At 64.2% G+C, this 54282-nt stretch carries 69 protein-coding genes and 7 pseudogenes (1 of these 76 only partly in view); 51 read left to right on the top strand and 25 right to left on the bottom strand.

What is annotated here, in order from left to right; genetic code table 11:
• The 6 genes from AADX97_RS15280 to AADX97_RS15255 form a co-directional block, all read right to left on the bottom strand.
• Window positions 1-329 carry the 5' portion of a serine protease gene (locus AADX97_RS15280; RefSeq protein WP_374234494.1) on the bottom strand. Its footprint begins 148 nt before the window's first position, so only the first 329 of its 477 coding nucleotides appear in the window; its start codon is at window positions 327-329; its stop codon lies beyond the left edge, outside the window.
• A 326-nt stretch (window positions 330-655) separates the two neighbouring features.
• Window positions 656-1546 (bottom strand): S8 family serine peptidase, encoded by an 891-nt coding sequence (locus AADX97_RS15275; protein WP_374234495.1) that lies wholly within the window; start codon window positions 1544-1546, stop codon window positions 656-658.
• A 32-nt stretch (window positions 1547-1578) separates the two neighbouring features.
• Window positions 1579-2241, bottom strand: coding sequence for a hypothetical protein (locus AADX97_RS15270; protein ID WP_374234496.1), 663 nt, complete (start codon window positions 2239-2241; stop codon window positions 1579-1581).
• Window positions 2202-2582 (bottom strand): hypothetical protein, encoded by a 381-nt coding sequence (locus AADX97_RS15265; protein ID WP_374234497.1) that lies wholly within the window; start codon window positions 2580-2582, stop codon window positions 2202-2204. The genes AADX97_RS15270 and AADX97_RS15265 overlap by 40 nt, the downstream gene beginning before the upstream one ends.
• Window positions 2583-2780: 198 nt before the next feature.
• The gene (locus AADX97_RS15260; RefSeq protein ID WP_374234498.1) at window positions 2781-3065 is read right to left on the bottom strand and encodes a hypothetical protein; all 285 of its coding nucleotides are present in this window, start codon (window positions 3063-3065) and stop codon (window positions 2781-2783) included.
• Complete coding sequence (locus AADX97_RS15255; protein ID WP_374234499.1) at window positions 3043-3666, bottom strand: DNA/RNA non-specific endonuclease; 624 nt, start codon at window positions 3664-3666, stop codon at window positions 3043-3045. The genes AADX97_RS15260 and AADX97_RS15255 overlap by 23 nt, the downstream gene beginning before the upstream one ends.
• 256 nt (window positions 3667-3922) lie before the next feature.
• Here AADX97_RS15255 and AADX97_RS15250 point away from each other — a divergent pair.
• The 3 genes and pseudogenes from AADX97_RS15250 to AADX97_RS15240 form a co-directional block, all read left to right on the top strand.
• Window positions 3923-4039: pseudogene (locus tag AADX97_RS15250) on the top strand (DUF3581 family protein); the annotation flags it as partial.
• A 34-nt stretch (window positions 4040-4073) separates the two neighbouring features.
• A complete protein-coding gene (locus AADX97_RS15245) occupies window positions 4074-4307 on the top strand; it encodes a DUF3581 family protein (protein ID WP_374239305.1) in 234 nt (77 codons plus the stop codon).
• Between the two features lie 430 nt (window positions 4308-4737).
• Complete coding sequence (locus AADX97_RS15240) at window positions 4738-4938, top strand: hypothetical protein (RefSeq protein ID WP_374234501.1); 201 nt, start codon at window positions 4738-4740, stop codon at window positions 4936-4938.
• 250 nt (window positions 4939-5188) lie between these two features.
• On the opposite strand, the gene AADX97_RS15235 is transcribed toward AADX97_RS15240, so the two are convergent.
• Together AADX97_RS15235 and AADX97_RS15230 are read right to left on the bottom strand one after the other, a co-directional pair.
• Entirely contained in the window at window positions 5189-5806 is a 618-nt protein-coding gene (locus AADX97_RS15235) for a hypothetical protein (RefSeq protein WP_374234502.1), read from the bottom strand.
• Between the two features lie 12 nt (window positions 5807-5818).
• Window positions 5819-6631, bottom strand: a complete 813-nt coding sequence (locus AADX97_RS15230; RefSeq protein WP_374234503.1) for a methyltransferase domain-containing protein — start codon at window positions 6629-6631, stop codon at window positions 5819-5821.
• Window positions 6632-7032: 401 nt separating this feature from the next.
• Here AADX97_RS15230 and AADX97_RS15225 point away from each other — a divergent pair, with 401 nt between their 5' ends.
• Entirely contained in the window at window positions 7033-7605 is a 573-nt protein-coding gene (locus AADX97_RS15225) for a lipocalin family protein (protein ID WP_374234504.1), read from the top strand.
• Between the two features lie 176 nt (window positions 7606-7781).
• On the opposite strand, the gene AADX97_RS15220 is transcribed toward AADX97_RS15225, so the two are convergent.
• The 12 genes from AADX97_RS15220 to AADX97_RS15165 form a co-directional block, all read right to left on the bottom strand.
• Entirely contained in the window at window positions 7782-8024 is a 243-nt protein-coding gene (locus AADX97_RS15220) for a BolA/IbaG family iron-sulfur metabolism protein (protein WP_374234505.1), read from the bottom strand.
• A gap of 20 nt (window positions 8025-8044) precedes the next feature.
• Window positions 8045-8359 (bottom strand): Grx4 family monothiol glutaredoxin, encoded by a 315-nt coding sequence (gene grxD, locus AADX97_RS15215; RefSeq protein ID WP_374234506.1) that lies wholly within the window; start codon window positions 8357-8359, stop codon window positions 8045-8047.
• Window positions 8360-8448: 89 nt separating this feature from the next.
• Window positions 8449-8844: a Rieske (2Fe-2S) protein gene (locus AADX97_RS15210; RefSeq protein ID WP_374234507.1), complete on the bottom strand. Its 396-nt coding sequence runs from the start codon at window positions 8842-8844 to the stop codon at window positions 8449-8451.
• 3 nt (window positions 8845-8847) lie between these two features.
• Window positions 8848-9252, bottom strand: coding sequence for a hemerythrin domain-containing protein (locus tag AADX97_RS15205; protein WP_374234508.1), 405 nt, complete (start codon window positions 9250-9252; stop codon window positions 8848-8850).
• Complete coding sequence (locus tag AADX97_RS15200) at window positions 9249-9476, bottom strand: hypothetical protein (protein WP_374234509.1); 228 nt, start codon at window positions 9474-9476, stop codon at window positions 9249-9251. Before AADX97_RS15200 ends, AADX97_RS15205 begins: the two co-directional genes overlap by 4 nt.
• A gap of 1171 nt (window positions 9477-10647) precedes the next feature.
• Window positions 10648-11163 (bottom strand): transcription/translation regulatory transformer protein RfaH, encoded by a 516-nt coding sequence (gene rfaH / locus AADX97_RS15195; RefSeq protein ID WP_374234510.1) that lies wholly within the window; start codon window positions 11161-11163, stop codon window positions 10648-10650.
• A 15-nt stretch (window positions 11164-11178) separates the two neighbouring features.
• Window positions 11179-12228: an undecaprenyl-phosphate alpha-N-acetylglucosaminyl 1-phosphate transferase gene (locus tag AADX97_RS15190; RefSeq protein ID WP_374234511.1), complete on the bottom strand. Its 1050-nt coding sequence runs from the start codon at window positions 12226-12228 to the stop codon at window positions 11179-11181.
• 421 nt (window positions 12229-12649) lie between these two features.
• Window positions 12650-14128 carry a hypothetical protein gene (locus AADX97_RS15185; protein ID WP_374234512.1) on the bottom strand — a complete coding sequence of 493 codons (1479 nt, stop codon included), beginning with the start codon at window positions 14126-14128 and terminating at the stop codon, window positions 12650-12652.
• Window positions 14129-14135: 7 nt separating this feature from the next.
• Window positions 14136-15434 (bottom strand): tetratricopeptide repeat protein, encoded by a 1299-nt coding sequence (locus AADX97_RS15180; protein WP_374234513.1) that lies wholly within the window; start codon window positions 15432-15434, stop codon window positions 14136-14138.
• 232 nt (window positions 15435-15666) lie between these two features.
• Complete coding sequence (locus AADX97_RS15175; protein WP_374234514.1) at window positions 15667-17994, bottom strand: GumC family protein; 2328 nt, start codon at window positions 17992-17994, stop codon at window positions 15667-15669.
• Window positions 17995-18017: 23 nt separating this feature from the next.
• Window positions 18018-19055: a polysaccharide biosynthesis/export family protein gene (locus AADX97_RS15170; RefSeq protein WP_374234515.1), complete on the bottom strand. Its 1038-nt coding sequence runs from the start codon at window positions 19053-19055 to the stop codon at window positions 18018-18020.
• Between the two features lie 291 nt (window positions 19056-19346).
• Window positions 19347-20114, bottom strand: a complete 768-nt coding sequence (locus AADX97_RS15165; protein WP_374234516.1) for a hypothetical protein — start codon at window positions 20112-20114, stop codon at window positions 19347-19349.
• Window positions 20115-20366: 252 nt separating this feature from the next.
• On the opposite strand from AADX97_RS15165, the gene AADX97_RS15160 reads away from it, so the two are divergent.
• Window positions 20367-21080 (top strand): tyrosine-protein phosphatase, encoded by a 714-nt coding sequence (locus tag AADX97_RS15160; protein WP_374234517.1) that lies wholly within the window; start codon window positions 20367-20369, stop codon window positions 21078-21080.
• Here AADX97_RS15160 and AADX97_RS15155 read toward each other — a convergent pair.
• Window positions 21060-22493 (bottom strand): O-antigen ligase family protein, encoded by a 1434-nt coding sequence (locus AADX97_RS15155; RefSeq protein WP_374234518.1) that lies wholly within the window; start codon window positions 22491-22493, stop codon window positions 21060-21062. The genes AADX97_RS15160 and AADX97_RS15155 overlap by 21 nt on opposite strands.
• A gap of 835 nt (window positions 22494-23328) precedes the next feature.
• Window positions 23329-24417 carry a TrbI/VirB10 family protein gene (locus AADX97_RS15150; protein ID WP_374234519.1) on the bottom strand — a complete coding sequence of 363 codons (1089 nt, stop codon included), beginning with the start codon at window positions 24415-24417 and terminating at the stop codon, window positions 23329-23331.
• Window positions 24418-24658: 241 nt separating this feature from the next.
• Between AADX97_RS15150 and AADX97_RS15145 the strand changes: the two genes are divergently transcribed.
• From AADX97_RS15145 to AADX97_RS15130, 4 genes are all read left to right on the top strand, one after another.
• Window positions 24659-24892, top strand: a complete 234-nt coding sequence (locus AADX97_RS15145; protein ID WP_374234520.1) for a hypothetical protein — start codon at window positions 24659-24661, stop codon at window positions 24890-24892.
• On the top strand, window positions 24889-25401 hold the full coding sequence (locus AADX97_RS15140) for a hypothetical protein (RefSeq protein ID WP_374234521.1): 513 nt from the start codon (window positions 24889-24891) through the stop codon (window positions 25399-25401). Before AADX97_RS15145 ends, AADX97_RS15140 begins: the two co-directional genes overlap by 4 nt.
• Window positions 25398-25715, top strand: coding sequence for a hypothetical protein (locus AADX97_RS15135; RefSeq protein WP_374234522.1), 318 nt, complete (start codon window positions 25398-25400; stop codon window positions 25713-25715). Before AADX97_RS15140 ends, AADX97_RS15135 begins: the two co-directional genes overlap by 4 nt.
• A gap of 251 nt (window positions 25716-25966) precedes the next feature.
• Entirely contained in the window at window positions 25967-26479 is a 513-nt protein-coding gene (locus AADX97_RS15130) for a GNAT family N-acetyltransferase (protein WP_374234523.1), read from the top strand.
• Between the two features lie 252 nt (window positions 26480-26731).
• On the opposite strand, the gene AADX97_RS15125 is transcribed toward AADX97_RS15130, so the two are convergent.
• The 3 genes and pseudogenes from AADX97_RS15125 to AADX97_RS15115 all read right to left on the bottom strand — a co-directional run bounded on the left by AADX97_RS15125 (window position 26732) and on the right by AADX97_RS15115 (window position 27845).
• Window positions 26732-27064, bottom strand: coding sequence for a hypothetical protein (locus tag AADX97_RS15125; protein ID WP_374234524.1), 333 nt, complete (start codon window positions 27062-27064; stop codon window positions 26732-26734).
• Window positions 27065-27452: 388 nt separating this feature from the next.
• Window positions 27453-27637, bottom strand: a pseudogene (locus AADX97_RS15120) (hypothetical protein); the annotation flags it as partial.
• Window positions 27638-27668: 31 nt separating this feature from the next.
• Window positions 27669-27845 (bottom strand): type II toxin-antitoxin system RelE/ParE family toxin, encoded by a 177-nt coding sequence (locus AADX97_RS15115; protein WP_374234551.1) that lies wholly within the window; start codon window positions 27843-27845, stop codon window positions 27669-27671.
• A 221-nt stretch (window positions 27846-28066) separates the two neighbouring features.
• Between AADX97_RS15115 and AADX97_RS15110 the strand changes: the two genes are divergently transcribed.
• The 42 genes and pseudogenes from AADX97_RS15110 to AADX97_RS14905 form a co-directional block, all read left to right on the top strand.
• Window positions 28067-28447, top strand: coding sequence for a MarR family EPS-associated transcriptional regulator (locus AADX97_RS15110; protein ID WP_374234525.1), 381 nt, complete (start codon window positions 28067-28069; stop codon window positions 28445-28447).
• 253 nt (window positions 28448-28700) lie between these two features.
• Window positions 28701-28925, top strand: coding sequence for a hypothetical protein (locus tag AADX97_RS15105; RefSeq protein ID WP_374234526.1), 225 nt, complete (start codon window positions 28701-28703; stop codon window positions 28923-28925).
• Between the two features lie 301 nt (window positions 28926-29226).
• Window positions 29227-29568, top strand: a pseudogene (locus AADX97_RS15100) (NAD-dependent epimerase/dehydratase family protein); the annotation flags it as partial.
• Window positions 29569-29584: 16 nt separating this feature from the next.
• On the top strand, window positions 29585-29752 hold the full coding sequence (locus AADX97_RS15095) for a hypothetical protein (RefSeq protein WP_374234527.1): 168 nt from the start codon (window positions 29585-29587) through the stop codon (window positions 29750-29752).
• A gap of 115 nt (window positions 29753-29867) precedes the next feature.
• A pseudogene (locus AADX97_RS15090) lies at window positions 29868-29972 on the top strand (NAD-dependent epimerase/dehydratase family protein); the annotation flags it as partial.
• Window positions 29973-30038: 66 nt separating this feature from the next.
• Window positions 30039-30599: pseudogene (locus AADX97_RS15085) on the top strand (nucleotide sugar dehydrogenase); the annotation flags it as partial.
• Between the two features lie 995 nt (window positions 30600-31594).
• Window positions 31595-31981, top strand: a complete 387-nt coding sequence (locus tag AADX97_RS15080) for a type II toxin-antitoxin system VapC family toxin (protein ID WP_374239062.1) — start codon at window positions 31595-31597, stop codon at window positions 31979-31981.
• Between the two features lie 82 nt (window positions 31982-32063).
• Window positions 32064-32285: a DUF4351 domain-containing protein gene (locus AADX97_RS15075; RefSeq protein WP_374239061.1), complete on the top strand. Its 222-nt coding sequence runs from the start codon at window positions 32064-32066 to the stop codon at window positions 32283-32285.
• Between the two features lie 239 nt (window positions 32286-32524).
• Window positions 32525-32737, top strand: coding sequence for a DUF4351 domain-containing protein (locus AADX97_RS15070; RefSeq protein ID WP_374234528.1), 213 nt, complete (start codon window positions 32525-32527; stop codon window positions 32735-32737).
• A 505-nt stretch (window positions 32738-33242) separates the two neighbouring features.
• Complete coding sequence (locus tag AADX97_RS15065) at window positions 33243-33458, top strand: hypothetical protein (protein WP_374234529.1); 216 nt, start codon at window positions 33243-33245, stop codon at window positions 33456-33458.
• A 329-nt stretch (window positions 33459-33787) separates the two neighbouring features.
• Window positions 33788-34435, top strand: a complete 648-nt coding sequence (locus AADX97_RS15060; protein WP_374234530.1) for an ISAs1 family transposase — start codon at window positions 33788-33790, stop codon at window positions 34433-34435.
• 350 nt (window positions 34436-34785) lie between these two features.
• Entirely contained in the window at window positions 34786-35121 is a 336-nt protein-coding gene (locus AADX97_RS15055; protein ID WP_374234532.1) for a DUF4160 domain-containing protein, read from the top strand.
• A complete protein-coding gene (locus AADX97_RS15050) occupies window positions 35105-35365 on the top strand; it encodes a DUF2442 domain-containing protein (RefSeq protein WP_374234533.1) in 261 nt (86 codons plus the stop codon). Before AADX97_RS15055 ends, AADX97_RS15050 begins: the two co-directional genes overlap by 17 nt.
• Window positions 35366-35827: 462 nt before the next feature.
• The gene (locus AADX97_RS15045; RefSeq protein ID WP_374234534.1) at window positions 35828-36355 is read left to right on the top strand and encodes an NAD(P)-binding domain-containing protein; all 528 of its coding nucleotides are present in this window, start codon (window positions 35828-35830) and stop codon (window positions 36353-36355) included.
• Window positions 36356-36499: 144 nt separating this feature from the next.
• Complete coding sequence (locus AADX97_RS15040) at window positions 36500-36802, top strand: UDP binding domain-containing protein (RefSeq protein WP_374234535.1); 303 nt, start codon at window positions 36500-36502, stop codon at window positions 36800-36802.
• Window positions 36765-37562 (top strand): DUF2887 domain-containing protein, encoded by a 798-nt coding sequence (locus AADX97_RS15035; RefSeq protein ID WP_374234536.1) that lies wholly within the window; start codon window positions 36765-36767, stop codon window positions 37560-37562. The genes AADX97_RS15040 and AADX97_RS15035 overlap by 38 nt, the downstream gene beginning before the upstream one ends.
• A gap of 311 nt (window positions 37563-37873) precedes the next feature.
• Window positions 37874-38020 (top strand): hypothetical protein, encoded by a 147-nt coding sequence (locus tag AADX97_RS15030; protein WP_374234537.1) that lies wholly within the window; start codon window positions 37874-37876, stop codon window positions 38018-38020.
• On the top strand, window positions 38020-38427 hold the full coding sequence (locus AADX97_RS15025) for a type II toxin-antitoxin system VapC family toxin (RefSeq protein ID WP_374234538.1): 408 nt from the start codon (window positions 38020-38022) through the stop codon (window positions 38425-38427). The genes AADX97_RS15030 and AADX97_RS15025 overlap by 1 nt, the downstream gene beginning before the upstream one ends.
• 354 nt (window positions 38428-38781) lie before the next feature.
• Entirely contained in the window at window positions 38782-39825 is a 1044-nt protein-coding gene (locus AADX97_RS15020; protein WP_374234540.1) for an Rpn family recombination-promoting nuclease/putative transposase, read from the top strand.
• A 370-nt stretch (window positions 39826-40195) separates the two neighbouring features.
• Complete coding sequence (locus tag AADX97_RS15015; RefSeq protein WP_374234541.1) at window positions 40196-40561, top strand: hypothetical protein; 366 nt, start codon at window positions 40196-40198, stop codon at window positions 40559-40561.
• A gap of 258 nt (window positions 40562-40819) precedes the next feature.
• Window positions 40820-41065: a hypothetical protein gene (locus AADX97_RS15010; protein ID WP_374234542.1), complete on the top strand. Its 246-nt coding sequence runs from the start codon at window positions 40820-40822 to the stop codon at window positions 41063-41065.
• Window positions 41066-41416: 351 nt separating this feature from the next.
• On the top strand, window positions 41417-41830 hold the full coding sequence (locus tag AADX97_RS15005; protein WP_374234543.1) for a hypothetical protein: 414 nt from the start codon (window positions 41417-41419) through the stop codon (window positions 41828-41830).
• Window positions 41802-42107: a DUF4351 domain-containing protein gene (locus AADX97_RS15000; RefSeq protein WP_374234544.1), complete on the top strand. Its 306-nt coding sequence runs from the start codon at window positions 41802-41804 to the stop codon at window positions 42105-42107. The genes AADX97_RS15005 and AADX97_RS15000 overlap by 29 nt, the downstream gene beginning before the upstream one ends.
• Before the next feature lie 256 nt (window positions 42108-42363).
• Window positions 42364-42693: a MarR family EPS-associated transcriptional regulator gene (locus tag AADX97_RS14995; protein ID WP_374234545.1), complete on the top strand. Its 330-nt coding sequence runs from the start codon at window positions 42364-42366 to the stop codon at window positions 42691-42693.
• Between the two features lie 667 nt (window positions 42694-43360).
• A pseudogene (locus AADX97_RS14990) lies at window positions 43361-44687 on the top strand (nucleotide sugar dehydrogenase).
• A 60-nt stretch (window positions 44688-44747) separates the two neighbouring features.
• A complete protein-coding gene (locus tag AADX97_RS14985; RefSeq protein ID WP_300971363.1) occupies window positions 44748-44975 on the top strand; it encodes a DUF4160 domain-containing protein in 228 nt (75 codons plus the stop codon).
• The gene (locus tag AADX97_RS14980; RefSeq protein WP_213462759.1) at window positions 44968-45219 is read left to right on the top strand and encodes a DUF2442 domain-containing protein; all 252 of its coding nucleotides are present in this window, start codon (window positions 44968-44970) and stop codon (window positions 45217-45219) included. Before AADX97_RS14985 ends, AADX97_RS14980 begins: the two co-directional genes overlap by 8 nt.
• Before the next feature lie 15 nt (window positions 45220-45234).
• On the top strand, window positions 45235-45450 hold the full coding sequence (locus AADX97_RS14975) for a hypothetical protein (protein ID WP_374234546.1): 216 nt from the start codon (window positions 45235-45237) through the stop codon (window positions 45448-45450).
• Window positions 45451-45607: 157 nt separating this feature from the next.
• Window positions 45608-45826, top strand: a complete 219-nt coding sequence (locus AADX97_RS14970; RefSeq protein WP_093186502.1) for a type II toxin-antitoxin system HicB family antitoxin — start codon at window positions 45608-45610, stop codon at window positions 45824-45826.
• Window positions 45823-46002, top strand: a complete 180-nt coding sequence (locus AADX97_RS14965; RefSeq protein WP_374234547.1) for a type II toxin-antitoxin system HicA family toxin — start codon at window positions 45823-45825, stop codon at window positions 46000-46002. The genes AADX97_RS14970 and AADX97_RS14965 overlap by 4 nt, the downstream gene beginning before the upstream one ends.
• A gap of 200 nt (window positions 46003-46202) precedes the next feature.
• Entirely contained in the window at window positions 46203-46436 is a 234-nt protein-coding gene (locus tag AADX97_RS14960) for a hypothetical protein (RefSeq protein WP_374234548.1), read from the top strand.
• A 2-nt stretch (window positions 46437-46438) separates the two neighbouring features.
• Window positions 46439-47152, top strand: a pseudogene (locus tag AADX97_RS14955) (nucleotide sugar dehydrogenase); the annotation flags it as partial.
• Between the two features lie 73 nt (window positions 47153-47225).
• On the top strand, window positions 47226-48074 hold the full coding sequence (locus AADX97_RS14950) for a DUF2887 domain-containing protein (RefSeq protein ID WP_374239304.1): 849 nt from the start codon (window positions 47226-47228) through the stop codon (window positions 48072-48074).
• 422 nt (window positions 48075-48496) lie between these two features.
• Window positions 48497-49528 (top strand): Rpn family recombination-promoting nuclease/putative transposase, encoded by a 1032-nt coding sequence (locus AADX97_RS14945; protein WP_374237372.1) that lies wholly within the window; start codon window positions 48497-48499, stop codon window positions 49526-49528.
• A 284-nt stretch (window positions 49529-49812) separates the two neighbouring features.
• A complete protein-coding gene (locus AADX97_RS14940) occupies window positions 49813-50292 on the top strand; it encodes a transposase (protein ID WP_374237373.1) in 480 nt (159 codons plus the stop codon).
• Window positions 50289-50744 (top strand): transposase, encoded by a 456-nt coding sequence (locus AADX97_RS14935; protein WP_374237378.1) that lies wholly within the window; start codon window positions 50289-50291, stop codon window positions 50742-50744. Before AADX97_RS14940 ends, AADX97_RS14935 begins: the two co-directional genes overlap by 4 nt.
• Before the next feature lie 156 nt (window positions 50745-50900).
• Complete coding sequence (locus AADX97_RS14930; RefSeq protein WP_374237374.1) at window positions 50901-51182, top strand: hypothetical protein; 282 nt, start codon at window positions 50901-50903, stop codon at window positions 51180-51182.
• Window positions 51179-51427: a hypothetical protein gene (locus tag AADX97_RS14925; protein WP_374237375.1), complete on the top strand. Its 249-nt coding sequence runs from the start codon at window positions 51179-51181 to the stop codon at window positions 51425-51427. Before AADX97_RS14930 ends, AADX97_RS14925 begins: the two co-directional genes overlap by 4 nt.
• 59 nt (window positions 51428-51486) lie before the next feature.
• Entirely contained in the window at window positions 51487-52692 is a 1206-nt protein-coding gene (locus tag AADX97_RS14920) for a DegT/DnrJ/EryC1/StrS family aminotransferase (protein WP_374237376.1), read from the top strand.
• Between the two features lie 185 nt (window positions 52693-52877).
• Window positions 52878-53138: a DUF4351 domain-containing protein gene (locus AADX97_RS14915; RefSeq protein ID WP_374237377.1), complete on the top strand. Its 261-nt coding sequence runs from the start codon at window positions 52878-52880 to the stop codon at window positions 53136-53138.
• Between the two features lie 26 nt (window positions 53139-53164).
• On the top strand, window positions 53165-53560 hold the full coding sequence (locus AADX97_RS14910) for a UDP binding domain-containing protein (RefSeq protein ID WP_374239303.1): 396 nt from the start codon (window positions 53165-53167) through the stop codon (window positions 53558-53560).
• A gap of 73 nt (window positions 53561-53633) precedes the next feature.
• A partial coding sequence (locus tag AADX97_RS14905) for an Rpn family recombination-promoting nuclease/putative transposase (protein WP_374239302.1) occupies window positions 53634-54282 on the top strand: 649 nt, incomplete at its 3' end.

Raw genomic sequence — 54282 nt, 5'->3', positions numbered from 1 at the left:
GGAGATCCGAACGAGCCGGGCTGCGTCGGCACCGTGTGCCGAATGCGGTTGCCGGCCTCGTTGGTCTTGATCCGCTGCGCGAACCCCAGGGCGAGCTTGAGGGGGAGGGTCTCGGGGTGCTGGAGGATTGCGACAACCGATTGGTTCCCGAAGTCCACCGCGTCGCGACGCAGAGGGATCCATCCCCGTGGCTCGGCGCCCCCGGCGCCTCGGGGAGGATGCTCGCCCACGGTTGACGCAAGCCGAAGCAGGGCGTAGTCGAGCTCGCCGTCGCCGGGGTCTCGGGGCTTTGGATCCGGCAGCCTGCGCGACCATAAGATTGATCGCATCGAGGGCCGAACCCTCAGCAACCAGCCTGCGAACAGACGTACCGCTCCCGAACCTTAGCAGATCCAGAAACACGTCATGCTCCGTGAATCTGCCAGGTTGGTGGGTCGTTAGCGCGAGGCCGTGCATCGTTGTGCTGACGCAGTACGAGGCACCCAGTACCCCGTCGAATGGATCGGGTAGGGCCCCGGTCCGGTCCGGTTCGAAGTGGCGAAAAACCTGTTGTTGTTGTGCTCTGTCCCTACGTTCGCTTGCGACATGCACGCTTTGCCCACACGCAGTCCGCCTCTACCCAGGGCCCGAGGCGGCCGCAGACCACTGCTGGCGGCTAGCGACGCGGCGTGAGCCGGGCCAAAAGTCCTGACCCCTTGCCTACACCAAACGTATGAGAGAACTTATCCTCAAGCAGCCTGCGCGACTCCGAATTGAGCTCCGATCCAGCCGCCGATCGGGCGCCCACATCACATGTTCCGCCGTCCTTGTGCCGCTTCGAGAGGACCAGAGCCACCGATCCGGTCACATGCGGGGCTGCCATGCTCGTGCCCGTCATGGCCATGGTCGCCTGATGATCGCCGGTGTTCGCCCGCGCGGCGACGACGGCCGTTCCCGGGGCCACCAGGTCCGGTTTAGGCCGGTGGTCGCGCGTCAGCCCCCAGGATGACGAGCTCGTGAGCATCAGCGGCACGGCGGAGCCACAGGCGGCGACCGTGATGACATGATTCGCGGTCCCCGGGACGCTGAGGGTCATCTCGTCGTTGTCTCCGGAGTTGAACGCCACCGCGCGGCTTTGGTGCCGCTCGACCCAGGCGTGGACCACGCCGGCACCCGGACTCAGGATGGTCTTGCCCAAGAGCCTCAAGGTCCAGATCCCACCCTGGATCGAGCTGCCGTCGGGCTCGATGGTGATGACGAGCAGGTTGTCTCCGTTGTCCCGATGGTTGAGGGTGAGCCTCAATCGGCAGAAAGCGCCCTTCTCGTCGATAGGCGGCTGATGCACGGTGGTGGCGTGCACGAACGCCTTGGAGGTGGCCAGCTCGAGGATGCCCCCCTCGCGGCTCAAGTCGATGGACACGATGCCCTGATCTGAGCGGAGCTCTTCAAGGATCTTGAGCGGTGCTGAGGCGGACACGATGTTGCCGAGCCGGGACTGGACCCGGACCCCGCGTGGTGCCTTCCAGGCGGGGTCCCGAACGCGCAGCAACACCGGTACCATCGCCATCGAGCCCAGCTTGGAGCGGCGCGGAGCACGCTCTAATCCCGCGGCGCCCCCCGCTCCAGGCCGAAGGCATCGGCGCGGGTTTCCGAGATCGCCCGGGCGATGGCCTCGTCGACCTCCACCGGCCGCTCGATCTGACGGCGGATTTGCGCGATATAGCGCTCGATGCCGTGGTCGCGCACGCCCGGCACGAGCCCCTCGACACTCGCGTCGAAGACGGCCTGACGGTGGGCAGCGAGTCCCTCCGGACTCTCTTGGGCCTCTGTCCCCGCCCGTCCAGTCGCGAGATCTATATCGGTGGCGTTCTTCAGGTCACCAATGCGCGCCTGCAGTTCCTCGAGCTCGCTCGCGCTCAGCTCGTTCGGTTGGTTGCTCGCCTCCAGGGACTCCGTGTCCGCATCGAAGGCCTGCAACCCGCCTTGCGCATCGAACCAGAAGAGACGTCCCACATGTCGGTATCCCGGGGGCGCACCCGGGACGATGTCGTCGTCGTTGACGAAGCGGTGGAAGCGCTCTTGGTACCTCTGGCGGAGCAGGCGTGCCGGGCGGGCGCCCACCGCTTTCGGCTGACCGAACGTGTAGATGCCTGTGACGGGGTGCTGATCCACCCACTCTGCGGCGGTGATGGTCGCGAGTGCTCCGCCGAGACTGTGACCGGTCAGCCAGAGGCGCTTTCCGCCCACCCCGGCTTGTTGCACCGCGTCATCCACCAGGGTCCGTACCGCCTCGAAACCCGCCGAGAACCCCCGTGCACCCTGCCGTACGGCTGTTCCGTGGGAACCAAACTGGCATTCAGCAGCCAATCCCCGGTACTGTCGGTTCCGCGGAAGCTCACCAGCACGCAAGCCTCGTCCCAGGCGACGAACCCCTGGGTATCACCGGCGGCAAAAAGACGGCATCCCGTGTATCCCCAGTTGTCCTTAGCGACCTGGATCACGCCTTGGCTGCCGCGGACGTAGGCGAGCTGGCTGGCCAGCGCCAGCGAAAGCGCGCTCTTCCAGGAAAAACCCTCCGACTTTAATGCGTTTCGATCGAACATGTTTCCCTCTCTCCGTCATCTGCCCGAACCCGACTCACCAGACCCATCCGATTCCCGCTCGGAATGTCCGAAACTTTCGCGAATGGATGGCCACCAGAGCCTGTAGCTGAGACATTCCGGCGGCGAGAACGCCACCGACGAGGGTGCCGCTCCCAGCACGCACCGGGTCAGCGGCGAACGCTGACCGTGCACCCCGCGTCATGAGGTGTGCCGCTGCCGTAGGCCCGTACGCAGCGCAAGCTCGCCGCCAAGGACCGTATCGTATTGATCGGCGTTTTGGGTCGCGGGATCAAACACAAGGCCAGTCATTTTCGCGATGTCGGAGATCGGATACATGGCCGGCACGAAGCCAGCCGGGACCATGAGCTCCCAATCGACCGCTTCGAGGTCTTGCTCCAAAACGAAGCCGTAGGTGGCGAGGCATCTATCGGTGCGGGCGGCGATCAGCTTCCAGAAGCGTTTAGGAACCTTGGCCCGGAGCACCGCACCCCCCCTCTCCAGTGCCGACGAAAACCTCGTCCGCTGGGTCCAGGACGGGACCCGCAAAGACGCACAATCGCTCACTGGCGGCGTTGGCGAGTACCTGATTCTCAAGATCCCCCCAGTTGTCTTCCCCCCGCTGAGACTGGTTAAAGTCGGCCACCTGCGGGGAACAGTTGGTGACGTGGAACGTATCGCCATTGGCGCGGCGGACAACGTCGTAGCTGTCGCCCCAGGCTACGTCTTCCCGGCGCACGATGTGCCCCTTGTCGAACGCTTTTCGGTCCTTTGTGAAGAAGACATCCGGCAGCTGATACTTGGACTCCAGGCGCGGATCTAGGAACCAGCGCTCTTGGTCGTTCTCCCGGAGGTTACCGAGACCCTTGCGCGAGTAGTCTCGCCCGGGCTCCGGTTCCTTCAGGTCAGGCTCGGCGGTCACGTTGCTGGCGCAGACCAAGGCCAACCGGCGCTCGCGGTGCATCAAGATGGTGAAGTGCCGGTAGAGGAGCTCGGTGCGGCCGTCGCGCGTTTGCGCCACCACACCTTGGTCCTTCGGCTGCGGCAAGGGGGTCGACGCCGCCAGGAGGATGGTTGTGCCTCGCACGGCTCGGCACAACCTACGCCCTTGGCATGAAGGTTTCCGTAATTCGCCTTAACCTCGACACTGCCTAGGCGCCGGCGCGGGCTGGCTTCTACAAGTGTTCCCCGCGTCTGCGGGAATGAACCGCGTGGTGCGTAGGCGCGAAGCGCCCGTGTTCCCCGAAGGCAAACAGCGCCAACCCGACCCCTCGCGCGGTCGATGTCCTTTCCTCGCCCCGGTGGCAGGTCGTCCGGCCTCCCCGACCTCGGAGCTTTGAGCCATGTTTCTCGATCCTTTCCACGCGGCCGAAGACGGCACGCTCCGCATCTCCGCGCCGCAAGGCAGCGCCTTCGCCAAGGAGGTCGCGGGTGACTTCAATCCGATCCACGATGCGACGAATCCGCGCTTCTGTGTCCCCGGCGATCTCCTCTTTGCGCTTGTCCTCGCCCGATGTGGACATTGCTCTGGAATCGACCGAGCTGGAGGTGACGGGCAAGCGCGGCGAGGCCCGACTCGGGTTCCGCATGACGGCTGCCGGGGAGCCGGTCGGACAGGGCGCGAAGACCCTCATCCTGAGCGGCTTGCGGGCCTATGAGCCCGAGGCGTTAAGGGGGTTGGTGGAGCGCTATGCCGGGTGGAAGGCAACCGGTCGCGCCGGCGTCTGACCGCCTGATGGATGCTGGCTCGGGGGCTGCTCGGTCGGAGCTGGACATGCCCCCAGCTCGTAGACGACGGCAGGCCTCAGGCTGCAATCCATGTCGGGCAGGGCGATGCAGTCTTCCAAAGTGGGGTTTTTGTGCGGTTTGGGCTAGAAACCCCATGGTTCGGCCGCGACGGCTCGCCAACAGGATTGAAGAGTCACCGTCTTTCGGGTGCTGGGTGACCGGTCACGGCTGAACCTCGACGCCCTGCCGACCCGGATCGGATCGTCACGCCCGACGGCGTCATCGCCCATGAGACGTCCCGCTGGCTACGGATCACAACCGGGTCGAGCCGGTTACGCTGCACGCGCGGGGATCATCGGCGCCGATGGCTCGCACCTGCTTGGCGCGGCCGCGCGCGCTACCCGCCCGTCCCATCACCCGGAGAACCTCGATGCGCTGGAAGACCGCCTACCGCTCCTTCTACTACGCGCAGGCCCCCGAGCCCGAGGACCTGGTGCTGGACCCGGCCGAGACGGCGCTGCTGTGCATCGACGTGCAGAACCTCTATCTGGAGATCCCGGCCGATCCGCAGGAGGCCGCGCGCTGGTTCCCCTTCCGCCGGCGCATGCGCGAGATCGTGATCCCGACATGATCGACTGCCAGGTGCTCGGCAGCGTGGAGCTGCGGGACATCATGGGGCTTTGAGGGCGCGCGGTCATGCGCTCGCGCGGGCCTCGTCATCTCATTGCAGCGAGGACACGAGGATGAACCCGACACGCGACCGGATCGGCTACGGCCTGATCCTGATCCTGCTGGGGTGCTGCATGGCGAGTCACGCGGCGGCGGCCACGCGCGAGACGATCGCCACGCCGCCGCCCGGCAGCCGGGAGCGGGGCGCGATCCTAGATGCCTTGCGCGCGGAGCTGACGCACCTGACGGGGCCGGATCTGGTCTTCGTCGTCGCGGTGCTGCGGGTGCGCGAGGGCTGGGCCTGGATCGAGGCCGCCCCGCAATCGCGCGACGGGGCGCGCCGCTACGAGGAGGTCACCGCGCTCCTGCAGCGCCGGGACGGGCGCTGGACGGTGCAGGTCCTCGGCCCCTGTGACGAAGAAGACGACCCGGCGGCCTGCGCCGCGGACACCGACCCCGAGCGGCTCGCGAAGCGCTTCCCGACGCTGCCGCCGGGCCTGGTGCCGCGCGAGGCCGGGTCCGGCGCGAACGCGGTGCGCGAGGGTGCGTCCGAGACGACGGCCGACGGCTGCGCACCGCCGCGTTTCGTGCGCTCCTCGCTGGACTGGGGTGCCGTGTTCGCCGAGCTCGACTGGACCCCTCCGCACGAGTCGTCTCGAGGGTGGAGCACACTCTCGGGCGACCTGCGCATCCAGGGCACGGTGATCCTGGAGAGCGGGCAGATCCCGCGCGACCCGACCTGTCGCGCTGCGAACGGCGCGCGGCCGGAGCGCGCCGCGTGCCGTTTTATGGTGTCGCGCGATCGCCTGCTGGAGGGCCGATGTCGGCATGGGCCGTGTCGCTCACCGGGTGCCGACGACGGTATAGGCGGTGAGACTGCACAGGAAGCCGCCGGTGCGGCCGAGCAACGCCTGCTCGGCGCGCCATGCCTCGGCCGCCGCCGCCGAGAGGGCGCCGTCGCGCACCGCGCGGTCGAGGGTGTCCGACACGTTGTAGACGCGGTCGGCCAGGTCGACCTCCCGGATCAGCGAGACGCTCGGCTCGACGTGCACGGCGTGAAAGCCGGCCGCGAGCAGCATGCGCGGCAGGTCCCGTCCGATCCAGGGGTTGGTGAAGGCATGGGCCCAGCGGCTTTGGACGAGCGCTGTCGTCTCGCGCAGGCGGCTGCTCAGGGCGAAGGTGCCCCAGTCGTTGTCGTAGGCGAGCAGGCACCCGCCGGGGCGCAGCACGCGCGCCGCCTCGTCGATCGCCCGTTGCGGGTCGCGGATGTGCTGCAGGACGCGATCGATCCGGCAGCGATCCACGCTCGCCGTCGCGAAGGGCAGGGCGCGGGCATCGGCCTGCACGAACGCGAGCCCGTTTGCCGCGGCGGTGCGCGCCCGCGCCTCCGCCAGCAGGCGCCGGCTGCGGTCGATGCCGAAGACGCGCCCGCGGGGTGCGACCCGCTCGGCCAGGCGGCGGGCGTCGTCGCCGAGTCCGCAGCCGATCTCGAGGATCGTCTGACCGGCGTGCAGATCGAGCAGGACAGCGCTGCGCGCCTTGTAGGCCCGGAAGTAAGGCAGTGAATCGAGCAGCTCCAGGCAGCGGGTGTAGTCCGCCGTGCGCGTGCTCGCATCGACATCGGGGAAGCCGGCGGCAAGATACTCGGCGGGCATCGGCGTGAGGCGCAGGGCCGGGGGCAGGAGAGAAAGTCGCCATCATCCCGCAAACGGCGGCGATCGTCGCCGGGTCGTTACGACCCCGGTCACGCGCCACGCCGGATCCCGAGCCGCTCATCGCTCGACGACGGACGCGTCCTCGGGCGAGGGGATGACCCGGCGCGGCCTTGCCCTTGCCTTGACAGGTCTTTCGGACGGTCCCTAGCCTGCCGCGGCGCTCATCGTCGGCGTCGCGATGCGGGATCGGCCGGGCGCGATGGCCCGTGCGTGCTCGCCGCGGCGCACCTCCCGTGCCGTCCGGCGCGACCCGTGACGCCGAGGGACGCGCATCCGAGCGGGTCACGAGCCCTCGCGGGACGGGCAACCGACACCCACAACCACCCGACCCGGTACCCGCGATGAATCCTCGCCCGTGGCTGCTCGTACTTTTCCTCCTGCTCCCGATGCTGTTGGCGGCCGGTTGTACCGGCGTGCCGGAGGGCATCGCGCCGGTGCGGGGTTTCGACGCCGAGCGCTACCTCGGCACCTGGCACGAGATCGCCCGTCTGGACCACCGCTTCGAGCGCGGTCTGGAGCAGGTGACCGCCACTTACAGTCGGCGCGAGGACGGAGGTCTAGCCGTGCTCAACCGGGGTTACGACCCCGCCGCGGGTGTCTGGAAGAGCGCCGAGGGACGGGCCTACTTCCAGTCCACGCCGGACGTCGCCAGCCTGAAGGTCAGTTTCTTCGGCCCCTTCTACGGCGGCTATCACGTTTTCGAGTTGGATCCCGAATACCGCTGGGCGATGATCTCGGGGCCGACGCGGGAGTATTTGTGGATCCTGGCCCGGCAACCGCAACTGCCGGCCGAGATCCTGGAGGATCTGATCGCCAAGGCACGGGCGGCCGGTTTCGAGACCGGCGCGCTGATCTTCCCCCTGCCCAGCGTGGCACCGGTCGTAACTTCAGCAGTGCCGGATGAGGATCGGTGAGGGGCTTACTCGGACGACGGTAAGGTGCGAATCGGAATATCCATCGCACGCTGGGCCAGTCTCCGGCGTGTCGTGTCCCCAAACCGCCGTGCGAACGAGGGCAGCTCCCCTGCCCCCCTGCCGGACCGCTTGGGATCAGGCGCAGGCCGTCCGGGTCGCGGCGATCGAGCATCGTCTCATGGGGCCTCCACGGCCTTCTCTTGCGGTGTCTTGGCCTTGATCGTCAAGGCATGCAGCGCGCCGGACTTCAAGTCGTCCTTGAACAGCGCCAAGACGCTCTTTTGGCGTTGCAGCAGCCCTTGTCCGGCAAAACTTTCGCTGACGATGTGGAGCTCGAAATTGCAGTCGGCCCCGGCGATGTCTACGACCGCGTCCGGGTGTTCGGCACGAACGCGTTTGACGATTTCATTCTGGTCCATGTGTGATCCTCGGTCTCGTGTCAGGCGGCCGCGTCTTTCAGCATCGGCAGCAGTTCGCCGCTCGCAAGCATGGCCTCGATGATGTCGCTGCCGCCGATGATCTCGCCCTTGATGAAGAGTTGCGGGAAGGTGGGAAAATCCGAGACCTCGGGCAGCGCCTGCATGAACAGGGGTGCGGCCAAGACATCGACATAGGCGAACTCCACCCCGGTCGATTGCAGCGCGGCCGCGGCCTTGGCGGAGAACCCGCAGCGTGGCTCGCGCGGGGTGCCCTTCATAGACAGGACGACTGGGTTTTCCTCGAGTTGTTGACGGATCTTGTCGGTGGTTTTCATCGGGATTGCTCGCTGTGGGAGTTCAGTGGTCGGTTGGCGGTTGTTTGCCCGGCGCATGCAGTCACCGGCGAGATGTAAACGCGCCCAAGTCAGGGCAGGCCCGTCACGCGTTTGTCGACGAGGTAGATCTGACCGTCGATCTCCATGGACCGCAACGACTCGAGTCGCTCGCCGGAGCACAAGACACTCAAGGATTCACCCGTCGTCGGGTCATAGACGATGCCGTGCATGGAGCAGCGCAGGTGCTCGTGCTCTGCATCGAAGACCGCGTCGTGCATGCAGTCCAGACGCCGCACCATGTGCACGCACTGATTCAAGTAGGCGTAGACCTGGCCGCCGTGTCGCAGCACGATGGCGCTCTGCGGCTCGTGCTTGAACAGCACGGGGATGATGCGATGCTGACGATCCGTCAAATCAGCGCTGGCACAGACCGGCAGCTTGCGTTTGCCGCGCGCCGAAGCGCGTTGGGTTGGTGTCGTGCCCACCGGTCAGGAACCCGGGTTCGCATTCAGATGTGCGGCCAGGGCGCTGTCCATGGCCACGGCATGCACTGCGAACCAAGTCGGCAAGTAGTCGCGCACATAGGCTCGGCCCATGGTCAGTTTGCCCCGGGTCGAGCGTTGACCGATGGCTCTGAGATCGCTCAGCACACGCCGATGATCGCCGCGATGTTCCTGCAGCGCCGGAAACCGAGTCTCGATCATCCACCGCTCTTCCTGGTCGAAATGCGCCGCGGTGTGGTCGACGAGGCGCTCGAACATCTCGAGGAAGCGGGCTTGATCGGCCTCGGCCATGGCGTTGATCAAGGCGATGAACTCGCCATGAACATGATCCATCGCCTGCGCACCGAGGCGGAAGCGGCTGTCGTCGGGATCGATCAGGAGCCCGCTCATTTCGGCTGTTCCCGGCGATAGGCGATGGTCTTGAACAGCTTGCGAGCGACGTAGGTGGCGTACTCTTCGCTGTTGTCGTAGTCACGTTCCATCGCCAGGTTGGCCAGCTCGTCGACGCATGCCCGGAGCCTTGCGATCTCGCTCGATTCTCGGCCACACGTCAGACAGCGCTCGCCATTGTCGCGGCAGGCGTTCTTGCCATGACAGGGTTCGAAGCGGGCCATGGCTCAGCTCCCTCCGGGTCGTGTGGCGAAGGTCTGCCGGACAGCGTTGCGGCGGCGGGCGTCCGCGCACCGGAGTGCGTCGTCTCGAGCAAGGCAGACAGCCGCGCTCAATTTGCGTGAAAGCGGTACGGCCTCTGCCTGCGCTCTCGGTTTGCGTAGAGGGTTTGATCGCATGGGATCGCTCTGCCCTGCTGTTGTGCTTTGGCTGTCCCTAGCAAACGACGGACCAATGATAGCGAACGGCTTTTCAGCGACGTACCAGTTACAACGGCCCGTTGCGACAGCAAGGTGTCGCATTCGCGACATCGGCAGGCCAGCTTAAAGCCGCTGCGAACGGGAATGGTTAGATCCGCTTGTGGGGGCAGCACAGACGGTTCGACGCGAGCGCGGCCCGTCGCCGGCTGTCGTGGCGCGTGAAGACGTCGCCACATCCGGACCGGCGGCGCTTACGTTCTACGATGGCCCCCTGTGCCGGGGACGTGGTGCCCTCTCAGCCGGGATCGCCTTGCCTGATCGCTGCAACGCTCGACGCAACCACCGATGAGAATCCCCCGGTCGTGCCCGCCCGGTTGCTGGCGCCGGGTGCCAAGAGCCGGTTGGCCACGCTCTTCAGCTGCCGAGGGTGCGTCGAAGTGAGGAGTCCCGGACCGGAGCTCCGGCCGCTGCCGGCGTCGATTGCCGGGGGCGGACCGGTGCGGAGGTGCGGGGCGGGGTGGCCCGGCAACGGATCTGTCCGGGCTCTGTCGTGCTCGGCTTTCGCGATGGCGTGCCGACCGGGCGGAGAGATCGGCGTCAGCTCAAGCGACACCGGTCGGTGATCGCTGGTCTGCCGGTTCTTCGCCGCTCCGGCGTTGGCTCGCTCGAACGCTTCATGCTCTACCTGGCCGGCGTAGGCGTTTGCCCCCAGGGTTATGGCGCCACTGCACATGGCTTGGCTCATCATGATGTGATCGAGGATGTTGGTGGAACAGGTGGCCGAGTGGCGTGGCATGCGCAGCGTAGGCGGGATCGGGCTTGCCGGGGCAGCCCCACGGAGGAGCCGTAGGTGCGCATTGCGCCCGCACGACCCCTCGCCGCGTCATCCGTACTCGCGCTCCGGCTTGGGCGGCAGCTGAGCGGGACATCGAGACTCTTACGCGGCTACGGAGGCATACTCCGCCCAAAAAGAAAATCAGGCCGAGCGGCGGATGTCTGCGATGGGGATCGTCAGGGTGACTTGGCGGTGGAGCAGCTCGATGAGGAGTTGGGCTCGGCGCTCGCCCTGGTGGATCTTGAAGATGGCATCGAGCCCGCGGAAGGGGCCTTCGATGATCTCGACCTTTTGGCCGGGACTGAAGCTGGGCTGGGCCGGTCTGGCTTCGATTCGACGCCGAATCTCTTCGATCATGGCATCGTCGACCGGCAATGGCTCGCGGCCGAAGGACACCAGGCGTGCGACACCCCGGGTGGAGCGCAACGGATACCAGTTGTCGACCCAACGGCGCAGGGAGATGAACAGATAGTTGGGGAAAAGCGATTCCTCGACCGTCACGCGTCGCCCGCGACGGATCCGCTCGATCATCAACTGCGGGTGGAAGATGCTATAGCCCTGCTGGACGAGATTCACCTCGGCGCGCTCGGCTTGCCGCGGCTTGGCCTGCACCAGATACCATTGGGGCGCGGCTTCCAAGCCGGTCTCGCAATTCATCGTGCACGGCCTCGCTCAGGTTACTTCACCGACGATCTGTCGACTCTGTTGCTCCAATGCCTGCGACAGACTGTGCATGTAACGTGCGACCAGCAGGTAGGCAACGAAGATCGCCAAGGCCAGGTAGAACATGACCACTTCGCCGATTTGATTCAAAAAACCGAAGACACCGATTCCCGTCAACAAGATCGCGGCGGCCAACATGAGGATCAGTGCCTTGCGTGTGCTGTGGAAAACGCGGGACAGGAAGTGGTGGAGGTGGCCGGCATCGGCGCTGAAGGGAGAGACGCCTTGCAGGATCCGCCGACCCATGACGCGCAGCGTGTCCATCAGCGGTATGGCGACGAGCCAGAGTGCCGTCACCGGGTCGATGCTCCCGGCCGGCCCTGCGGCATCGACCAAGGCCCAGACCAGGATGTAGCCCAGCAGGAGGCTGCCCGCGTCGCCGAGGAAGATCTTGCGCCCGGTCACGCCGAAAAGCTCCAGATTGCAGACCAAATAGGGAATCAGCGCCGCGATCGTGGTGAGCAACAGGATTTGGATCGGGCCGATCTCGGGTGCGAGGAGCAGCAGCGTTCCGAGCGCGATCAGGATCAGACCGCCCGCCAATCCATCGATGCCGTCGATCATGTTGACGGCGTTGATCACGCCGACCATCGCAAACACGGTGAAAGGTACCGAAAACAACCCGAGATCGATCGGTCCGAAGCCCAGGAGATTACCGAGCGAGGTGAGCGTGACACCGCCCCCGAGGGTCAGCAACAGTGCTGCTGCGACTTGGGCCACGAGGCGCACCCTCGGGCCGAGACCGAAGCGGTCGTCAAAGGCACCGACCACTACCAGGAGCGCGGCACCGGCCATCCCGTAGAGTTGCGGCGCAGTGAACGGCAAAGCGAGCAGGCTGCTCGCGGCGAGACCCGAGAAGATCGCGATTCCGCCGATCGGCGGAACGGAATGGCGGTGGACCTTGCGCCGGTCGCCCGGGTGATCCATCAGGCCGATCATGGGGGCTACGGGAAAGAGCACAGCGAGGACGACGCTGCTGATGAGAAACGCGACAGCCATGTCCAAAATCGCCGTCACCGGATGCATCCCGGCATAAATCCGGGAACCCTCTTCAGCTCGTACGCGACCATATCCGTCTCCTTGCTAAATCAGTCAACACAATGCGAAAAAAACCGACGACCAATCGCCTCGAATACTCCGTTTCGATCCCGTCCTCGCGGCGACGGGGACCCGGCCCCCGGAACACATTGTCAATATTTAACCGTGCTCAGGGAAAAACCACAAGTCGTAAATTGTTGTTGCGAATACGCAATGATCGACCCGCCGGGAGGGTCTTGTCGACACTGCGCCTGCATTCAAGCTGATTTCCGGAACAGGATCTACCCGCAGAGCCGGAACCAGGAAAAGTGGGTCGAAGGCTCTGTTCGTTGTCGTTGTCGTCATCGGATTCCGGACGACAACGACAACGACAAATTCTGCGTCAATACGAGATCCGTACAATCCGAGCGTCCTCCCCGCGGCCGTCGAACAGGATGGCGATGGTGCCTGTGCGTTCGACACTGCGTCCCTGGCTATCGCGATAGCTCACGTTGAACCCCGCCCGCGCGCCGCAACGCTTCTTTCCTTCCGGAACGATGCGGATGCCGGAAAAAGTGATTCGGCGATCGCTGGTTTGATCGAACCAACGAAGGTAGAGTCGGCGGATCCCCGACCAGCCGCGCGTCTCGTTCTCTTGCGCATCCGCGCTGTAGAGGGCCATCAGGAGCCCGAGTGAGCCTTGACTGTAAGCCAAGCGGAAGCGATCGAGTGCACCGGCTATCGGTTCGCAGCCCACCGCCTCGGAGGACTCGGGTGCCGGGGAGAACGATCGGCCCGGTGGCGATGGTGCGCCCTTGAAGGTGTCCGCGGGGGGAGCCGTCTTGGAGGCCGCCTTGCTCGATGTCTCGTCGACCGCAGGGGGGCGATTGCGAGCCGGCTGGACGGGCGCGTCGGCGGAGGAATCCGAGGAGCGGGCCAGCGCGGGCGAGCGCTCGATCGCCTGCACCGGGCGAATCGGCGCGATCCCGACCGGAGGGGCCGGTACATCGGGGAGGATTACCGTTTCGGATCGGGATTGACCGAGCAGCGACGGGGGCGGTACAGCGTCCAGGCGGGGCTGCGTCTGTACCGGGGCGATCGCCGTCGGCCGCGCAACGAGGCGTAGCTCCGCAGCATCCGACGGGGCTTGCGCACGCTCGACGCCGTCGAAACCTGCCTCGGACGCAAGCAACGCAGGCACATCGAGCCTCTCCAAAAGCCTTTGCGGAGCCGGCTCGGGATAGAGCAGCGATGCCAGAAGCAAGGTGCAGAGCAGGATCAGACCGACGAAAAAACGTGCTTGGAAGGACTCGGCACCGCCCAGCCATCGGCGCAGCCGCGCCCCGAGCAATTGGCGCGACGGTGCCGCACCCAAGGGGTAGGGATCGACCTGTTTCGAGGGTCGACGCCGACGAGCGCGGGGCTTTATTCGCGTCGAACCGGGGTCGGACGCCGCGGCGCCGCGCGACGCCGATTCGCGCACGCCACGCTCGAAGGCGGCATAGGCGATGTTGATCTGCTCGGTGCGCTCGTTGTGCACGAGGACCCGCGCGGGATGACGATCCGGGTGGTAGGCCTGGATCAGACACCGGTAGCGCTGTTTCGCGGCAGCAAGGTCGGCCGTGTCGCGCAGGGCGAGGATGTGTTCGGGAGACCCGTTCGGCACGGCGAAGAGAAAACGATCCAGGATGTCGTAGGCACGGCCCGCGGCATCCAAACGCGTGAGCCCCGTGCGTGCGATCGCATCGTCGAGGACAGCGACGTTCGGGTTGTCCGGGTTGCCCAGCCAGATGAGAAGCGCATCGAGCTGTTGCTCGAGCGTGGCAGTGGCCCTACCGGACACCAGGGTCCGCGCCAGATGTCGTGGCCAGTCCTCGATCATCCCGGAATCATGGTTGCATGGGCTGAAATTCCAGCGTATCGAGCCGGAGTGTTCCGCTCAAGATGCGGTCCAGGGCGGTGGTCGCGGCGCGCCGAACCCGAACGGCGACGAGCAGGCCGTCCTCCGGAACCTGGATCTCGAGCTCGAAGGGCTCCCGGGCCCAGCTTCCCCAACGTGGCGGGGTCTGTACCCGGACCACCGGCCGGGTCTCGACGGTGTAAAGCTCCACGAAGACCCCCGAGCGCGTCGTGATGTCCTCGCCCGACCAGTAGCCGTGGAGGCGGTAGGAGGTGCCCGGCCGCACGCGCATGATCTGGCTGGGTTGAGCGAGGTCGACATTCGCGGTGCCGAGAAAGTCGATACGCAAACTGCTGGATCCGGCATCGCCCTGCGGCCCTTCGACGCCGATCCTGAAACCGTCGCCGCTCGCGTGATAGCGCCAGCCGGGCGTAGCCCAACCGGGCCTGAAGTCGGGACCGAGCTGGACAAGCGGCTCCTCGAAGCGGCCGTCGACGAGCCCCGGCGGCTCACCGAGCGCATCCTCCCAAACCGCATCCGCCTGCGCGTGTCGCCCTTGGGCCGCGAGCATTCGGATATAGGGAAACAAGAGGTCATCCAGGGCGCGGCTCCTGTCGTCGAGCCGGGTCCAGAGCGCCTGTGCCAATGGCAGATCGCCGGCCCGGCGAGCAAGATCGAGCAGACCACGCTGATACACCAAGGCGTCGTGCGGCCCGCTCGACCAGACCTGCGCCGCAGCATCGACCAATGCCTCGGGCGCCGGCTCGAAACGGCGTGCAAGCCCCAATGTCCGCAGCCCGTCCTGCGGGGCAATCGCCCAGTAGTCCATAAGTGCGGCGAGTGCCGCGTCCGGGGGTCCCAAGGCGACCTGCATCCAGGCTGCGCGCTGCTGCAAGGTCGCGCGCTCGGGCCACAATGCGCGGGCGACGCGGATGTTCCGTGCGGCGCCCTCCCGATCGCCCGACGAGGCGAGCAGCTCACCCAGGTCGAGCCAGGTCGGGGCGTAGAGTGGGCGTTCGCGCAGGCTCACCTCCAACAGCTTGCGAGGCTCGGACGCGTCTCCGGACAGGGGCAGAAGACGGCGCGCCCACTCGCGTGCGGCGTCGCCGCCGCTCCAGGGCAGACGCGGCGGGATCGGCAGCATCGCAGGGTCGACGAGTGCATCGCCGGGGAGCGTGCCATGCGTCGACCCGCCCGCCAGGCGACCCACCCACCAACCCTGAAGGGCGGCCGTCGCCCAGAGCAGGCAAAAGACGGTCAAGACGACGAGGGCGAGAGCGCGAGACACAGGTTACGGAAGCCTTGTCGAAGGGGATGGATTCAGAAAGACTCGATAGCCGTCGTGCCGACACTAAACCGCATCTCAGCGAGGCGGTTTAACGTGATTTCCGCAAACTTCCATACCCGTAGGTTGTGCTGACGATAGGAAGCACAACTTGCGCCGACGGTTGGTTGTGCCTCGCGCGGCTCGGCACAACCTACGCCGTTGGTATGAGGGTTTCCGGTATTCGCCTAAGGGGTCAAGCCGCCTCGCGGTGCAGGGCCGTTTCCTCGGACGAACCGTAATTGTAGTAGTAGCGGTTGTAGTAGCTGTACTCGCTGCTGTGCGGCTCGACCATGTTGAGCACCGAGCCGACCAAAGGCGCATCCACCGCCCGCAAGCGTTTGACGGCCTCGCGCAGAGCGCCGCGGCTTACCGCCCCTGCAGCCGAGACCAAAAGTACACCATTGACCTTGGTCGCAAGCACGATGGGGTCAGCGAGACCCATGACCGGGCTGCTGTCGAGGATCACGTAGTCGTATCGGCGCGACATCTCCTCGAGCATGCGATCGGTCGCGCCGGAGCTGAGGAGCTCGGCGGGATTCGGAGGCGGCGTTCCGGCGACCATCAGGGTCAGATTTTCGACGGGTGTCGAGTAAAAGGCGTCGGAATCGCCCTGCACCAGATACTCCGTCAGCCCGGGGCCGCGCGGCACGTTGAAAATCTTGTGGAGACGCGGTTTGCGCAGATCGCCATCGATCAGGAGGACGGATGCACCGGTTTGCGCCAAGACGATGCTCAGACTGGTCGATGCGGTGGTCTTGCCTTCGCCGGGGACGGCACTGGTGACCATCAGCACCTTCGGGGCACCGCCGGGTGTGGCGAACATGAGACTGGTGCGGATAGACCGGAACGCCTCGGAGAGACCCTGCTCGCGTTGCAGATGGGCCATCAGCTCGATCCGTACCGCAGGCGCCATGGTCTTGGAATCCACGCGCGGCAACAAGCCGAGACTGGCCAGATGCACCAAACGCTCGACCTCCTCGGGGTCTCGGACACTGTTGTCGAGAAGATTCAGGAGCAACGCGAGACCGATCCCGCCCATCAGGCCGAGCACGGTCGCGATCGCAAGGTTTCGACTGAGGCTGGGTGCGAACGGGCCGCCGGGCACGAGCGCACGGTCGATCACCGAGGCCGTGTCGCGCTCCATGCCGGCCGCGACACCGACCTCCTTCATGCGTTCGAGCAGACCGCTGTAGAGCTGACTGTTGGTTTCCCACTCGCGCTTGAGGATGTTGTATTGCACCGCGCGATCCTGGAGCTCCAGGAGATCCTGTTTCTGTTGCTCGACCGCCTGGGTGAGCCGCTCCTCGCGATCGGCGAGCTGGCGGTAATTCACCTCGAGACTCTCCACGAGATTGCCGAGCTCCTTTTCCAGGGTCGCGCGAATGTCGTCCATCTGGCGTCGCAGCTCCTGCATGCGCGGATACTCGGAGGTGTAGGTCTGACCCAAGCGCGCGTACTCGGCGCGCAGGCTGGAGAGTTGCCCCCTGAGGTCGGTCATACGGCCGTCCTGCAGGACGGTCGGCAGACTGTCGACGTTCGCCTGCGTTAACTGCCGGTAGAGCGACTCGGCCGCGATTCGCTCGCCTTTGACCTTGGAGAGGTTGATGTTGAGCTCGGTCAGACGGGTCGAGATGATGTTGTTGCGATCCTCCAGATCCACGACTTGATTACGGCGCGCGAAGGCGTAAAGGTCTTTTTCGGAGGTCTCGAGCTTGCCCTGCAGGTCCTCGATTTCGCTCTTCAGATAGGACTCGGCACCGCTCGACAACTCGAATCGTTTGCGGGCACTAAGCGCGAGATAGGCGTCGGCAACCGCGTTGGTCACGGTCGCCGCGAGTTGACGATCGAGGCTTTCGAAACTGACTTCGATCAGATTGGAGGCGCGGATCGGGTTCACCGTGAGCCCACCTTGGACCCGGCCGACGAGGGCACGCAATTCGGCGTCCTCGGGCGGGGTCGCATTACTCCCGAGCCCATCGGCGTCCGCGGCCTGCCCCCCTGCCCCGCCGAAGAGCGCGGATATGCCGTCTTTCAGCGGATGAAGCAGCATCGCGGAGATCTCGCGGAGCCCGGCCGCGAGATCGCGTTGCCGAAGCTCGCCGTTGAAGGCCGGGTGCTCGCCGAGATTCAACCGCTTCACCACGGCCTCGGCGACGACTCGACTCTTGATGATCTCGATCTGGGTGCGCTGGAAGGTGGCCGAGTCTTGCTGGGTGCTCTGAACGTTCTGGAATTGAACGATCCCCTGGCTCTGCGGGGAGACCTCGAGCACCGTCGTGGCCCGATACATCGGGCGCATGATGAGGGTCGCAGAGACCACGGTCACGATGACGATGGCGGCGAACAGCAGGATGGTGCGCCGATACTTGAGCGCGATCCGCCAGAGCTCGCGCAGATCGAGGCCGTCGTCGTCGACCGCCTCAGGGTAATGCGGCGGCTCGTAGGTCGCCAACCGATCCGGCTGGCGCAACTGTGGGACCCGCGCCGAGGCGGATGGACTGGGCGGCGGCAATGGATTCACGCGATCATCCTGTTTAGGCTGGCCTACTGATAAAGAATGCCCAACGAGAGCACCCTAAGGGCCTGATTCCACATCACAACAGCGCCCTTCTTGGCATAGTTGGTGTCGACCACCACCACGTCGCCGTCCTGGAGACGCATATCCTCCTGCCCGAGGTCGCGGATCGCCACGAGATCGACCGGAATCTCCCGCGGCGATCCGCTCCCGTCGTGCCGGATCACCCGGATATTCTTCTCGACCGAGGTCCAATCCGTTCCCCCCGCCACGACGATCGCCTTGAGAACAGTCATGTCCGGGCGCAGCGGATACGACCCTGATTTGCCGACTGCGCCTTCGACGAAGAAGACGCCGGCCTCGGGGACATAGACACTGTCGCCGCCGCGCAGCGCCAACGCCTGTGCGCTCGGATCCTTCACCAGGTCGCGCAGGTCGACAATGAGATTGTGAGTCGCGACCTGGCCGGTTTCCGGATCGGGCACACCGGTACGCAGACTCACCGTCGACCCCGCATTCGGCGACAAGCCGCCGGCCATGGAGAGCACCTCGAAGAGGGTTCGCGGACGCTGCATGGGATAGACACCGGGTCTCGCGACCGCTCCCGTCACCTCCTGGGAGGCATATTCGTTGATGAAGATCGCAACCTGGGGCGAGTGGATGTACTTGCTCAGGTGCTGCATCAGTGACTGCTCGGCTTGGGCGGTGGTGAGACCGCCCAAACGAATCTCCCCGACCAGGGGCAGGTTCACGGTGCCCGGACCCGTGATGCGCACGCTGAGACTGTTGATCTCCGGCGCCTGGGGGGCCTCGATCTTGATGACGTCGCCCGGCCCCAGACGATAGTCGTGGCTGGAGAGGTTCGAGGATTGCGACGTGGCGGCCAGTGTGAGCTGGCGATTGAGATCCATGACCCGCGCCTGATCCGCTCGGGCCTGTGCCTCCGCGGCGATCGACCCGGCCGCGGCGGCATCCGATCCATCGCTCCGGGGGCTCGCGCAGCCCACGAGCGCAATCACGAACACCGGAAACAACATAAAGCACCGGGCGAAAAGCGTACGACTCATTATTCAAACACCGTCATGGCGACGCCCTCGCAAGCCGGAACTCTCGGAAAGGATGCGTCGTCGAGGAAAGGCGCACGTATATCGATACGAGCGTCGCCCCCGGAGATCGATTGTCAATGGCATCGAAGGGCAGGTGCGGCGGCGCGCCCGCGCGCGATCGTTTCGAATCGCGCGGACGCAGTCTCGACGCGGGGATGCCGCCGGTCAGGATGTCACTCGTCCCATGACATCTCATGATGCCTTGTGGTCAGGCCACGGCGTTACATGGCGCCACCCATCAGGTCAAAGCGGCTAATTATTTGGTGTTACGGGGCTCGCCGGGGTGGCCTCGTCCCTGCGAAAAACGGTCGTATTCGCGTCGATGACTGCGAATGCCGTAACGGTGGCGGCCACGACCAAGGGCAGGCCGGCTGTCCCCGCCGCTCCAAGACCCGCAAAGACGCCTGCACCTCCGAAACCGCCGGTACCGGCGCCGCCGACACCGAGTAGTGGAGCCGGAGCCTGGCCGAATTGAGCTTGGATCAACTCCGCCTTCGGCTGTCCTTCGTAGACCAATGCACTCGTCTGCAGATGCACGATCCGGACGTCGCCGGATGCATCGACCAAGACCAGGTAACCCTCCGCGCCGTCGGTGGAGACGGCCACGGCACCCTTGCCCGTACCCTGCCCAAGGTCGATGAGCTCGTCACCGTTCACGAGAAAGACCTTCGCGCCCGGGACGAGGTCGAATCCGACTTCTCCGCGCGCGATCGTGAGCAGATAACGGGCGTCCGAGCGCTCGACGGCGGCCGCGGAGTCCGCAGAGAGCTTGATGATCCCGGTCTCCGGGATGGTCAGAACGGACGACCCCTCACCCGCACCGGATCGAATTGTGTCACCGGAGAACACCACGTAATCCTGACCGGGTCGCACCTGGACCTCGAGACCCTGCCCCGTCACCGTTGCCGCCTGATCGGTCGACAGGTTGCCGATGATCTCCGCAGCCCCGATATTGACGGACAAGCCGAGGGATACGAGAAGCGCGACGACTGACAGACCGCGGGATTGATGCATCGACATCTCAAATCTCCTTTACGTGTAATTTATCTCGCAAGCATACGTGATGAACCGCTGCGTTCCAAGTATAGCCGACAAAGCGTCTGGTCTGCGTGCATTGCGAACCGGCGCGCAGCCTCTTCGCTCCTCGAGCCCTGTCGCGCACCGTCTGACCGACGAGCGGTCGGGGCGATACGCGACGATCGCGACCGCCGAGTCCGATCGATCCGCACATCGGGCGCTTGCCCACAACACATTCGACTGGAATCGAGACCGATGACCGATTGTCACTGCCACATCCTCCCGGGCATCGACGACGGCGCGCATACGCTCGAGGTCGCCCTCGACATGGCCCGCGCCGCGTCCGCGAGCGGGATCGAGGAGCTCGTATGCACCCCGCATCACCTGAACGGGGTCTACAGCAACTCCGCCGACGAGATTCGGCAAGCGTCGGCAGACCTGCAGGAACGTCTTCTCGAAGCCGGGATCCCGCTTCGGCTCTATCCCGGCGCAGAGCTGCATCTGGTGCCCGAGTTGCCGAGCCGGCTTTCGGACGGCACCGCGCTGACCTACAACGGCCTGGGCAAGGCCGCACTGGTCGAGCTCCCCAAAGCATCCATCCCGATGGGTGCGGAGACCATCCTCGAGCAGCTCCTCTATCGCGGGGTGACGCCCGTGATCGCCCACCCCGAGCGCAATCAGACGCTCGCGCGCCGACCGGAGCAACTGGCGGAATGGATCGCCCGGGGATGCAAGGCGCAGCTTACGGCACAGAGTTGCAGCGGCGATTTCGGCGAGCGCATGCAGCGCCTGTGCCGTCGCTGGCTGGAGTCGGGATGGGTCCACCTGATCGCCTCGGATGCACATCGCCCCGCGGGGCGCAGCCCGGACACCCTGGCCGTCGGGCGTGCAAGCGTCGCCGAATGGCTGGGCGAGGACGCAGCGACCCTGCTGACCCGCGACGCTTGCTCACCGGCGAGGATCTCGTGAGCCTCGCGCCCTGCGCTGCCCCCGGAAAGGCGCCGGCCCGACGCCGCTGGCTCGGCTTACTGCGTCCGCGCCCCTGAGCGCGACCTCTTCACGCTCGAGTGCGCGGTTGCACAACACCCCCACGACCACCCAGAACGCGAAGGCGGTGCCCGGGATCTGCAGGTTGAAGTCGCCCCAGCTGTGCAGTGCGATGGCGAGGATCCCGCCGGCCGCACCGGCGCGCAGCCGATTGAGCCGACTCGGTCCCGCTCGGTGCCACCAAACTACCAACGCCGCCATGATCAGGACGGTCCCGAGCACGCCGAATTCAAGCACGAACTGCACCCAGTCGTTGTGCAGATAATCGAAGGTCGGGGCGAGCGAAGCCGGCTGAACCAGCTTGAAGATGTCCTCGAACCCGCCGGCGCCGACGCCGGCGATCCAGCTCTTCGCCGGCAGATGCGCGAGTGGAAGCAACGCCTCCAAACGCCCCGTATCGGTCACGACCGCCGAGTACCTCAGCAACAGGGGTGCAAGCCCGAAGGCGATCGCCGATCCCAAGGCCACCAGGCCCGCCAAGGACAGCCACAATCGCTCCAATCCGGCCACCCGCCCGACCCGATTCGCCCGCGCCAGCAGCACGAAGACGAGCAGCCCGAAGAGCGCCGAGGCCGTCCCCAACCGCGACAAGGAATTGAACAGGGCCAAGGCCATGACCAGACTGAAAACGAGGACAAGCAGGTAACGCACCTCATGGACGCGCACCGGGCGGATCCGGGTGCCGAACAAGAGATACGCGATCCCGAGGGACCATCCGAGCGCCAGGAGTCCCGCAAGGTGATTGCGGTTCCAAAAGGTGCCGCCCACGACAGCGTGATCGCCAGGCGCCGGCCAAAGCCCAAGGACCGTCTCGAACCTCCCCAGGTGGGCGATGAAGCCGTAGAGGGCCTCGGCGAAGACCAGCCCGATCAGAATCCCGACCAATACCGCCAGGTGTCGCCGCGGAAGCTCCGCCGTCAAGGCGGCCGCCGCCCAATAGGTTGTAAACATCCCCCAGTATCCGAGGGTGGCGGCGATATTGGGCGAAAGCCGGGTAATCGGCAGCTCGGGATACTGCGCAAGCAGATCGGGCGGATAAGCGCCGATCCAATCGAAGAACCCCCGCGGCAGGGGCAGAAGCTGCAATCCGATCCACCCCGAGACCGCCAGCCAGACCCACAACCAAGCGCGATCCCGAGCATCCGGCCCCGAGCCGCGAGCGAGACGCCAAGTCCAGGTCAAAAAGAACAGACCGGCGATCGCCGCCCCGGCCAAAGCGCGCGGCCCCGGGTGCACACCGCCCATCATGACCATCAAGACCGCCGCAACCGAGCCGATGACCCAGACCTGCAGCCAGGCCAAAGCATTCGGAACAGGACCCGAATCAATCGGCATTGCGGTTCCAACGGGTTGGCCCTTTATGCATTCCAAAAACTTCCCGACAGAGTCGAGGCGGGCATCCGTGGAGAGCACTGGATTCGGCGCGAAGCGGGTCGTGGGAGTAACTTATTGTCCCTTTTGAAGTGGTCAGGCAGCGCGCCCCATGTTGAACATCCAGAATCTCGTCGAAGACGCCAAATGTTTCGAGACCGTCCGTGCCCTGCGTTGGCCTAAGGGACTGCGCTGCGTGCATTGCGCCTCGGCCGCGATCAGCAAGCGGGGCCGAGATCCGATGCACTCCGAGCGGCAGAAGTACCGCGGCAAAGGCTGCGGGTGCTGGTTCGATGATTTGATCGGGACGATTCTGGCCGGCCATCATCAGCCCCCCGCGAACCCGGGTGTTATGCCTGTATTTCATGGGCGTGAACCTGTCCAACCGGCGGATCGCCCAAGAACCGGGCCTTCACAAGGATGACGCCCAGCGCATGACGCAACAGTTGCGCGAGGGCATCGAGTGCAAACAGCCCCTGCCCGCCGCTCGACTTTGGCCATTTTGGCAGTTCCCAAGGGAGCTGACGCCTGAGTCATCGTGGGGGTAGACAATAAGCGGGAATCGGGATGCCACCGCGTCGGAGCGTAAACCCTCGCCAATCTTTTCGAGTATCATAAGGCATTGATCTAAGAAAATTTGTCGGCCAGGAAAAATGGCCAAAGTCGAACTCCCGATGTATCCGAGCTTTTTTCATTTCGTCCACAACAGTCGTGCTCGCGGGATGGGGCTCCCCCCGGCGCTTTTGGCAGCGCTGTTAGTCTAGCTTTCTGGGATGTAGATTGAACCATCACCTTCATGCTACTCCACCACATCGGCCAGCTTCATCGACACCCCGCGGTTGAGGATGAGCTCCGCCCCGCGTCCGGCATCGACCTCGATCACCGGCAGCAGCTGCTCGGCCATGTCCAGATAGTAGTTCGCCAGACGATCCATCGCCCCGCCGACGCCTTGTGCCGAGGCGGCACTCAGGGCTTGGGGCGTGAGCATGGACTGGAACTGCAGGTCCGTACCCGAGCCGGTGTTGACCGGGATGGTCGGTATGCGGTTGAAGATCTGCGAGAAGGATTGCAGGAACCCCGCCTGCAGCGCCTTGGCGAGCAGGACACCTTGTTTGGAGACCACCCGCCCGCGTACCCCGACCTTGCCGTCCTCGCCGACCGCGTAGCCGTCGATGGGGATCTCGATCACGCCGCCGTCGTTGCGGATGCAGCTGAAGGTCTCCCCGCGCAGATAGGCCCGCTCGGAGGCCAGATCGCCGAAGCCGCCGACCAGCAGGAAGCACTCGCGCAGATCCGCTCGGACTCGGTTGGGCAGGATCGCCTGATGTTTGACCCGGATCAGGGCCGGCACGGGATCCTTGCGGGCGTTCTGCCCGGTCGGCATGTCGATGCCGTTGAGCAGCACCCCCTTGAGGATGGCGCCGGCGGGGATATAGACGGAGCCGGGCTCGGGGGTGCCGGGGGAGGGTGTCGTGTCTGGGGCCGTCGAGGCCGGCGCGGCGACCGTGCGGATCTGCAAGGTGCGTCCCTGTGCTTGGGCGGGGACGGCGGAGGAGGGTGCGGCTCCCGGCATGGCCGGCGGTGTCGTCGGCGGTTCGAACAGCGCCTCCATCGGCGCCGGTCGGTGCGGTTCCGCGGTGGTTTCCGTCGGCGCTGCCCGATCCACATCGCCGGGCCGCTCCGGCTGCGGCAGTTCCGGCGGGCTTGCCGTCTGCCGCGCCTGCGCGGCGAGTGCCTCCGGGAGCTGATCGATTTCCCCGCGCAGCACCTCGAGCTCGCGTGCGTTGCCGGTGTGATGCGCCAGCGGGCTGGCGTAGACGAACCCGTATTGCCGGATGCGACGGCGCAGCCAGCCGTCGCCGATCGCCGCCGCCAGCACGATCGCCATGAACCTAAACCCGGCATTTGGAAACGCAAAGGCGCAGAGGACGCAAAGGAGGGCAAGAAACTGCAATGCGAACGACGTTCACCCTCTGGGTGAATAGCCTCATTGAAGCAAGGCACTGAACGCCTTTGCGTTCTTTGCGCCTTTGCGTTTTAACTGCTCTTTTTAGGCTCCACGCTTCGGCGCCGCGCGAGGCGCTGTGGAGAACGGCGATGTGCGGGATCCTCGCGGAGACGTCGCAGGCTTGCGCGGCGACATCGAGACGCACGGGCATTCGGTCGAGACCCAGTATCGGCCCAATGCGGCCGACAACTTCCACGCCGCCAACCGCGAGTCGGCAGCCGAGCGCCTTGCCGCCAGACAGGATCAGGTGCGCAAGCAGGTGCGCGAACGCATCGGGGCGGAGATCGACCGGCGTGCGATCTTGCCGCGCCCGGCAGCGCAGGCCGTCCACAACGAAGTCGGGGCACCTTCGTGAAGTTTGCGGACACCGGGGCACTGGCGAGCGCCGGGGTCACGGCTGCTCTGGGGCAGACCGTCGCGGCGGCGAAGGCCTTCGGCTCCACCTTGGCGAGCGGAGGCGATGTCTCGGCGGCGGTCGCCGCCGGACGGGAGGCCGCAGGAGGCGAGGCCGGCTGGACGCAGGCACGGGGCGCCATGATCGACGCCCGCCTGCAGCAGGTTGCCGGCCACGGTCTGACGGATTCCCCGCAGACCCTGTTCCGGGAAGCCACGAACTCCGTGTTTGCCTTCGCGCCGAGCGCTGCGCAACAGGCGGCTCGTCAAGCGGTCATCGACGAGGCAGGAGGCGGCGCGAGGGGGCAACATGTGGCCGACCTCGTCGAACGCTCGGCGGTGTCGCGCGACGACAGCGATCTGCGCCTGATCGGCACCTACAATACGCAAGGCATCGGCTCAAAAAAAAGACTGATGGACCGAGCGGCGCTTCCCTTTCAAGCGGAACCCCGGTCACGGAACCCAGCGTGACGCCGGGTCCTCGCGGCGAGGTGCTGGATCTGCTGGCCCAACCCGAATCACGCGGCAACTACAACGCGTGGTTCGGCAATGCCGACCAGAGTGCGATCGACCTGACCCGGATGACGGTGTCCGAGGCGAACTCCGGAAACCTTTATGCCAAGGGCGTAGGTTGTGCCGAGCCGTGCGAGGCACAACCAACCGTAGGCGCAAGTTGTGCCTCCTATCGTCAGCACAACCTACGGGTATGGAAGTTTGCGGAAATCGCCCGAGCTTCTATCAAAAAGACGGTGTCAACAAAGCCCACATCGATTACGGTGTCGTAATCGCGACGCTCGGTGAGATTCGCGAGCGATCGGGGTCCTGAAGCATCGGCACGTCGAGGTTGAAGGGCCTCTTCACTTCGGCCCAACGGCACTGTCCCGATGATGTTTCAAGAGCGGATCGGAGGTCGGGGATGAACAGGAGCAAGCGCGTGTAGCGCGCATTGAATCTGGATCAACCCATCCACCGGAATGCCGATGGACTCTCCGAATGGCGTCGATGCAACCGGTTATTCCTACGGCGAGGACGCGTTTTGAAACTGAGTTTCGGGGTTCCGCGTCCCGCCGAGGTGACGGTCGCGGCGTTTCGGGACCTGGAGATCAGCAACCAGACCGAACACTTCATCATCGACGCGCTCCGCGCCGCCGAGGTCCTTGCACTCTCGCTCGTCGCGGTGCTCGATGGCCGTGTCGTCGGCCACATCGCGTTCTCGCCCGTGACCTTGTCGGACGGTACGGGGGATTGGTACGGACTCGGCCCGGTGTCGGTCTTGCCGCAGGTTCAGCGCCGAGGGATCGGCCAAGCCTTGGTGCGTGAAGGCTTGTCGCGGCTCGAGCGCATGCATGCGCGCGGCTGCTGCCTGGTGGGGCATCCGGAATACTACCGAAGGTTCGGATTCGAGAACTGCCCGCAGCTCGTCCTTGAGGGCGTTCCGCCGGAGGTTTTCTTCGCCGTGTCCTTCGACGGGAGGATGCCGCGGGGCACTGTCGCGTTCCACGAGGCATTCGCAGCCGTTGGCCCGGCGTCGCGCGCAAACGAGGTGTGACGGGGCGGGCGAGGGTAAGCGCGTGCGAGACGCGCGCGCACCGATCGAAGCGGACCCGCCAGGGATGGAAACGGCTATTCATCGCGACTGGAAAGGTGGTCGATGTCCAACGGATCGCTCTCCACGTAGTCGCGGGCCGTCAGGTCATCGAGTGGGGGCAGAGGTTTCCGGTCGGCCTGAGCTGCGGCAGTCAGCTCTGCGAGCGCAGGTCTTGATCGAGCAGTGCCAACGCTCAGAATCGCACGGGCCTCTTCAGAATTGCTCCGCGCTCAACAAGGCGAACGCGGTCGTTCCCTCTTTCACCTCGAAGAGCGCTGCGCGGGTTGACCGCGCGTCGCTGCGGTCTGTTGTCCGAATAACGTCCAGCACCTGCATCAGCCGCTGCTCGTTGTGGGCGTTTAGAGGCTTACCGCTCGCCCAGAAGTGCATGCTTCGCCGCGATACATCGAAGATCTCACCGAGCTGTTCCCAGGTCAGACCCGAGATCCGACGCGGAGGCGCACGCTCTCGAATGCCGCCAAAGCCGGTCGCGTCCGGACGCGGACGCATTTGTGCCGTCTCGAAAGCAGGGGGCTGTGAAGTCATGGTTGACCTCCGTAGCGCCTTAGGAACGTATCGTTTACTACCCAGCGAAAGACGCTGTAGATGCGCTCTGCGAATCCTCGTGCCAGCCGCACGGTCGCGTGCGCGGACTGCCTCCTGGAATGGCGCCATAAAGTCGCGCTTCTCCACGGACGCCACCAGCGGGAACCGCACTTGAGCGATCACGCGCACCAGAGGGGCGTCCCTAAGCGCCACCTCGGCTGGCGGTGGGCCCGTCAGTGGGGTCTCATTGGCAGTCACGGCGGGGCGTCTCCTCTATCGGTTCCAACCTCCGAGAGTCTCTGGTTCGAAGGTAGCGCACACTGGCTAACGTGTGAAATTTAATGTGAAGTGAGGGCGAACAGAGTTCGGGCTGCCGACCGTGTTCTGACAGAATGCGGCCGAAGTGCGGTCCGATGCCCTTGACCATCCCGGAGCCGAGATAGCGCTCGATCCCCTCCAGGCTGCGCGGCGGGACGATCCGCAGGTTCGTCGCCTTGTATTGCAACCCGTGCTGGCGATCGTTGCCCAATGCCCCTCGGCTTCGAGATGCTCGCCGGGGGAGACGCTGGCCGCGGGAGCCGATCAAGGAGGATGCCGGAGGTTGCTACGGTTTACGATAGATTTGGCGCCGATGTCCTATGGTGACCACGAGAACGATCAGCTCGTCGTCGCAGAGCTCGCACAGGATCCGATAGTCCCCACCAGCTAGGGCTCGACCCTTCTTGTCGCGGAATCTCTGATATAGGATGCGCCTGCCTTCCGGTCGACGCCGAAAGACAATGCAATTTCGCCATGCTTCTGATTTTAATGCCTATTCATGACAGGGTAGGGCGTTAGCGTGCCCGAAGACGACGTTTGCGGGTCGCGCGGTTAGGCTCCAGACGCCGGATTGGGCGGCAAAAAGCACCCGGTCTAACCCCGAGCTCCGCCTGTTGTTGCTCTCACACGCCCCTCGAGTGTTTCGCCGCTCCGCAACGCGCCGGAAGATCTCGCCGACGACGCATGAACACCGCAAACCTGTCCGACGATCTCGTTCTGAACGCCATCCGGCTCCTGCAAGACAACCCCGAGGCACAACAGCGCAACCTCGCCAAAGCGCTGGGGGTCAGTCTGAACAATGTGAACAATTGCTTACGCACCCTGATCCAGCGGGGTTGGGTTGAGATGCAGGTCAACCCCGACAGCACAGGGCACCACCGCTACTGCTATCCCCTGACCCCTTTGGGACTAGAGGAGAAAGCGAAGCTCACGGCCCGCGTGCTCGAGAACAAGGAAGCGGACTCTGTCGCGTTGCAGGCCGAGATCGAGCGCCTGCGCGCCGAGGTGCTGCAGCAGGACGAGCATCGCGCAAGGTCTCGGTTGGTGGCAGCAAGCCGACAATGACCGGCCCGATTCCGCACCCGATCGGCAAGAGCTGACGCACACCCCGCATGCCCTCCGGCGCTTCGAGCCGCTCGAAAGCAGCCAACCGGGAAATCCGGACCCCCTCAACCCGACGCGCCGCCCGAGGCCAATCGGACCCGAGCATGCGACCGGGCGGTTCGTGCGACCTTGGAGCCACTTCGCCCGGACCTGGCCCGTGCTGAAGTGGCTCCAATACCTCACCCAACGGACACGTCGCAACGAGATGGGCTTGATGGCCGGCCGGGTCAAAGCGCCCCGGCATGTGAGCCTGGTCGCACGCTTCTTCATCCACAGCGATCCCGTGGACCCGTTCAGCATCACCCGATTATCGATCAAGCTGTGTGATCCCGACCCGAGAAGCCTTCTCGACGATCCCGAAGACATCCATTCCATCGATCGGGACGAAGGTGATTCCCGTAAGAGCACCGATCGACACTTAGGCGATTTCCGGGAATGAGCATCCCGGCCGTGCATGCCTCCAATGGTTACCGGGCGACTAAAGCCGCCCCTACACACTCCCGACACACCCGCGCCGAGGTCGAACAGGGGTAGCGGCGACTTCAGTCGCCCCGAGATGCCCGCGCCGAGGCTTATGGGCGACTAAAGTCGCCCCTACACACTCCCGACATACCCGCGCCGAGGTCGAACAGGGTAGCGGCGACTTCAGTCGCCCCGAGATGCCCGCGCCGAGGCTTATGGGCGACTAAAGTCGCCCCAACAACCATCCCCATCACGGCACCCCTTAGGCGGTACACCGCATGCCGTTTCGCCTCCATCGCTGTGATCCAGTCAATCGCGGTGCAACCGCGCAAACGACCCGGAATGCCAACAGCCAACCCCCGGCTCGGAACCTCATGACTCGTTTCGACAGCGTCCAACGCGCCCTCCGCGAGAGCCCCCGCACCTGGCTCATCACCGGCGTGGCCGGTTTCATCGGCTCGAACCTGCTGGAGACGCTCCTTGAACTCGACCAAACCGTCGTCGGCCTCGACAACTTCGCCACCGGCCATCAGCACAACCTCGACGACGTCAAAACCCTGGTGACCCCCGCCCAATGGGACCGGTACCACTGCATCGAAGGCGACCTCCGCAACCTCGCCGACTGCCGCCAAGCCTGTGCCCGCGTCGACGACGTCCTGCACCAAGCCGCTCTCGCCCTACGCCGTCACCAAGGTCGTCAACGAGCTGTACGCCGACGTCTTCGCGCGCGCCTACGGTCTGGACAGCATCGGTCTGCGAGGTGATTTCCGGGAAAGCATCGACCAACGTGTAGGGGCGACTTGAGTCGCCCGGTAACCATTGGCAGCCTACACGGCCGGGATGCTCATTCCCGGAAATCGCCCGATACTTCAAGGTCTTCGGCCCACGGTAAGACCCCGAAGGCGCCTATGCTGCGGTCATCCCCAAATGGACCGCCGCGCTCGTCGCCGGCCAAGAGGTCTTCATCAACGGCGACGGCGAGACCAGCCGCGACTTCTGCTACATCGACAACGCCGTGCAAGCCAATCTCCTGGCCGCCACCGCGCCCGCCCCGGCAGCCGCCAACCAGGTCTACAACGTCGCCGTCGGCGAGCGCATCAACCCCGGCGACCGCGAGCACCGCCTGACCACCATCAAAAAGGTCACCAGCGGCTCCACGCCGGAGATCGCCGCCATCTTCGATGCCCTCTACCGCGAGATCATCACCGCCGGCACCCACCCGGCCAGCAGCATCCGCGTCGCCGAGGCCGCCAAGGTTATCGAGAACACCCAGCGCGATCTCAACATCGCCCTCATGAACGAGCTGGCGTTGATCTTCGACAAGCTCGGCATCGACACCCTGGAGGTTTTGGAAGCCGCCGGGAGCAAATGGAACTTCCTCCCCTTCCGCCCCGGCCTGGTCGGCGGACACTGCATCGGTGTGGACCCCTATTTTCTGACCCACAAGGCCGTCGCCATCGGCTACCACCTCGAGGTCATCCTCGCCGGGCGACGCATCAACGACCGCATGGGCGCGCATGTCGCCGAGACCGTGGCCAAACTCATGCTCCAAAACGGCATCGGTGTGTGCAACAGCCGCATCCTCGTCCTCGGCCTCGCCTTCAAGGAAAACTGCCCGGACCTGCGCAACCCCCGCGTCATCGACATCATCCTGCTGCCTCACTGTGCGTGGCGTTGTACAAGAGACTGCCGGAAAAGCCACAGGCGATGGCCGCGAAACAGCAACACCCGGGATCGACGAGGTGCAGTCGTCGTCCTCCGCTGCCCTGACGGCCGGCGGGGTCGAGATCAACTCCACGATCCCGGGAACCCCGCTGAACGTGCCTGGGCCGGACGAAACGAACAAGGCCGGCTCAAGCTCACGCCCACGCGGACCGAATAGCCTCGCGGTGTTCCCCTGGGCGTGAATCCGACCATCGGACGACCCGATCGATGACCGACGCCTCGCGCGACGACTACGACAGCCCCTGGAAAGAAGCGCTGGAGCGCTACTTCCCGGACTTTCTCGCGCTCCTGTTCCCGCGGATCCATCCCGCGCTTGGTGCGGCTGCTCTACGAACGCGGCTACGGCCGCGAGGACATCCTGGAGCTGTTTCGCGTCCTGGATTAGCTGCTGCGGTTGCCGGAGGGTTTGGAGCAGGAGTTCAAGAGCGAGCTGATCGCTTTCGAGGAGCAAGCGGCCCTCGGCCCGACTCGGAGCACTGAGCCGGGGTGTCGACCCGGGCACCGATCGCGTCGTCGGGTGAGGCTGCGCGAATCCGATCTACGGCGAGTATCTGCACACTCTCGGGAGCGTCGGAGCGAGTTGGCGGACCGAGCATCGAGCGCGAAGTCTGGATGAGGTGTTGCATCGATGTGCACACGCAGGCAAGCCGAAGGGGACGTCGCCCACTTCTGGTCCGATGTCGCATATCAAGACCTGACCCTTAGTCCTCGGCTTGGCCGATACGATGCCCTGCATATCGCCTCTGCGATAGCGGGCTGTGCGGACTGAGGTTCTGAGATTCTGGGGCAGGTGCTGGCGTTTTGGTTTTTCGAGCGATATGGCAAGAGCCAAGACGCGACATGCCAATGCCTCCTGATTCAGGATGGCCGGGTCGCTAGCGTCCCCCGGCGAAGCGCAGGCTTGATACAGTTCAGGCATGCATCTGCATCGGAGATCAATGCTATGGCTCTCACCATTGTCAACGAAGAAGTCGAGCGCCTGGCACGAGAGTTGGCGAGAGCGCGCTTTCCGTCTTGGAGACGTCGATCGTGCTCTATCGGCGCAAGGGCTCGGAGGCTGTCGCCGAGCTGGATGGGTTGCTGGCGGATCTCGGTATCGAGATCGTGGCCTTCGACGTGATTCAGATGCGCGCGGCACGCATGGCCTACGCGCGTTTCGGCAAGGGATCGCACCCTGCCTCGCTCAACCTCGGAGACTGCTGCTCGTACGCCCTGGCGAGCACTCGCAAACAACCCTTGCTCTACAAAGGCGACGACTTCCCTCGGACCGATCTCAGGGCTGTGGCAGATGTGTCCGCGCCTGATTGAGCTCGCGCAGGGCCGCACCGACGCTGCTTGATGAGCCTACACATGCGTCGCAACGTCTTGCGGGTCAGCCCCCACGAGTCCGATCCATAGCATCAACGGCAGTGCGCCCCGACGCTCAGCGTCACGAGCCAGAAGCCAGGGGAGAATCCGGGGCCAAGCCGAAAGTCTCAAGCGTCTGCTCGCGCATCGCTTCGGCCCATTGTCCGCAGGCGCGGAGCAGCGCATCGACACGGCGCCGGTCGCACAACCGGACGCTTGGCTCGACGGCATCTTCGATGTCGCCAGCCTCGATGACCTGATCTGAGACGACGTGGTGGGCCAGCAAGGTCTGGAGGGGAAGGGAGCGCGCTCCGGCACATCTACAGCGACCAGCCCGCCGAGCGGCTGCGTGAGCTGCTCGGGCTGATCGCCAAGGTCAGCCGCGACCCCACCGCGCTCGACATTCTGGAATCCCTGCTGCGCTACTATGTCCAAGGTACCGGCCGGCTCACTGAGCGACAGGTACGCACACTCCTCGAACAAACCCTCTCCGGAGAGCCCCTGATGGAGACCTTCATCGACAGGTACATTGCCCAAGGCGAGCAGCGGGGCGAGCAGCATGGCCGTGCCACCATTCTGCTGCGCCTGATCGAGCGCAAGTTCGGCCCACCGAGCGAGACGGTGCGCGAGCGGGTCACGCAGGCCAATCCCGAAGTACTCCTGGAATGGTCGGACCGGATCCTCGAGGCACAGACCTTGGACGAGTTACTGCATTGATGCGGTCACTCGGCCCGCCGAACAGGATGGCCGAGGGGCTGCTGACGGATGTTGCTGTTCCGGAGCCGATGTCCTGCTCGAATCCCCAAGAAAGATGTGCCGATGGATCAGGTGTTACAAGGGCGACCTGACCCCATGCCTCCCATTCTGCCGGTCGATACGGTCGACGGCCGGCTCTAGGCATCCGAATGCGATTGAGTCTGGTCGTCTACGCTGGACTTCGAGAACGCGAACAACCCCTACGATGAACATCGCCTGGCTATCCAGCAATGGCGGTCGTTGGCCTGCGCCATCGTGATCGCGGACTCGGCAATCCTCGCGAAAGCACAGGAGCTGTCATGACGCGGGTTTGGCCGATACGATGCCCTGCATGTCGCCTCTGCGATGGCGGGCGGTGCGGACCTGTTCGTCACGACGGACGACCGGCTCCTGAAGAAGATGTCGCCATCGGAGGCCCTAAAGGTAATCCCGCCCGGAGAGGCTCTCGCCATGTTGGAGCACTGGTATGACAACGGAAACTGAAATCCGCCTGCGGGGCATGCGAGCTCTCATTGACGCGCTCGGTTTGGTCGAAGCCGAGCGATTTGTGGTCTCCATCAACCGAGAAAGGTTCGATGACACGACGTGGCGCCAAACAGGCTTGCCCGATTTGAGCATCGAGCACATCGCTGCCCGCGCGAATCAACTGTCGGCTGAGCTCGACACGACATCAAGGGCCTGACGATCATCCTCGCCGGGCGACGCATCAACGACCGCATGAGCGCCCATGCGGCCGAAACCGTGGTCAAGCTCACGCGGGCAACCGGAAGGGGCCGTCGCCTCCTTGGTGCCTGATCTAGAAGCGGTTATCCAATGCTTAAGACCAACGAGAGTCACGCATGAAAGGTGAATTCACAGCGATTATCGAGTCTGCCCCGGAAGGCAGGGCAATCGCATCAGAGAATTAAGATATACTTTTAGACGTAGAATCATATTCCCGCCACAATACGCAGATTTTTATGCCGTATGTGGCTGCGACGATGGCGACACCGGAAACCGATTCTTCTCTACTTGGGCCACTTCAGCGCTCTGGAAGACCCGCGCGATACGCTGCGACGCCGGCACAACCTCCTCGACATGGTGATCATCGCGATCGCGGCGACGCTCGGCGGCGCCGACGGTTGGGTGGCCATCGCCCAGTTCGGCCGCTCGAAGGAAGCGTGGTTTCGACAATTCCTGGAGCTGCCCAACGGCATTCCGGCACACGACACCTTCGGGCGGGTGTTCGCACTGCTGGCGCCCGAGGCGTTCGAGGCGTGTTTCCGCGCCTGGGTCGCCTCGATCCGGACGGTCATCCCGGGGGAAATCATTGCCGTGGACGGCAAGACGCTGCGCCGTTCGCACAACCGGGCGAAGGGTTTGGCGGCATTGCATCTGGTCAGCGCGTGGGCGACCGCCAACCGGGTGGTGCTCGGGCAGATCGCCATCGAGGCCAAATCCAACGAGATCACCGCCATTCCTCAGTTGCTCGCGCTGCTGATGCTCAGGGGCGCCATCGTCACCATTGATGCAATGGGATGTCAGACGAAGATCGCCGAGCAGATCGTCGACCAAGGCGGGGACGATGTGCTGGCTTTGAAAGGCAACCCTGCCGCGTGCGCGAGACGCAGGCCCGCGAGAACCTCGCGGTGTTGCGCCATATCGCCATGTCGCGGCTGAAGAACGACAGCACCAAGCTTGGCATCCAGAACAAACGTCTGAAGGCGGGCCGGGACGAGCGATACTTGGAAAAGCTCCTTTTTGAGCGGCCACGGACTGCCGGGCAGAACGCTCAATCAGGTACTCCTAATATTAGCCGCGGTTGATGCGATTGCCCTGCCCCGTTACCGCCTGCTTTTGCGCGCAAGCGCTGAGCAGACACCGAAGGGATCGAAATCACGCCGGAGCGTTTCCGCCCACGACAGCGGCGACAAATTGCTCTACGGTCACGCCGTCCTGCAGCGCGAGCGACTACTTGCACAATCTCTCCGCGTGGGAGTGTCGCCGGGACGCTCCGCGTCCCTGCCGCCATGCCCACGCCCAACTCCGGCGGTGCCTGCAGGGCGGTGGGGTGTGGTGCTCTGCACGCATGCGGCGCAGACTTATCAGATCGATGCCTCGATCAAAGAGTAACCGGATATGCCTCGAATCGCGTTTTTTTCGGAATATCGATCTACATGTATATGGACGATCATGGCGTTCCTCACTGCCACGCCGTGTATGGAGACTACGCCGGATCATTCAGCCTCGATGATGGTGAGCGACTTGCAGGCCAGATGCCTCCGGCGCAGGCGAAAAAGATCAAAGCCTTCATTCTCGAGAACCATGCCGAGCTGCGGGAGAAGTGGGATGAGCTCACAGGTTGAAGCGCCTTTACCGCGCGCCAAGCAGGTTGCTCCGTTGCCGGGGTATCGTTTGCGTGTCTTGATGGGCGACGGTCGCGAGTGGACACTTGACCTCGATCCGCTGATCCAGCGCCGCGAGGCATACTGGCGTCTTCGCCAGGACCGCTATTTTCGGCAAGTCGGTCTCGATCCGCTCGGTGGCATCTGCTGGCCCGAGGGCGAGGATCTTGCCCCCGACGGCCTTGAACGCTATCGCTGCGATTGAAGCGCCATCCGGTCCCGCTCACCATCGCTGATGGGAGCGTTCGTGGACTTCGCGCTACTCGCTCCCACGCTCCGAGACTGTGCAAGTATTCCTGCGATGGGCCGAAAGACAGCATGGCGTAGGCCGGGGTGAGCTTGCGAACCCCGGCATTTCAACCGGTTGCAAATCCGCGGATGCCGGGGTTCGTTCCTCACCCCGGCCTACGGCGAATTCTTTCACAATCTCGGAAGGGTAGGGGCGACTTCAGTCGCCCCGGGAGGCCCGCGCCGAGGACGAATAGGGTAAGGCGACTTCAGTCGCCCCGAGGCGCCCGCGCCGAGGTCGAAAGAGAGGTAGGGGCGACTTCAGTCGCCACGACATGCCCGCGCCGAGGCTTATGGGCGACTGAAGTCGCCCCTACACGTGCCCACCGTCGCACCGCGAGCTCCGAATCTGGACCCACAACCCGAACCCCGACCGCCCATGGCCCAACGCCTCGCCCATCTCACCGACCCCGACACCCCCATCGCCATCATCGGTCTGGGCTACGTCGGTCTGCCGCTCGCCGTGGAGTTCGCCAAACACCGCCCGGTGATCGGTTTCGACATCAACCAAGCCCGCATCGCCGAGCTCACAGCCGGTCGCGACAGCACCCGCGAGATCAGTCCCGAAGACCTCGCCGCCGCCCGCCAGCTCACCTACACCGGCGACCTTGATGCCCTGCGCCCTTGCCGCACCTTCATCGTCACCGTGCCCACCCCGGTCGACGACTACAAGCGGCCCGATCTGACGCCCCTGATCAAGGCCTCCGAGACCGTCGGCAAGGTTCTCAAACCCGGCGACCTGGTCATCTACGAATCCACCGTCTATCCCGGCTGCACTGAGGACGACTGCGCGCCCGTGTTGGAGCGGCATTCCGGGTTTCGGTATCTCATGAACGAGCTCGCCCTCATCTTTAACAAGCTCGGCATCGACACCCTGGAGGTGCTGGAAGCCCGTAGGGTGCGGTGACGCAGGAACCGCGCCTGGTCTGACGCCAACGGTGGATCACGGTGCGGTTCGTCCCTCACCGCACCCTACGCCCTCACCCACAAAGCCGTCGCCATCGGCTACCACCCCGAGGTCATCCTCGCCGGGCGCCGCATCAACGACCGCTTGGGCGCCCATGTCGCCGAGACCGTGGTCAAGCGCATGCTCCAAAACGGCATCGGTGTCTGCAACAGCCGCATCCTCGTCCTCGGCCTCGCCTTCAAGGAAAACTGCCCGGACGTGCGCAACACCCGCGTCATCGACATCATCGAGGCATTGCGCGAATACACCATCGCCGTGGACTGCTACGACCCCTGGATCGACCGCGCGGAGGCCAAGCACGACTACGGCCTCGACTGCCTCGCCGAGCCCCCGGCCGACGGCACCTACGATGCCGTCATCCTCGCGGTTGTCCACCGGTGGTCGTGAACTGGTCGGTCCTTACCGGTTCGGTTCCCTGACGATCAAAGGGCTGGAGCGGCGTTTGGACGGCATTTTCGAGCCCGACGGGCACGATGGGCCGGTCTATGTGGTCGAATTTCAAGGTCAGCACTCGGACAAGGCTTGGTACAATCTGCTCACCAAGATCGGACTGTACGGCGAGGCGCATCCGCACCGGGATGTGATCGGCGTGGGGATCTTTCTGCGCGAGCAGGACCGTCCGCGCTTTCCGCGCTGGGCGAATCAGTCTCAAGCGCCGTTGCCGCAAGTCGCGCTCCGGCGCGTCCTGCCGGACTGGCTGGCGCGCGAGCCGGACAACCCCTATGTGGCGGTGTTCGCGCCGCTGCTGATCGCGGACGACGACGACTTGCGTGCGCGCGCACAGGGCTTGTGGCGCACCGTTCAAGAGGCGTCGCTGGCCCCGGAAATCCGTGAGATTCTGGGACAAGTGCTGGAGTTCTGGTTTTTCGAGCGATTTCGCGGCCTGACCGCGAAGGAGATCTGGGCGATGCTGAACTTGGTGACCCCGATTCAGGAGACGAAGGCGTGTCAATCGATCTATGCCGAGGGCAAGACCGAGGGCAAAGCCGAAACGCTCAAGCGTCTACTCACGCGTCGCTTCGGCCCATTGCCCGCAGGGGCGGAGCAGCGGATCGACACGGCGCCGGTCGCGCAACTGGACGCCTGGCTCGACGGGATCTTCGATGCCGCGAACCTGCAAGACCTGATCGGTCCGGCGTCCGGCTGAGGTGGGGGCCGGCGAGCAAGCCGGAGTGGCGACAACGCGGATGCAATAAGCTCAGTCCTCTCCATAGCCTGGAGCATGATTTCGTGGTACGTCCCCTATTTCCTATCCCCTATTTCCTACGACGAGCTGGCCATCCCGCTGCCTGAGGGCAGCGCCGAGGCTACTCAGGCTCAAATCGACCCGTACGTTACCAACACCGAACGACGAGCGAGGCCCCACGATGCGAGCATTGCGACAAATCTATGACAGCCTGCCGCCAACGATTGAAATCCCGGAGGATTTCGCGCCGTCGGCACGTTGAGGTGGTCTTTTTGGAGCTCGATGCAAGCGAAGGCTCGGGCGTTGCCGAGAGTGATGACTGGCCGGCGGGCCTGTATGAGCGCACGGCCGGCGCTTGGCAGGGCGAGTTGTTCCGTGAGTCTCAGGGCGAGTACGAGCAACGCCTGGAGATGGAGTGATGTGGCTCCCGGACACGAATGTCTGGATTGCTTATTTGAATCCGAAACCGTCAGCGGTCAAGCAGGCGATGCGGGCGCATCCGGCATCGGCGATCTATCTCTGCGATATCGTGAAGGCCGAACTCTTCTTCGGCGTCTACAAGAGTCAGCGCATGGCGGCGAATCTGGCTGTGCTGGAAGATTTGTTTCAGCATTTTAATTCCGTTCCGTTCGATGGCATGGCGGCGCGTGAGTCTGGCCAAATTCGCGCTGAGCTTCAGCGAGCTGGTACGCCAATCGGCCCTTATGATCTTCAGATCGCCGCGATTGCCCTCGCCCATCGTTTCACCCTCATGACACACAATATCGATGAATTTAAGCGCGTTAGGGGATTGCGATACGAGGACTGGGAAGCGGGCATTGTTTGATCTGCAATCCTTGCCTCCCGCATGATGGTCACAAAGAAGAAGGCACTTCGCCGCCTGCTGCCCAAGAACACCTTCGCTCGCGGCGTGAGTGTGCTGGTCGGCGGCACGGCCGGCGCCCAGGTGCTTGCATCTTAGCCGCGCCGCTGCTGACGCGCCTTTACAGTCCGGAAGACTTCGGCCTGATGGCGGTCTATGGCAGCCCTGGCCAACCACCGAGCCCGCAGCGTGTCTTTCCGTGGCAAAAAACCCCGAAAGAGCTCAGCCACGGAAGCACACGGAAAGACACGGAAAAGAGATAAAACGTTAAGCTAGAGCTAGGGAACTAGGGAAAAGCGAGGGAAATCGTTCGGCCACATGAAGACACCCAAGACATCCAAGGCACAGCGGCGCGACCCCACGCACGACAGCGGCTACAAACTGCTCTACGGTCACGCCGCCATGGTGCGCGACCTGCTGCGCGGCTTCGTGCCCGGCCCCTGGGTGCAAGCGCTCGACCTGGGGACCCTGGAGCGCTGCAGCGGAAGCTATGTGACCGACGACCTACGCGACCGCGCCGACGACATCGTCTGGCGCCTGCGCTGGGGCCCCGACTGGCTCTACGTCTACCTGCTGCTGGAATTCCAATCCACCGTCGATTCCTGGATGGCGGTGCGGATTCAGACCTACCTCGGGCTGCTCTACCAGGATCTCATACGCGCCGGGACCCTGAGTGCCGCAGGACGTCTGCCGCCCGTTCTGCCCGTGGTGCTCTACAATGGTGTCACGCCTTGGCGTGCTGCCGACACACTCGAGCCGCTCATCGAACCGGCGCCGCCGGTGCTCGCGCGCTATCGCCCGCGACAGGCTTACCTGCTGCTCGACGAGCAGCGCATCGCCAACGCCGGACCCCTGCCCGAGCGCAACCTCAGTGCGGCCCTGTTTCGGCTCGAGGCCAGCCGCGGGGCGGACGAGGCGATGGGCATCGTGCACGCCTTGCTCGACTGGCTCAAGGCGCCGGAACAGACCGGTCTGCGCCGTGACTTCGCGGTCTGGTTCGGTCGCGTCTTCCTGCCCAAGCGGCTGCCCGGCGTGCACCTGCCACCCCTTGGCGAACTCAGCGAGGTGTATCACATGCTGGCGGAGAATCTGGAAACCTGGACCGATCAGTGGAAACGAGAAGGCTTGGAACAAGGCTTGGAACAAGGCTTGGAACAAGGTCGGGAGGCAACCCGCCACCTCCTGATCCGTCAGGTGCGACGCCGATTTGGTCCAACGGTCGCCGAGCAGACACAACCGTTGCTTGCGCGCATCGTCGACCTCCGGATGTTGGAAGACCTCGGCGACCAACTGCTCATCAGTCCGGACGGAAACCATTGGTTGCAGGCCGTGCGGAGCATGAGTGCCGGAGACGAACACTAGGGCGAATACCGGAAACCCTCATACCAACGGCGTAGGTTGTGCCGAGCCGCGCGAGGCACAACCAACCGTCGGCGCAAGTTGTGCATCCTATCGTCAGCACAACCTACGGGTATGGAAGTTTGCGGAAATCACCTAGGTTGATGAACTGGTTCCCAAGCTCCGAGACAGTGCAAGTATTCCCCAACCGTGTCGACCGAGGCGCCGGGATGTCGGGTTACGCTGCGCTAACCCGACCTACGGCGAATACCTGCACAGTCTCAGAGCCCGGGAGCGAGTGGAACGAGGGAGCCTTCCCCCGCGATGCCCTGAGCCTTTCAGACATCCATCAGATCCTCTTCAACGCAGGCAGCAAGATCGGACAGCCCGACCGATGACCGACGCCTCGCGCGACGACTATGACAGCCCCTGGAAAGAAGCGCTGGAGCGCTACTTCCCGGACTTTCTCGCGCTCCTGTTCCCGCGGATCCATACTGCGATCGACTGGTCGAAAGGCCATGAATTTCTCGACAAGGAGCTGCAGCAGGTCGTCCGCGATGCCGAGTCGGGCCGGCGCCATGCCGACAAGCTGGCCAGAGTCTATACGCACGAGGGCGCCGAGACCTGGGTGTTGGTCCATGTCGAGGTCCAGGGCGATCCCGAGGCCGGTTTTGCCGAGCGGATGTACGTCTACAATGACCGCATCTTCGACTTCGAGGAGGTCTTCGGCGCCGGCCCTCGGCCCGACTCGGAACACTGAGCCGGGGTGCCGACCGAGGTGCCGATCGCCTCGGGTCAGGCGCCGGCATTGCGGTCCCGGAGAACGAACAGCTCCGCGTCGCGAGCCCCGACCCCGGGCCCATGCCGCATCAAACGACCCGCACACGCCGAGAGAGAATGATCTGACGCGGGCTGGCGCAAACCGCGCAATCGTTCTAGCATCCCGCCGATACCCGTGGCCATAGGGCAGATTGCCATCACCGATGATCAAGACCAAGAGCACGACCGGGAGTGGGCCATGACCGACAACATCGAAAGCCTCGTACTCGAGAACCTGCGCGCGATTCGTGCAACACTGGACAAACACACCGAGCGCTTCTCCCGAATCGATTCGCGCATCAGCAACTTGGAGCTGACGGTTGCCGGTATGCGGCGTGATCTGGCGCACATGTATGGCGAAATCGTCGAGCAGCACGCGCACACCGATCAACTCGTCGCCCGAATCGAACGCATCGAGCGTCGTTTGGAATTGCAGGACGGCTGAACATTTCGCGGACTGACCGTGCAGGAGATCCGGGCGATGCTGAACGTCGTAACCCCGATTCAAGAGACGAAGGCGTATCAGTCGACTTGAATCCCCCCGAGACAATATAGTAGGGGCGACTTCAGTCGCCCCGAGACGTCCGTGCCGAGGTTTATGGGCGACTGAAGTCGCCCCTACACTCCCGCGACGTCTGGCCCGCGGTCGAGATCAACTCCACGATCCCGGGAACCCCGCTGAACGTGCCTAGGCCGGAGGAAACGAACAAGGCCGGCTCAAGCTCACTCCCACGCGGACCGAATAGCCTCGCGGTGTTCCCCGGGGCGTGAGTCCGACCATCGGACAGCCCGACCGATGACCGATGCCTCGCGCGACGACTATGACAGCCCCTGGAAAGAAGCGCTGGAGCGCTACTTCCCGGACTTTCTCGCGCTCCTGTTCCCGCGGATCCATCCTGCGATCGACTGGTCGAAAGGCCATGAATTTCTCGACAAGGAGCTTCAGCAGGTCGTCCGCGATGCCGAGTCGGGCCGGCGCCATGCCGACAAGCTCGCCAGAGTCTATACGCACGAGGGCGCCGAGACCTGGGTGCTGGTCCATGTCGAGGTCCAGGGTGATCCCGAGGCCGGTTTTGCCGAGCGGATGTACGTCTACAATGACCGCATCTTCGACAATGCTCTACGAACGCGTCTACGGCCGCGAGGACATCCTGGAGCTGTTTCGCGTCCTGGATTGGCTGTTGCAGTTGCCGGAGGGTTTGGAGCGTGAATTCAAGCGCGAGCTGATCGCTTTCGAGGAGCAAGCCAACATGCCCTACATCACCAGTATCGAACGCCTAAGTCACCAGGAAGGTCACCAGGAAGGCCAAGCCACCATGCTCTTGAGCCTGCTCGCCGTCAAATTCGGTCCCCTCGGCGAAGCGGATCGCCGGCGCGTGCTCGACGCCGATGCGCAGACCCTCATGGAATGGTCCACACGCCTGCTGAGCGCACGCACCCTCGAGGAGGTCTTCGGTGCCGGCCCTCGGCCCGACTCGGCACACTGAGCCGGGGTCTCGGCCGAGACGCCGATCGCGTCGGGTGAGACGCTCCGGCAGTGCGGTCTCGGAGGTCCCTTCGAACTCACGCCCGACCCACATCCCTGTCGCCCGGACGACGCCGTCCCGCTTGCCGCAGCGCCCCCGACCCGTTACTCTACCGCAGCCGTACAACGCCTGAACAAATCGCCCCGACGCTCCGCGTCGCGAACCCGACGCCCGACGCCAGCGGTCGCACCCCCGGCACCCCGCGACCCACACCGCCATGACCGACGAGCTTCAATACCGTGTTCTGAAGTACATGGAGGCGCACCCCGACGCCACCCAACGCGATCTGGCGAAGGCGCTCGGCGTCAGTCTGGGCAGCATCAACTTCTGCGTGCGCGCCCTCATCGGGCAAGGCTGGGTGAAGGTCCAGAATTTCCGCAGGAGCGACAACAAGCTCGCCTACGCCTACCTGCTGACCCCGCAGGGCGTCGAGGCCAAGGCCCGGATCACCGCGCGCTTCCTGCAGCGCAAACGCGCCGAGTACGAAGCCCTCAAGGCCGAGATCGCCCAACTCGCCGCCGAGGTCGCATCCCACCCCAAAGGGTAGCGGCGACTTCAGTCGCCCCGCGACAAAACGGTAGCGGCGACTTCAGTCGTCCCAACATGCCCGCGCCGAGGACGAATAGGGTAAGGCGACTTCAGTATTCGCCGTAGGTCGGCGTCGACCTTCGGACGTTGGAAGACCTTGGCGACCAACTGCTCATCAGTCCCGACGGAGAGGATTGGTTACGCGCGGTACGGCACATGAGTGTTGGCGAGGAACACTGATTTTAACTGGTTCACAAGCTCCGCTTGAGAATCCGGAACTGGAAGCCGTGCTTCCCGAGAGCAGACACGCAAAGCAGAGCGCGTTCTCGCTCCCACGCTCCGCGATCGTGCAAGTATTCCCCAACGGTGTCGACCGAGGCGCCGATCGCGTCGGTCGGGTTAGGTGCGCCGGCACCGTCGCCGTTGAGAAAGAACAGGTTGGCGCGCACCGTCACCCGACATGCGGCGCCGGGATGTCGGGTTACGCTGCGCTAACCCGACCTACGGCGAATACCTGCACAGTCTCAGAGCGTAGGAGCCAGTTGGCACGAAGAGGGTAGGGGCGACTTCAGTCGCCCCGAGATACTCGCGCCGAGGCTTATGGGCGACTGAAGTCGCCCCTACACTTGCCCACCGTCGCACCGCGAGCCCCGAATCCGGACCCACAACCCGAACCCCGACCGCCCATGGCCCAACACCTCGCCCATCTCACCGACCCCGACACCCCCATCGCCATCGTCGGCCTGGGCTACGTCGGTCTGCCGCTCGCCGTGGAGTTCGCCAAACACCGCCCCGTGGTCGGCTTCGACATCAACCAAACCCGCATCGCCGAACTCAAAGCAGGTCGCGACACCACCCGCGAGACCAGCCCCGAAGACCTCGCCGCCGCCCGACACCTGACCTATACCGACGACCTCGACGCCCTGCGCCCCTGCCGCATCTTCATCGTCACCGTGCCCACCCCGGTCGACGACTACAAGCGGCCCGATCTGACGCCCCAGGCCTCCGAGACCGTCGGCAAGGTCCTCAAGCCCGGCGACCTGGTCATCTACGAATCAACCGTCTACCCCGGCTGCACCGAGCAAGACTGCGCCCCCGTCCTGGAGCGCTGCTCCGGCTTGAAGTACTTCGCGTCCGCGCCCCCGCAAGGCGCCACTCACCACTCACCACTTCTTCCTCGGCTACTCCCCCGAGCGCATCAACCCCGGCGACAGAGAGCACCGCCTCACCACCATCAAAAAGGTCACCAGCGGCTCCACCCCCGAGATCGCCGCCATCGTCGATGCCCTCTACACCGCGATCATCACCGCCGGCACCCACCCCGCCAGCAGCATCCGCGTCGCCGAAGCCGCCAAGGTCATCGAGAACACCCAGCGCGATCTCAACATCGCCCTCATGAACGAGCTGGCGCTGATCTTCGACAAGCTCGGCATCGACACCCTGGAGGTCTTGGAAGCCGCCGGGAGCAAATGGAACTTCCTCCCCTTCCGCCCCGGCCTGGTCGGCGGACACTGCATCGGTGTGGACCCCTATTATCTGACCCACAAGGCCGTCGCCATCGGCTACCACCCCGAGGTCATCCTCGCCGGGCGACGCATCAACGACCGCATGGGCGCCCATGTCGCCGAGACCGTGGTCAAGCGCATGCTCCAAAGCGGCATCGGTGTGTGCAACAGCCGCATCCTCGTCCTCGGCCTCGCCTTCAAGGAAAACTGCCCGGACCTGCGCAACACCCGTGTCATCGACATCATCCTGGCCCTGCGCGAATACACCATCGCGGTGGACTGCTACGACCCCTGGATCGACCGCGCCGAGGCCAAGCACGAATACGGCCTCGACTGTCTGCCCGAGCCTCCGGCCGAAGGCACCTACGATGCCGTCATCCTCGCCGTCGCCCACCGCGACTTCGTCGAGACGGGCGTGACCGGGATCCGCCGCTGGGCCAAACCCAAGGCGATCCTCTACGACGTGAAGTCCGTCCTGCCGGTCGATACGGTCGACGGGCGCCTCTAAAGCACAAGGATCAAGTCCCTCAATGCCGGTGCTGTCGATTTTTTCGGTATCATCGTGCGCATGTGGCACGACGACCATCCGCCACCGCACATCCATGTCGAATACCAGGGATTCGAAGCCCTCGTCGACATTCAGACCGGCAGCGTGTCGAAGGGAAAACTGCCGCGCAAAGTGGCCGCCATTGTCGGCGATTGGTGTCATGATCATCGGCAAGAACTGCTGGATAACTGGGATCGTGCCCAGCGATTCGAGCCACTCGAGCAGATCCAAGGGGCAGATCGTGATTAAGCTCAACGAAGCACAGTATCTCGGTGACGGACGCATCGCATTGGTCTTTTCCGATGGCAGTCAGGGCATCTTCGATGTGAGGGCGTACTGCGCCGCCCGGCGTGGTCCCCTACTCCAACCTCTGGAATCGGAAGCCTACGTCAAGCGTTTCATCATCGATGCCGGTGCATTGGGGTGGCCCAACGGGCTGGAGCTTTCGCCCGAGCGCCTCTATGAGCTCAGTCGACAAGATGTCGCTGCGTAGCTCGACCGAACGGGTATGACAACGGAAACTGAAATCCGCCTGCGGGGCATGCGAGCTCTCATTGACGCGCTCGGTTTGGTCGAAGCCGAGCGATTTGTGTTCTCCATCAACCGAGAAAGGTTCGATGACACGACGTGGCGCCAAACAGGCTTGCCCGATTCGAGCATCGAGCACATCGCAGCCCGCGCGAACCAACTGTCGGCTGAGCTCGACACGACGCCAAGGGCCTGACGATCATCCTCGCCGGGCGACGCATCAACGACCGCATGAGCGCCCATGTGGCCGAAGCCGTGGTCACGCTCACGCGGGCGACCGGAAGGGGCCGTCGCCTATTTGGTGCCTGATCTAGAAGCGGTTATTCAATGCTTAAGACCAACGAGAGTCACGCATGAAAGGTGAATTCACAGCGATTATCGAGCCTGCCCCGGAAGGTGGATTTTGGGCGATCTGCCCGGAGATACCGGGCGCAAATGGACAAGGAGAGACGCTTGAGGAAACCAAGGAGAGTCTGCGACAGGCGATCGAAATGATCCTCGACGACCGTACCTCGGACATTCTGCGTGGCCTTCCGAATGATGCCATTCGCGACACGGTCGCCATTGGATGAAACGCCTTTTCCTGGAGAGGAAGTTGAGAATCGCCGGCTGCTACTTGAAACGAGAGGGGGCATCGCATGCGCTGTGGGTCAATCCAGCGAACGGTAGAACCGAAGCCGTGCCTCGGCATACCGACATCAAAGAGCCCTTGGCACGAAAGATCCTCAAAAGCCTAGGTGCGGAGTGAGCCATTTCGTTCGACGTCGTGGACTCTCTCGCGGAGCGCTTTTCTCGGAGGCCAGTGGACCATGCGTACGAATGGTCGGGAACTGATTTCTCCGAATTCTCGATGGCGCAGGCCATGCTCTATGGCCTGACCTGGTCTGTGTTGCGGTGACGTAGGTTGTGCCGAGCCGTGCGAGGCACAACCAACCGTCGGTGGGAGTTGTGCTTCCTATCGTCAGCACAACCTACCGAACTGAAATCCGCCTGCGGGGCATGCGAGCTCTCATTGACGCGCTCGGTTTGGTCGAAGCCGAGCGATTTGTGGTCTCCATCAACCGAGAAAGGTTCGATGACACGACGTGGCGCCAAAAAGGCTTGCCCGATTTGAGCATCGAGCAAATCGCTGCCCGCGCGAACCAACTGTCGGCTGAGCTCGACACGACGCCAAGGGCCTGACGATCATCACCGCCGGCACCCACCCGGCCAGCAGCATCCGCGTCGCCGAGGCCGCCAAGGTCATCGAGAACACCCAGCGCGATCTCAACATCGCCCTCATGAACGAGCTGGCCCTGATCTTCGACAAGCTCGGCATCGACACCCTGGAGGTGCTGGAAGCCGCCGGCAGCAAATGGAACTTCCTCCCCTTCCGCCCCGGCCTGGTCGGCGGACACTGCATCGGTGTGGACCCCTATTACCTGACCCACAAGGCCGTCGCCATCGGCTACCACCCCGAGGTCATCCTCGCCGGGCGACGCATCAACGACCGTATGGGCGCCCATGTCGCCGAGACCGTCGTCAAGCGCATGCTCCAAAACGGCATCGGTGTCTGCAACAGCCGCATCCTCGTCCTCGGCCTCGCCTTCAAGGAAAACTGCCCGGACGTGCGCAACACCCGCGTCATCGACATCATCGAGGCATTGCGCGAATACACCATCGCCGTTGACTGCTATGACCCCTGGATCGACCGCGCCGAGGCCAAGCACGACTACGGCCTCGACTGCCTCGCCGAGCCCCCGGCCGAAGGCACCTACGATGCCGTCATCCTCGCCGTCGCCCACCGCGACTTCGTCGAGACGGGCGTGACCGGGATCCGCCGCTGGGCCAAACCCAAGGCAATCCTCTACGACGTGAAATCCGTTCTGCCGGTCGATGCTGTCGACGGTCGTCTCTGAGTGCAAAGGCCGGATCGACACCGTAGGTCGGGTTAGCGCAGCGCAACACGAAGATCACCAACCGAGCGTCCCGATGAAGACCGACCACCCGATCTACCTCTTTCTCTCCGCCGGCGCCGAAGCCTTCCGCGTGCTCACCGGTGGTCGTGAACTGGTCGGTCCTTACCGGTTCTGTTCCCTGACGATCAAAGGGCTGGAACGGCGTTTGGACGGCATTTTCGAGCCCGACGGGCACGATGGGCCGGTTTATGTGGTCGAATTCCAAGGTCAGCACTCGGACAAGGCTTGGTACAATCTGCTGACCAAGATCGGACTGTACGGCGAGGCGCATCCGCACCGGGATGTGATCGGCGTGGGGATCTTTCTGCGCGAGCAGGACCGTCCGCGCTTCCCGCGCTGGGCGAACCACGCCCAGGCGCCGTTGCTGCAAGTCGCGCTCCGGCGCGTCCTGCCGGACTGGCTGGCGCGCGAGCCGGACAACCCCTATGTGGCGGTGTTTGCGCCGCTGCTGATCGCGGACGATGACGACTTGCGTGCCCGCGCACAGGGCTTGTGGCGCACCGTTCAAGAGGCGTCGCTGGCCCCGGAGATCCGTGAGATTCTGGGGCAAGTGCTGGAATTTTGGTTTTTCGAGCGATTTCGCGGACTGACCGCGAAGGAGATCTGGGCGATGCTGAACTTGGTGACCCCGATTCAGGAGACGAAGGCGTATCAATCGATCTATGCCGAGGGCAAAGCCGATGGCAAGGCCGAGGGCAAGGCCGACAGTCTCAAGCGCCTGCTTGCGCGTCGCTTCGGCCCATTGCCCGCGGGGGCAGAGCAGCGGATCGACACGGCGCCGGTCGCGCAACTGGACGCCTGGCTCGACGGCATCTTCGATGCCGCCAGCCTCGAGGACCTGATCGGAGACGACGCGGGGTAAGCCCCGAGGCATCGGCGATTCACATGCCGTAGGCTGTTGCTGTCCATACCCCGACCGGGATGCCCCCAATCAAAGCGATCTCCCCTCCCGCGCGAGGGAGGGGTCGGGGGAGAGGCGCAAATCAGACTGGAACTCGCTCCCACGCTCCGAGACTGTGCAAGTATTCCCCGACGGTGTCGACCGAGGCGCCGATCGCGTCGGTCGGGTTAGGTGCGCCGGCACCGTGGCCTTTGAGAAAGAACAGGTTGGCGCGCACCGTCACCCGACATGCGGCGCCGGGATGTCGGGTTACGCCGCGCTAACCCGACCTACGGCGAATACCTGCACAGTCTCAGAGCGTGGGGAGCGAGTTGGTGTGGAGGGAACGCGGTCACGAGGAGCGCGGTGGTGCGAGAGAACAGCGAGGGAAATCGTTCAGCCCGATGAAGACACCGAAGACATCCAAGTCACAGCCGCGCGACCCCACCCACGACAGCGGCTACAAACTGCTCTACAGCCACGCTGCCATGGTGCGCGACCTGTTGCGCGGCTTCGTGCCCGGCCCCTGGGTGCAAGCGCTCGACCTGGGGACCCTGGAGCGCTGCAGCGGAAGCTATGTGACCGACGACCTGCGTGATCGCGCCGACGACATCGTCTGGCGCCTGCGCTGGGGCCCCGACTGGCTCTACGTCTACCTGCTGCTGGAGTTCCAATCCACCGTCGATTCCTGGATGGCCGTGCGTATCCAGACCTACCTCGGGCTGCTCTACCAGGATCTCATCCGCGCCGGGACCCTGAGTGCCGCAGGGCGCCTGCCCCCGGTTCTCCCCGTGGTGCTCTACAATGGTGTCACGCCCTGGCGCGCTGCCGAGACGCTGGAGCCGCTCATCGAGCCGGCGCCGCCGGTGCTTGAGCGCTATCGCCCGCGACAGGCTTACCTGTTGCTTGACGAACAGCGACTCGCCACCGCCGGTTCCCTGCCCGAGCGCAACCTCAATGCGGCCCTGTTTCGGCTCGAGGCCAGCCACGGGGCGGACGAGGCGATGGGCATCGTGCACGCCTTGCTCGACTGGCTCAAGGCGCCGGAACAGACCGGTCTGCGCCGTGACTTCGCGGTCTGGTTCGGTCGCGTCTTCCTGCCCAAGCGACTGCCCGGCGTGCACCTGCCACCCCTTGGCGATCTCAGCGAGGTGTATCACATGTTGGCCGAGAATCTGGAAACCTGGACCGATCAGTGGAAACGAGAAGGTATTGAGCAAGGTATTGAGCAAGGTCGCGAAGCAACCCGCCACATTCTGGTGCGTCTGGTACGCCGTCGTTTTGGATTGACGGTCGCCGAGCAGACCGAACCGTTGCTGGCGCGCATCGTCGACCTTCGGACGTTGGAAGACCTTGGCGACCAACTGCTCATCAGTCCCGACGGAGAGGATTGGTTACGCGCGGTACGGCACATGAGTGTTGGCGAGGAACACTGATTTTAACTGGTTCACAAGCTCCGCTTGAGAATCCGGAACTGGAAGCCGTGCTTCCCGAGAGCAGACACGCAAAGCAGAGCGCGTTCTCGCTCCCACGCTCCGCGATCGTGCAAGTAGGCTCTTTATGTGTTTCGGACAGGTCCCGGCAGAGGGCTAAGTACTGCACGGCACGTGCCCGCAAAGAGTCGTGAAGAAGACAGGCAGCGCACGCGGGGTTGGCCGCCACGGGGCTTGTTGGTGTAGGATCCGCGGCGTTTCGATACCCCGACCGAGCGGATGCGTGCATGATGCTGAACATTCAGAACCTGATCGACGATGCGAAGTGCTACGACACCATCCGCGAGCTGCGCTGGCCGGAGGGGGTGCGCTGCGTGCATTGCCACTCGGCAGCCGTCACCAAGCAGGGTCGCGACACCACGCAGCCGGAGCGCCGAAAATACCTCTGCAAGGACTGCGGACGCTGGTTCGACGATCTGAGCGAGACGATTTTCGCGCGACACCATCAGCCGCTGCGCACCTGGGTGCTGTGTTTGTACTTCATGGGCTTGAACCTGTCCAACCGGCAGATCGGCATTGAGCTGGACCTGAACAAGGACGACGCCCAACGCATGACCCGGCAGCTGCGCGAGGGCATCGAGGCGAAGCAGCCGCCGCCGCTCCTCACGGGCGAAGTGGAGGCCGACGAGGTGTACGTCGTCGCCGGTCACAAGGGACATCCGGAAGCGGTAAAAAAAAGCAACGCAAGGGGCGGCGTCGCCGCCTGAAGGGAGCCCGCGGGCGGGGGACCCTGGCGAAAGAGAAGCCGCCGATTTTCGGGATCATCCAGCGCGGTGGCGAGGTGGTGATGTGGATGCTGGAGAACGACCGACAGACGACGATCGAGCCGCTGATCCGCGGCGCCGTGGCCCCGGGAACGCGGTTCTTCACCGACGAATACGACATCGACGCCCGCTTGCCGGCGTGGGGCTACGATCATCACAGCGTCTGTCACAGTCGCGGCGAGTCTGCGCGCGACGATGACGGAGACGGTTTCCATGAGGTCCACGTCAACACCATGGAAGGGGTCCGGTCGTTGCTGCGGTCGTGGTTGCGGCCCCACCGCGGCATTTCGCAGGAGAGCTTGCCCGTGTACCTGAGCTTCTTTCAGTTCGTCCACAATGCTCGTGTCCGAGGCAAGGGCCTGCTGAACTCACTGCTGGCGGCGCTCCTAGGCTAACTGTCCGAAACACATAAAGAGCCGTCCCCCTTTTCCGTGTCCTTCCGTGTGTTTCCGTGGCAAAAGAAAGCCCGAAAGAGTTCAGCCACGGAAACACACCGAAAGCAATGGAAATATTCCGTGTTCTTCCGTGGCAACAGACTCCAGAGTCCGAACATGCAAATCGAAGCCATCTATAACGAAGGCCGGATCGAGTTGACCAAACCTCTGCATCTGCGCCACTCGCGTGTCAGGGTGCTCGTGGAAGTGCCGGACGAGGAAGTCATCGCTCCGCCCGTTGCGCCCGATCCGATCGATAGCGATCCCATGGATCAGGATGACCTCCTGACCGAGATCAGGCAGATCCTCGGCCCCCTTGACCGCCGGCGACTGGCCGCGAGTCCGGCGGACGACAAGCACGCCTTGATCGACAGCCTCGCGGAAAAGCACGCGCGATGAAGAACCTCGTCTTCGACGTCAATGTCATTCTGGATCTCTGGCTCGCGCGCCGCCCCGAAGCCGACTTGCAGCGGATCGCGGCCCTCATGCGCGCTGGGCGACGGGGTAACAGCCAAGGCTGGGTCGTCAGCTCCAGCCTGCATGTGCTGGAGTACCCCAAATCGTCGCAGCGGCGACCCAACTCCAGGGGCCGACGGCCATCCTCACCAACGACAAACGGTTCGATATCGGCGGCACCGCCCTGAGCCAGCTCAAGCCCACGGAGGCATGGGTTTGGCTTGAAGAACCGGCGACTCAGGATGCTTTGGACTTCGTCGACCTCAAGACTCAGCAGGACAGACTGCGCCCGCAACTCGAGCGCAACCTCCACCGCGTCCTCCACCACGGCCAATACATCCTTGGCCCCGAGGTCCGCGAGCTGGAATCACGCCTGCAAGCCTATACCGGCGCCACACACTGCATCACCGTCGCCAGCGGCACCGAGGCGCTTCTGATCAGCCTCATGGCGCTCGGCATCGGACCCGGCGACGAGGTCATCACCACGCCCTTTACCTTCGTGGCGACCGTCGAGGTCATCGTCCTGCTCGGCGCCACGCCCGTGTTCGTCGACATCGAGCCCGAGACCTGCAATATCGACGCGACCCTGATCGAGGCGAAGATCACGGATAGAACCAAGGCCATCATGCCCGTGAGCCTTTACGGCCAACCGGCGGACATGGATGCCATCAACGCCATCGCGGCCCGCCACGGCAACATCTCGGTCATCGAAGACGCAGCGCAGAGCTTCGGCGCCGAGTACCGGGGGAAGAAGAGCTGTCATCTGAGCACCATCGGCTGCACCAGCTTCTTCCCGAGCAAGCCATTGGGCTGTTATGGCGACGGCGGGGCCATCTTCACCAGCGACGACGCCCTCGCCCAAGCCTGTCGCGAGATCCGCGTCCACGGCCAAAGCAAGCGCTATGTGCATACCCGTATCGGCGTCGGCGGACGCATGGATACCCTCCAGTGCGCAGTCATCCTCGCCAAGCTCGACCGCTTCGATCAAGACATCGCCCGACGCCAGGCCGTCGCGCGTCGTTATCAGGAGTCATTGTCTTTAGCCACGGAAGCACACGGAAAAACACGCAAAGAACAAATAGAAGAAAATTTCCGTGTCCTTCCGTGTGATTCCGTGGCAAAAAATCCCCAACCTCTACCCTGGCCAACCCCCGACCGCACCAGCGTCTTTGCCCAGTACAGCATCCTGGTCGATGGCCGCGAGGCATTGCAGGCCCAGCTCACGGCCGCCGGCATTCCGACGGCCGTGCACTATCCGATCCCGCTCAATGAGCAACCCGCCTATGCCCACCTCTGTTGTCCCGACTGCACACCAGTGGCTCGGAACATTGCCCGTCAGGTCATGAGCCTGCCGATGCACGCAGACCTGAGCGAAGCCGAGCAACGCCGCATCGTCAGCAGCCTGTCGGAGGCGATCGAGTCGCCACGGATACTCACGGATGGACACGGATGAAAAAATGCCCCGCGCATCCGTGTCGATCCCCGGCAGCAACCGTCTTTCCGGGCAAGAAATTAGCCACGGAACGACACGGAACCACACGGAATTCTTGTATTATTTCCGTGCCCTTCCGTGCCCTTCCGTGCCCTTCCGTGCCCTTCCGTGCCAAAAAATAAGACATTGAACATCCGTGTTCATCCGTGTCAATCCGTGGCCAATCTACTTACCGTGAAGTTCCCTGTTCTTCCGAGGGCAAGGCCGAAAGCCTCAAGCGTCTGCTCACGCGCCGCTACGGTCCCTTGGCCGCCCGAGCCGAGCAGCGCATCGACGCCGCGCCGGTTGCGCAACTGGACCCCTGGCTCGACGGGATCTTCGATACCGCGAACGTGGAAGACCTGATCGGTCCTGATGATGCGTGTGCCGGCGAGCAAGCCGGAGTGGCGACACCGCGGATGCAATAAGCTCAGTCCTCTCCAAAGCCTGGAGCATGATTTCGTGGTACGTCCCCTATTTCCTCCTCCAAAACAGCATCGGTGTGTGCAACAGCCGCATCCTCGTCCTCGGCCTCGCCTTCAAGGAAAACTGCCCGGACGTGCGCAACACCCGCGTCATCGACATCATCGAGGCATTGCGCGAATACACCATCGCCGTGGACTGCTACGACCCCTGGATCGACCGCGCGGAGGCCAAGCACGACTACGGCCTCGACTGCCTCGCCGAGCCCCCGGCCGAAGGCACCTACGATGCCGTCATCCTCGCCGTCGCCCACCGCGACTTCGTCGAGACGGGCGTGACCGGGATCCGCCGCTGGGCCAAGCCCAAGGCGATCCTCTACGACGTGAAATCCGTCCTGCCGGTCGATACGGTCGACGGTCGTCTCTGAGTGCAAAGGCCGGGTCGACACCGTAGGTCGGGTTAGCGCAGCGCAACACGAAGATCACCAACCGAGCTTCCCGATGAAGACCGACCACCCGATCTACCTCTTTCTCTCCGCCGGCGCCGAAGCCTTCCGCGTGCTCACCGGTGGTCGTGAACTGGTCGGTCCTTACCGGTTCTGTTCCCTGACGATCAAAGGGCTGGAACGGCGTTTGGACGGCATTTTCGAGCCCGACGGGCACGATGGGCCGGTTTATGTGGTCGAATTCCAAGGTCAGCACTCGGACAAGGCTTGGTACAATCTGCTGACCAAGATCGGACTGTACGGCGAGGCGCATCCGCACCGGGATGTGATCGGCGTGGGGATCTTTCTGCGCGAGCAGGACCGTCCGCGCTTCCCGCGCTGGGCGAACCACGCCCAGGCGCCGTTGCTGCAAGTCGCGCTCCGGCGCGTCCTGCCGGACTGGCTGGCGCGCGAGCCGGACAACCCCTATGTGGCGGTGTTTGCGCCGCTGCTGATCGCGGACGATGACGACTTGCGTGCCCGCGCACAGGGCTTGTGGCGCACCGTTCAAGATGCGTCGCTTGCCCCGGAGATCCGTGAGATTCTGGGGCAAGTGCTGGAATTTTGGTTTTTCGAGCGATTTCGCGGCCTGACCGCGAAGGAGATCTGGGCGATGCTGAACTTAGTGACGCCGATACAGGAGACGAAGGCGTATCAATCGATCT

This window comes from Thiocapsa sp. C2-2m (assembly GCF_041903745.1).
Lineage (GTDB): Bacteria > Pseudomonadota > Gammaproteobacteria > Chromatiales > Chromatiaceae > Thiocapsa > Thiocapsa roseilacustris.
Note: the sequence above shows the minus strand (reverse complement) of the source record. Positions and strands in the feature narration are given on the sequence as shown.

Excerpts from the sequence above, each read along its gene's own strand:
- AADX97_RS14965 (WP_374234547.1), top strand. The coding sequence starts at position 45,823 with ATGAAACGCCTTTTCCTGGAGAGGAAGTTGAGAATCGCCGGCTGCTAC.
- AADX97_RS15125 (WP_374234524.1), bottom strand. The coding sequence starts at position 27,064 with ATGACTTCACAGCCCCCTGCTTTCGAGACGGCACAAATGCGTCCGCGT.
- AADX97_RS14975 (WP_374234546.1), top strand. The coding sequence starts at position 45,235 with ATGACAACGGAAACTGAAATCCGCCTGCGGGGCATGCGAGCTCTCATT.
- AADX97_RS15055 (WP_374234532.1), top strand. The coding sequence starts at position 34,786 with ATGCCCACGCCCAACTCCGGCGGTGCCTGCAGGGCGGTGGGGTGTGGT.
- AADX97_RS15065 (WP_374234529.1), top strand. The coding sequence starts at position 33,243 with ATGACAACGGAAACTGAAATCCGCCTGCGGGGCATGCGAGCTCTCATT.
- AADX97_RS15035 (WP_374234536.1), top strand. The coding sequence starts at position 36,765 with ATGCCGTCATCCTCGCGGTTGTCCACCGGTGGTCGTGAACTGGTCGGT.
- AADX97_RS15205 (WP_374234508.1), bottom strand. The coding sequence starts at position 9,252 with ATGAGCGGGCTCCTGATCGATCCCGACGACAGCCGCTTCCGCCTCGGT.
- AADX97_RS14945 (WP_374237372.1), top strand. The coding sequence starts at position 48,497 with ATGAAGACACCGAAGACATCCAAGTCACAGCCGCGCGACCCCACCCAC.
- AADX97_RS15170 (WP_374234515.1), bottom strand. The coding sequence starts at position 19,055 with ATGAGTCGTACGCTTTTCGCCCGGTGCTTTATGTTGTTTCCGGTGTTC.
- AADX97_RS15105 (WP_374234526.1), top strand. The coding sequence starts at position 28,701 with ATGGCCGGCCGGGTCAAAGCGCCCCGGCATGTGAGCCTGGTCGCACGC.
- AADX97_RS15045 (WP_374234534.1), top strand. The coding sequence starts at position 35,828 with ATGGCCCAACGCCTCGCCCATCTCACCGACCCCGACACCCCCATCGCC.
- AADX97_RS15050 (WP_374234533.1), top strand. The coding sequence starts at position 35,105 with ATGAGCTCACAGGTTGAAGCGCCTTTACCGCGCGCCAAGCAGGTTGCT.
- AADX97_RS15200 (WP_374234509.1), bottom strand. The coding sequence starts at position 9,476 with ATGGCCCGCTTCGAACCCTGTCATGGCAAGAACGCCTGCCGCGACAAT.
- AADX97_RS15190 (WP_374234511.1), bottom strand. The coding sequence starts at position 12,228 with ATGGCTGTCGCGTTTCTCATCAGCAGCGTCGTCCTCGCTGTGCTCTTT.
- AADX97_RS15155 (WP_374234518.1), bottom strand. The coding sequence starts at position 22,493 with ATGCCGATTGATTCGGGTCCTGTTCCGAATGCTTTGGCCTGGCTGCAG.
- AADX97_RS14970 (WP_093186502.1), top strand. The coding sequence starts at position 45,608 with ATGAAAGGTGAATTCACAGCGATTATCGAGCCTGCCCCGGAAGGTGGA.
- AADX97_RS15225 (WP_374234504.1), top strand. The coding sequence starts at position 7,033 with ATGAATCCTCGCCCGTGGCTGCTCGTACTTTTCCTCCTGCTCCCGATG.
- AADX97_RS15020 (WP_374234540.1), top strand. The coding sequence starts at position 38,782 with ATGAAGACACCCAAGACATCCAAGGCACAGCGGCGCGACCCCACGCAC.
- grxD (WP_374234506.1), bottom strand. The coding sequence starts at position 8,359 with ATGAAAACCACCGACAAGATCCGTCAACAACTCGAGGAAAACCCAGTC.
- AADX97_RS14995 (WP_374234545.1), top strand. The coding sequence starts at position 42,364 with ATGACCGACGAGCTTCAATACCGTGTTCTGAAGTACATGGAGGCGCAC.
- AADX97_RS15240 (WP_374234501.1), top strand. The coding sequence starts at position 4,738 with ATGCGCTGGAAGACCGCCTACCGCTCCTTCTACTACGCGCAGGCCCCC.
- AADX97_RS14940 (WP_374237373.1), top strand. The coding sequence starts at position 49,813 with ATGATGCTGAACATTCAGAACCTGATCGACGATGCGAAGTGCTACGAC.
- AADX97_RS15005 (WP_374234543.1), top strand. The coding sequence starts at position 41,417 with ATGACCGATGCCTCGCGCGACGACTATGACAGCCCCTGGAAAGAAGCG.
- AADX97_RS15015 (WP_374234541.1), top strand. The coding sequence starts at position 40,196 with ATGACCGACGCCTCGCGCGACGACTATGACAGCCCCTGGAAAGAAGCG.
- AADX97_RS14925 (WP_374237375.1), top strand. The coding sequence starts at position 51,179 with ATGAAGAACCTCGTCTTCGACGTCAATGTCATTCTGGATCTCTGGCTC.
- AADX97_RS14930 (WP_374237374.1), top strand. The coding sequence starts at position 50,901 with ATGCAAATCGAAGCCATCTATAACGAAGGCCGGATCGAGTTGACCAAA.
- AADX97_RS15220 (WP_374234505.1), bottom strand. The coding sequence starts at position 8,024 with ATGGACCAGAATGAAATCGTCAAACGCGTTCGTGCCGAACACCCGGAC.
- AADX97_RS14950 (WP_374239304.1), top strand. The coding sequence starts at position 47,226 with ATGAAGACCGACCACCCGATCTACCTCTTTCTCTCCGCCGGCGCCGAA.
- AADX97_RS14910 (WP_374239303.1), top strand. The coding sequence starts at position 53,165 with ATGATTTCGTGGTACGTCCCCTATTTCCTCCTCCAAAACAGCATCGGT.
- AADX97_RS15110 (WP_374234525.1), top strand. The coding sequence starts at position 28,067 with ATGAACACCGCAAACCTGTCCGACGATCTCGTTCTGAACGCCATCCGG.
- AADX97_RS15025 (WP_374234538.1), top strand. The coding sequence starts at position 38,020 with ATGTGGCTCCCGGACACGAATGTCTGGATTGCTTATTTGAATCCGAAA.
- AADX97_RS14985 (WP_300971363.1), top strand. The coding sequence starts at position 44,748 with ATGTGGCACGACGACCATCCGCCACCGCACATCCATGTCGAATACCAG.
- AADX97_RS15160 (WP_374234517.1), top strand. The coding sequence starts at position 20,367 with ATGACCGATTGTCACTGCCACATCCTCCCGGGCATCGACGACGGCGCG.
- AADX97_RS15070 (WP_374234528.1), top strand. The coding sequence starts at position 32,525 with ATGGAGACCTTCATCGACAGGTACATTGCCCAAGGCGAGCAGCGGGGC.
- rfaH (WP_374234510.1), bottom strand. The coding sequence starts at position 11,163 with ATGAATTGCGAGACCGGCTTGGAAGCCGCGCCCCAATGGTATCTGGTG.
- AADX97_RS15275 (WP_374234495.1), bottom strand. The coding sequence starts at position 1,546 with ATGGCGATGGTACCGGTGTTGCTGCGCGTTCGGGACCCCGCCTGGAAG.
- AADX97_RS15265 (WP_374234497.1), bottom strand. The coding sequence starts at position 2,582 with ATGTTCGATCGAAACGCATTAAAGTCGGAGGGTTTTTCCTGGAAGAGC.
- AADX97_RS15235 (WP_374234502.1), bottom strand. The coding sequence starts at position 5,806 with ATGCCGACATCGGCCCTCCAGCAGGCGATCGCGCGACACCATAAAACG.
- AADX97_RS15185 (WP_374234512.1), bottom strand. The coding sequence starts at position 14,128 with ATGATCGAGGACTGGCCACGACATCTGGCGCGGACCCTGGTGTCCGGT.
- AADX97_RS15165 (WP_374234516.1), bottom strand. The coding sequence starts at position 20,114 with ATGTCGATGCATCAATCCCGCGGTCTGTCAGTCGTCGCGCTTCTCGTA.
- AADX97_RS15230 (WP_374234503.1), bottom strand. The coding sequence starts at position 6,631 with ATGCCCGCCGAGTATCTTGCCGCCGGCTTCCCCGATGTCGATGCGAGC.
- AADX97_RS15150 (WP_374234519.1), bottom strand. The coding sequence starts at position 24,417 with ATGGCGATCGTGCTGGCGGCGGCGATCGGCGACGGCTGGCTGCGCCGT.
- AADX97_RS15010 (WP_374234542.1), top strand. The coding sequence starts at position 40,820 with ATGACCGACAACATCGAAAGCCTCGTACTCGAGAACCTGCGCGCGATT.